Below are 56,853 nucleotides of genomic sequence, written 5' to 3' on the forward strand. Positions count from 1 at the left end.
ACGTACCCGTCCAGCCGCAGCCGGTGCAGGGTGTGCCGGGCCTCCTCGTGGAGCCGCGCCGGCGCGATCCACACGCCGGGGGCCGCCGTGCCGAAGCCGAGTCCGGCCAGCCGGGAGCGCAGCACATGCCGCTTCTGCCGCTCCGACTCCGGCACCGAGAACACCGCGAGCACCCAGCCCTCGTCCTCGGGCGGCGCGGTGGCGTAGATGCGCCGGTCGCCGTCGTCGAGCAACTGGCGGGCGTCCGGCGACAGTTCGTATCCGGCCGCGCCCTGGGCCGTACGGGCCGGAAGCAGCAGCCCGCGCCGCTTCAGCCGGGACACCGACGACCGTACGGACGGGGCGTCCACGCCGACCGCGGCCAGCAGTCTGATCAGCTCGGCGACCGGCACGGGGCCGGGCATGTGGCGGCCGTAGGCGCCGTAGAGCGTGACGATGAGAGACCGTGGTGCATGCTGGTCGGACACGTTGATCATCTTAGGTCGTACGGATCACTGCCGGTCACCCTGCGAGTCCCCGTCGGCGCGCAACCGGAACCGCTGGAGCTTGCCGGTCGCGGTGCGCGGCAGCGCGTCCAGGAAGACGATCTCGCGCGGGCACTTGTACGGCGCCAGTTCCTCCTTGACGAACGCGCGCAGCGCCTCCGCGCCCCGTCGCGCACCCTCCCTGAGCACCGCGTATGCCACCACGACCTGTCCGCGTGCCTCGTCGGGCCGCCCGACCACCGCCGTCTCCAGTACGTCCGGGTGGCGCAGCAGCGCCTCCTCGACCTCCGGGCCCGCGATGTTGTAACCGGCCGAGATGATCATGTCGTCCGCGCGGGCGACATAGCGGAAGTAGCCGTCACTCTCCCGGACGTAGGTGTCGCCGGTGATGTTCCAGCCGTCGCGCACGTACTCGCGCTGCCGCGGATCGGCGAGATAGCGGCAGCCGACCGGCCCGCGCACGGCCAGCAGCCCCGGCTCCCCGTCGGGCCTCTCCCGGCCCTCCTCGTCGACCACGCGCGCGTGCCACCCCGGCACCGGCACCCCCGTCGTGCCGGGCCTGATGTGCTCGTCGGCCGCGGAGATGAAGATGTGCAGCAGCTCGGTGGCGCCGATGCCGTTGATGATGCGCAGGCCGGTCCGCTCGTGCCAGGCATGCCAGGTGGCGGCGGGCAGGTTCTCGCCCGCGGAGACACAGCGGCGCAGGGAGGTGATGTCGTGCGAGTCGAGCTCGTCGAGCATCGTGCGGTAGGCCGTCGGCGCGGTGAAAAGCACGGACACCCGGTGTGCGGCGATGGCGGGCAACAGCTGCTTGGGCCCGGCCTGTTCGAGGAGCAGGGCGCTGGCGCCGGCCCGCATCGGGAAGATCACGAGCCCGCCCAGTCCGAAGGTGAAGCCGAGCGGGGGACTGCCGGCGAAGACGTCGCCCACATGTGGTTGCAGCACATGTTCCGAGAAGGTGTCCGCTATCGCGAGCACATCCCGGTGGAAGTGCATACAACCCTTGGGCCGTCCGGTGGTGCCGGAGGTGAAGGCGATGAGGGCGACATCGTCGGCCGCGGTGTCGGCGGCGGGGTACGGCGCGTCGGGCGCCGGGCGGCGCAGCAGGTCGTCGGGGGCGTCGCCGCCGTACGTGGTGATGCGGAGCCCTGGAATCTCGGCCTTGGCGAGGTCGTCGACGGCGCGGACATCGCACAGGGCGTGCCGCACCTGGGCGATCTCGCACATGGTCCGCAACTCGTGCGGGCGCTGCTGGGCCAGCACGGTGACGGCGACCGCGCCCGCCTTCAGCACCGCCAGCCAGCAGGCGGCCAGCCAGGGTGTGGTCGGGCCGCGCAGCAGCACCCGGTTGCCCGGGACGACGCCGAGGTGGTCGGTGAGCACATGCGCGAGCCGGTCGACGCGGGCGCGCAGTGTGCCGTACGTCCATGTGGCGCCGGACGGGGTGTGGAACACGGGCCGCTCGTCGTCGGGGCCGTCGAGCAGCTCGGCGGCGGCGTTGAGCCGTTCGGGGTAGCGCAGCCCCGGCAGGTCGAAGCGGAGCTCGGGCCACTGGTCGGGCGGTGGCAGATGCTCGCGGGCGAAGGTGTCGACGTGGGCGGAGCGGTGCAGACCGGCCATGGCGGTTCGCCCCCTTGCCGTGTGGGCCGCTGTGGGCTGCCTTGTGGGCGTCGTGCTTCTGGGCGTCGTGGTGGCTCGCACAGGGAGCGTATCGTGTTGGTGACGACAGTCAATGGTGCGCGATATCGTCGAAGAGGTCGGGCGAAGATGTCCGTCGAGCAGGTCGTCGGGAGCGTCCGTCGCGGACGGCTCCGCTGGGAGGTCGGCAATGCCCGCATTCTCACTCGATCCGCCGCAAACCGCCTGGTGTGCCGAGCTGCGCACCCAGGCCGCCGAACGCCTGCGCCCGCTGGCGGAGAAGGGCGAACCGGGGCATGTGAATCGCCCGCTGGTCGCCGAGCTCGGCCAACTGGGGTTCCTGGAGCGGCTGTTCACCTCCGGTGCCGTTGATCTCTGCCTGATGCGCGAATCCCTCGCGTATGCCTGCACGGAGGCGGAGACCGCGCTTGCGTTGCAGGGCTTGGGCGCCCATCCGGTCCACGCGTACGGCACCCCGGCCCAGCGGGAACGCTGGCTGCCCCGGGTGACGGAGGGCAGCGCGGTGGCGGCCTTCGCACTGAGCGAACCGGGGGCGGGCTCGGACGCGGCGGCGCTGGAGCTGCGGGCGGAACGGGAGCCCTCGCGGAGGGGCGGGCCTGGGGGCGCGCCGGTCGGCTCACCCGCTGCCGAGCCCGACGGCCCCACCCGCTGGCGGCTCAGCGGTGAGAAGTGCTGGATCTCCAACGCCCCCGAGGCCGACTTCTACACCGTCTTCGCCCGCACCACCCCCGGCGCCGGCGCCCGCGGCGTCACCGCCTTCCTGGTCCCGGCCGACCGCCCCGGCCTCACCGGAGCGGGCCTCGACATGCTGTCCCCGCACCCCATCGGCACCCTCGCCTTCGACGCCGTCCCCGTCACCGCCGACGACGTGCTCGGCGAGCCCGACCGCGGCTTCCGGGTCGCGATGGGCACCCTCAACCTCTTCCGGCCCAGCGTCGGTGCCTTCGCCGTCGGAATGGCCCAGGCGGCCCTGGACGCCACCCTCGCCCACACGGCCGAACGGGACGCGTTCGGCGGCAAGTTGAAGGACCTCCAGACGGTCGCGCACCAGGTCGCCGAGATGGCGCTGCGCACGGAGGCGGCCCGTCTCATGGTGTACGCGGCTGCGACGGCGTACGACGAAGGCGCCCCGGACGTCCCGAAGCGTGCCGCGATGGCGAAACTGCTCGCCACCGAGACCGCGCAGTACGTGGTCGACACGGCCGTCCAGTTGCACGGTGCCCGTGCCCTGCGCCGCGGCCACCTGCTCGAACACCTCTACCGCGAGGTCCGCGCCCCGCGCGTCTACGAGGGCGCCAGCGAGGTCCAACGCGGCATCATCGCCAAGGAGTTGTACGCGAAAATGGAGGCCGCCCAGTGAGCACCGAGCGCGTCAACCCGCCCGACCTGTCCCCGCCCACCGGCTTCTCCCACGCGGTCGTCGCCACCGGCTCACGGATCGTCTTCCTGGCCGGGCAGACCGCCCTCGACGCGGACGGCAAGGTCACCGGCGACACCCTGCCCGAGCAGTTCGAGCGGGCCCTGACCAACCTGCTGGCCGCACTCGCCGCCGCCGGGGGCACCCCCGCCCACCTCGCCCGGGTCACCGTCTACGCCACCGACGTCGCCGCGTACCGCGCCCAGGCGGCTGAACTCGGCCGCATTTGGCGGCAGTTGGCCGGGCGCGACTACCCCGCGATGGCGGTCGTCGAAGTCGTGCGGCTCTGGGACGAAGAGGCGATGGTGGAGCTCGACGGGTTCGCCGTGCTGCCGTAGCTGGTCTCGCTCACGCGGCCATCGCGAGCCGCTCGGCCGGCATTCGGTGCGGCGCGACGACGCGGCCGTCGGGCAGCAGCTCACCGCTGTCGTCGAAGACGATCGCGCCGTTGCAGAGCAGGCTCCAGCCCTGCTCGGGGTGTGCGGAGACCACATGGGGGGCGTGGCTGTCGGAGGAAGGGCACGAAGGCTGGTGGGAACACATGGCGCACCTCCACATCGGGTGGACGAGCCGTGCGGTTCGTCCATATGGGTAGACCATGCTCCCGCTCCGAACTCATCGGAACGTCCGGTCATGAACCGTGACAACACGCGGACAACACTCTGACCGATCCACGAAGGTCGGAGCGGACTCGCCACCGAGTGGGTGACGGTCACGTCCGTGGGCGCACCCGCCGGGTACCAGTGGAAGGCCCCACTCCGCTCACTCGGGAGGTCATCCCATGCCCCTACGCCCCGCTCTCGCCACCGGCGCCTTCGCCGCCCTGCTCCTGCTGGTCGCCGCGCCCTCGGCCCCCGCCGACTCCTCGGCGCTCGCCGACCCCAGGGAGACCGTGACCATCGACTCCGTCGGCCGTATGGCCGAGGACGGCACCGTCACCCTGTCCGGCACCTACCGCTGCGTCGACAGTGTGGGACCGGTGTACGTGAGCTCCTCGATCGGCCAGCGGTCCGAGAACTTCCGGTACTCCATCGGCGGCACCCCTGCCGTGTGCGACGGCAAGCTGCACCGCTGGGAGAACACGAGCAGGCCCTCCCCGACCACCCTCAAGCACGGCAAGGCGGACGTCGAGGCCACCATCGTGGAACTCCACCCCGTGGGCATCCTGCCCCTGCCCCGCTTCCACGCGCTGCAGACGGAGGACATCACCCTGTCGAGGGCGTGACGGAAACCCGCCCCGCACGACGGACGCGGACCGTGCCTCCTTCCGATCGGGAGGGGGCACGGCCCGTGGTCCGGCTCACCACTCCGCGGGGCGCCCCTTGAGCTGCTGCCAATAGCGTCGGTGCGCGCGCCGGGCCGGCTCGCTCGCCATGACGTCGGCCAGCTCCTCGTCCAGCGGATCGGCGAGTTCGGCGATGTCGCGCAGGGCAGCCGCCCGGCAGGCGCGCTTCGTGAAGGCGTACTGCTCGATGCAGTCCTCCGGGGTCTGCCCGGCGACGGCGACGGCCCGGTCCAGCAGGTCCTCGGCCGTCGCCAGCTCATGCACCATGCCGAGTGCGTGTGCCTGCTCCGGGGTGAAGAGCTCCCCGCGCAGGCACGCCTGGGAGGCGACCGGCTCACCCCAGGCGTGGGCGAGCATACGGACGTACACGGCGGGCATGGGGACGCCGATGGGCACCTCGTTGAGCCCGAAACGCGCACCGTCGGAGACGGCGACGCGGTAGTCGCACACCGCGGCGGTGATCAGTCCCCCGGCGAAGGCGTGCCCGTTGACCGCGGCGACGGTCGGGCGCGGGTATGTGAACAGCCGCATGTTCGTGGCCCGGTACTCCTGGAACCAGGACGCGACGGCCGCCGGATCGCCCGCCAGGAGCGGGAAGGCCTCGTCGAGGTCGAGTCCGGCGGAGAAACGCGCGCCGGTGCCGGTCAGTACGACGGGCGAGTCGGCGTGGTCGCGTTCCAGCCGGTCGAAGGCGTCGTGCAGGTCGGCGAAGAAGGCGCGGTTCTGGGCGTTGACCGGGTTGGTCGTCATCGTCACGACGGCGACACGGCCGCGGCGTCCGATCGTCCAGCTCATGCGCGTTCCTCCGATCGTGCGGGCCCGGTCGGCTGTACGGGCGCGGACGGTCGTACGGGCGCAGACGGCCGTACACGTCCGGGATCGCCGTCGGTCCGGGCCTCCAGTGCCCGCAGCACGGCCACCATGTCCTCGCCGCCGTGACCCTGCGCCACGGTCTCCTGGAAGAGACTGTGGCAGACGTCGAGGAGCGGGGAGGCCACATCGGCCTTGCGGGCGGCCTCGGCGATCAGCCGGTTGTTCTTCAGCACGTCGCCGGCGGCCGCCTGGACGCCGAAGTCGCGGGCCAGCAGCTTGGGTCCCTTGATGCGGGAGACGGCGCTGGCCATCGGGCCCGCGTCCAGGACGTCCCGGAGCAGGCGCTGGTCGAGTCCGTGCCGGTCGGCGAAGTGGAAGGCCTCGGCCAGTCCGGTGACCAGGGTGATCAGGAACAGGTTCACCGAGAACTTCATCAGCAGCGCGCCCGGCACCGGACCGCAGCCGAACGTCTCCCGGCACATGGGCGCGAGCAGGGGCCGTACGGTGGCCACGGCGTCGTCGTCACCCGCCAGCATCCCCACCAGTTCGCCCCGCTCGGCCGGGACGCGGGAGCCGGAGACCGGTGCCTCGACGTATCTCCCGCCCGCCGCCCGGATGTCGTCCTGCAGGCTGCCCGAGTACTCGGCCGAGGTCGTGCCCATGTGGACGACGGTGTGACCGGCGACGCGCGCGGCGAAGTCCGGGGTGCCGCGCCCCAGCACCGCGTCGACGGCGGCCTCGTCGGCCAGCATGAGGATCACGGTGCCGGCCCGTTCGAAGACCTCGGCGGCGCTCGCCGCGACCTCGGCTCCGGCTGCGCGCAGCGGTGCGCACCGGCTGGGAGTGCGGTTCCACACGACGAGCGGCGTCCCGGCGCGGGCGAGGTTGAGGGCCATGGGCCGGCCCATGACCCCGAGGCCGACGAACCCACACGTATGAAGCACCGCTGAGCCCCCGGACATGAGGCATCACCACCGTCGATTCCGAGCCGCCGACCTGACTATGACAGCGGTCATAGTAGTCGTCGCTATGACAGCGGTCATAGGGTGGATTCCGGAAAACCCACGGCAGCCGGGAGATCCACGACAACCGGAAGACTTACGACACCCGGAAGATCCACGACAACCGGAAGACCTACGACAAGGGGGAGATCGCGGATGGCGGTGTCCGAACGCGGGCCGCGCGAGCGGATGGTCTTCAGCGCGGCCCAGCTCATCCGGCGCGACGGGGTCGCCTCCACCGGGATGCGCGAGGTCGCCGCCCACGCCGGCGCGCCGCGCGGTTCGCTCCAGCACTACTTCCCCGGCGGCAAGGAGCAGCTGGTCAACGAGGCGGTGGGCTGGGCGGGGCGTTACGCGGGCAAGCGCGTCGCCCGCTTTCTCGCCGCGCTACCGGAGCCGACGCCCAGCGGGCTGTTCGCGCAGATGGTCCGTCAGTGGATCGACGAGTACGAGGCGGCCGGGTTCGCGGGCGGCTGCCCCGTGGCCGCCGCCACCGTGGACTGGGCGGAGTCCACCACCTCCACGCGGGAGGCCGCGGCGGCCGCGTTCGCCACCTGGACCGGCCCGGTGGCGGGCGCCCTGGCCGACATGGGCGTGCCCGAGGAACGGGCCGGCGCCCTGGCCACGCTCATGATCAGCACCTTGGAAGGGGCCATCCTGATCGCCCGCGCCGAGCGTGACGTCCGTGCCTTGACGACCGTGGTCCGGGAGCTGGGGCCGCTCCTCGACGCGGCGGTGAGCAGGGACGGCTGACCGGCCCCGCCCGCGTCAGGCCGGATACGCGTGCGTCTGTGTCGCCTTCACCGCCGCCCAGACGACAGCGCCGGGACGGAGGCCGAGTTCGGCGGCGGCGATCGTGGTGAGGTCGGCGGTGAGCGGGAAATCGCCGGTGAGGGCCACGCGGATCTGGTCGCCGTGGGATTCCAGGCCGGCCACCTCACAGCGCCAGAGGTTGCGGGCGCTGGCGCCGGTCGGGCGGTCGCGGTACAGGGTCACCGCGGTCGGCGGGAAGGTGACGAAGACCGGGCCGGTGAGGTCCTCGGTGGTGGTGATCGCGGGACCCGTGTCGAGTCGTACGGTGTGCCCTTCGGCCTCGCCCTTGTAGAGGTTCAGGCCGACGAGATGGGCGATGTAGTCGGTGCGCGGGTGGCGGGCGATGTGGGCCGGGGTGCCTTCCTGCACCACATGGCCGTCCTCGATGACGACCAGGCGGTCGGCCAGCACCATGGCGTCCAGCGGGTCGTGCGTGACGAGCACCGCGACCGCCTCGAAGCCGGCGAGATGGCGCCGGAGCTGGGCACGGACGTCGAGGCGGGTGCGCGCGTCCAGCGCGGCCAGGGGCTCGTCGAGGAGCAGCAGCCGCGGGTGGGTGGCCAGGGCGCGGGCGAGGGCGACGCGCTGGGCCTGGCCGCCGGAGAGGCGACGGGGCTTGGCGTCGGCGTGCTCGGCGAGGTCCATCCGCCGCAGCCACTCGGCGGCCTGCGCCCGCGCCTCCGCCTTGCCGGCCCCGTGGCAGCGAGGGCCGAAGGCGACGTTGTCGAGGGCGGTGAGGTGGGGGAAGAGCAGGTAGTCCTGGAAGACGACGCCGACCGGGCGCGACTCCGGTGGCGTACGGTCCAACTCCTCGCCGTCCAGCCGCAGATGGCCGTCCGTCAACGGAACGAGCCCGGCCAGCGCGCGCAGGGCCGTGGTCTTGCCGGCACCGTTGGGGCCGAGCAGCGCGACGACGTCACCGGGGGCGGCCGTCAGCTCCACGTCGAGGCGGAAACGGCCTCGGTCGACCACGAGACGGGCATCCAACCCCTCGCCGGCGGAACGCGACGCGGCGCCGATGTCGGTGTCGGAGCTTGCTCCGGCGCCGCTGTCGGAGCCGGCCTCGGCGTCGTGCACAGTCTCGTCGATTTTGCCGTCGTGCACGGCCTTGTCGATCTTGCCGATGTCGGTCATGAGGCGGTCATCCAGCGGTCGCGCAGCCCCGCGAGGACCGCGATCGAGACGGTCAGCAGGACGAGGCTGAGGGCGATGGCCGCCTCCGGGTCGCTCTGCAGGGCGAGGTAGACGGAGAGGGGCATGGTCTGGGTACGGCCGGGGAAGTTGCCCGCGAAGGTGATCGTCGCGCCGAACTCGCCGAGCGCCCGTGCCCAGGCGAGGACCGCGCCCGCCGCGACACCCGGCGCGATCAGCGGCAGCGTGACCCGGCGGAACGCGGTGAAGCGGGAGGCGCCCAGCGTCGTCGCGGCCTCCTCGTAGCGCGGGTCGGCGGCCCGCAGCGTGCCCTCGACGCTGATGACGAGGAACGGCATGGCGACGAACGCCTCCGCGACCACGACCCCCGCGGTGGTGAACGGCAGGGTGACCCCGAACCACGCGTCCAGCCACTTGCCGACGACCCCGTTGCGGCCGAGCGCCATCAGCAGCGCCACACCGCCGACCACCGGAGGCAGCACGAGCGGCAGCGTGACCAGGGCCCGTACGAGCCCGCGTCCGGGGAACTCGACGCGGGCCAGCAGCCAGGCCAGGGGCACGCCGATCACCAGGCTCACCGCGGTGGCCGCCGTCGCGCACAGCAGGGACAGCCGCAGGGCCTGCCACACCGCGGGGCTGGTCAGCTGGTCCGGCAGGCTGTGCCAGGGGGTGCGGACGAGCAGGGCGATCAGCGGCACGATCAGGAATGCCAGGCCCACGAGGGCGGGCAGAAGGAGCGGCACGGGCACGGGACTGCGCCGACGCGACAGGGCCGCCCGGCCGCGCCGGCGCCGCGGTCCGCCCGTCAGGGTCTGGGTCGCGGCACCGGACTTGTCGAGCGGGGTCATGGCTTGAGGAACCCGGCCTCGGTCAGGACCTTCTGGCCCTCGGCGGACCGCACCAGCGCGACGAACGCCTTGGCGGCCTCGGCGTTGGTCGCGTCCTTGAGCAGGGCGATCGGGTAGTCGTTGACGGCGTCGGCGGACTCGGGGAACTCCACGCCCTCCACCTTGTCACCCGCGGCCTTCACATCGGTCTTGTAGACGACCGCGGCGTCCGCCTCCTTCAGCTCGACCTTGGTCAGGGCGGCCTTGACGTCCTGCTCGTACGACACCGGCGTGAGCTTCAGCCTGCTCGCATCGAGGGCCTTCTGGGCGGCGGCGCCGCACGGCACCTCCTTGTCGCACAGGACTACCTTCAGGCCGGACCTGGTGAGGTCCTTCAGCGAGGAGATCTTGTCCGGGTTGCCCGGCAGGGTGGCGATCTCCAGCTGGTTGCGGACGAAGGTGGCGGGCGTACCGGAGGCGTCCCCGGCGTCGGTGACGATCTTCATCGTCTTGGGGCTGGCGGAGGCGAACACGTCCGCCGGCGCCCCGCCGGTGATGCTCGCGGCCAGCGAGTCGCTGCCGCCGAAGCTGAACGTCACCTTCGTGCCCGGGTGCTCCTGCTCGAACTGCTTGCCCAGCTTCTCGAAGCTCTCCTTCAGCGAGGCGGCGGCGAAGACGGTGACCGTGCCGGACAGCTTCGGGGACCCGGACGCCGACGCGGAGGAGCCGGATGCGCCGGACGAGGAGTCGTCGGAGGAGGAGCAGGCGCTCAGGGCCAGCAGCGCGGCGGCGCTCGCGCCGGTCACCTGCAGCATGCGGCGGCTGTGGCGAGTGCGGCGGGGCCGGCTGGTCCGGCGCCTGGAACGGGTCGTCACGGATCTACTCCTTCTCATGGGCGCACACGCTCATGGACGCATACGATGAGCATACTGCCGCATATGCAAGGCAAAAGTCCCTTGTCGCTTCGCATGAGCCCGCCCCTGGGCTGCGAAGCCTGGTATATGCGTTCGTACAGGGGGCCCGCACATATTTCGGTTGCCGTGAAACGATCTAGCGACCTACCGTCGGGCGCATGGCGGACGACGAACCCACGCGCGCGGCAAGGCTGTTGGATGCCCAGGCGAAGGCCGAGCGGCTCTTCGCGGAGATCGAGGAGCGCGGGCTCGTCGCGCCGGGGGAGGGGGAGCGGGCGGTCAGCGACCGGATCCGGGACCTGGCGAACGAGCTCTTCGGCACCACCCGGCACTGGCACAAGCGGATCGTGCGCTCGGGACCGAACACGCTGATGCCGTACCGGGAGAACCCGCCGGACCGGGTGATCGGCGCGGACGACATCGTGTTCGCCGACTTCGGGCCGATCTTCGAGGAGTACGAGGCCGACTTCGGCCGGACCTTCGTCCTCGGCGACGACCCGGTCAAGCACCGGCTGCGGGACGACCTGCCGAAGGTCTTCGACGCCGGCCGGCGGTTCTTCGAGAGCGACCCCGACATCACCGGCAAGCGGCTCTACGCCGAGGTCGAACGGCTGGCCGCCGACGCCGGGTGGGAACTCGGCGGCTGGCACGCCGGCCACCTGGTGGGTGAGTTCCCGCACGAGTGGATCGACGGCGCCGACGTGGAGTCGTACATCGCACCCGCCAACGACACCCCACTTCGGCGCACCGACAAGGCCGGGCGCCAATGCCACTGGATCCTGGAGATCCATCTCGTCGACCGGGGGCGGCAGTTCGGTGGCTTCTACGAGGAACTGCTGACCCTTGGCTGACCGCCTCGCCTCCCTCACCGCGGCGGCCGCGGCCGTGGTCACGCTCATGCTGAGCGGCTGCGCCGAGCAGGCGCAGTCCGTGAACACCGCCCGGAGCGAGGCCCCCCGGGCGACCGCGAGGGCTGCTTCCCAGTCCCCCGGCCTCCGGCGGGACGAGGAGCCGGTGCGGGCACGCTTCCCGGAGTTCGGAGACTTCTCCTCCACGCTCTGGAAGGGTGAAGCGCTCGGCGGCGACGACCGGTCGTCGGTGCCCGGACCCACGGATGTGCGGATGTCCGGCATCGTCCGGCTCACCGACGCCGACGCGGCCCGGCTGCACAAGGGCTACGCCTGGCAGGACACCACCGGCCAGCCGGAACTCCCCGCCGACCTGCGCGCTCAGGTGCCGGCCGGCGCCCGCTGGCAGACGAGCGCCGACTTCACCCGTGCCGTCACCGGGGACCGCTACACGGCGACGTTCCTTGCCGACCTGGAGCGGAAGGTGCTCGTCTTCGACGCGGTGAACCCGGAGAAGAAGGGATGACGCCTTCTTCGCGTGCAACGGCCCGGCGTGCCGCTCAGATGTCCCGGAAGATCTCGATCTGCGCCCCGATGGAGTTCAGGCGCTCGGCGAGGTCCTCGTAACCGCGGTTGATGACATACACGTTCCGCAGCACGGACGTGCCCTCCGCCGCCATCATCGCCAGCAGGACGACCACGGCGGGCCGCAGCGCGGGCGGGCACATCATCTCGGCGGCGCGCCAGCGGGTCGGGCCCTCGACCAGGACGCGGTGCGGGTCCAGCAACTGCAGCCGGCCGCCGAGGCGGTTGAGGTCGGTGAGGTAGATCGCGCGGTTGTCGTAGACCCAGTCGTGGATGAGGGTCTTGCCGGACGCGACGGCCGCGATGGCCGCGAAGAACGGGACGTTGTCGATGTTCAGGCCCGGGAACGGCATCGGGTGGATCTTGTCGATCGGCGCCTCCAGCTTGGAGGGCCGGACGGTGAGGTCCACCAGTCGCGTACGGCCGTTGTCCGCGAAGTACTCGGGCGTACGGTCGTGGTCGAGGCCCATCTCCTCCAGGACCGCCAGCTCGATCTCCAGGAACTCGATCGGCACCCGGCACACCGTCAGCTCCGACTCGGTGACGACCGCGGCGGCCAGCAGGCTCATCGCCTCCACCGGGTCCTCGGACGGCGAGTAGTCGACGTCGACGTCGATGGCCGGCACGCCGTGCACGGTGAGGGTGGTGGTGCCGATGCCCTCGACCCGGACGCCGAGCGCCTCCAGGAAGAAACACAGGTCCTGGACCATGTAGTTGGAGGAGGCGTTGCGGATGACCGTGACGCCGTCGTGCCGTGCGGCGGCCAGCAGCGCGTTCTCGGTCACCGTGTCGCCGCGCTCGGTCAGCACGATCGGACGGTCGACGCGGACGGACCGGTCGACCGTGGCGTGGTACTGCCCCTCGGTCGCCGCGACGTCCAGCCCGAACCGGCGCAGCGCGATCATGTGCGGCTCGATGGTCCGTGTGCCGAGGTCGCAGCCGCCGGCGTACGGCAGCTTGAAGCGGTCCATACGGTGCAGCAGCGGGCCGAGGAACATGATGATGGACCGCGTCCGTACGGCCGCCTCGGCGTCGATCGCCACCATGTTCAGCTCGGCCGGCGGCACGATCTCCAGGTCGGTGCCGTCGTTGATCCAACGGGTGCGCACGCCGATGGAGTTGAGCACCTCGAGGAGACGGTAGACCTCCTCGATGCGGGCCACCCGGCGCAGCACCGTGCGCCCCTTGTTGAGCAGTGAGGCGCACAGCAGGGCCACGCAGGCGTTCTTGCTGGTCTTGACGTCGATCGAACCGGACAGCCGACGTCCGCCGACGACCCTCAGATGCATCGGACCGGCGTATCCCAGGGACACGATCTCACTGTCCAGGGCCTCACCGATTCGGGCGATCATCTCAAGGCTGATGTTCTGGTTGCCGCGCTCGATGCGGTTCACGGCGCTCTGAGAGGTACCGAGCGCCTCGGCGAGCTGCGTCTGTGTCCAGCCGCGGTGTTGCCGTGCGTCACGGATGAGCTTGCCGATGCGTACGAGGTAGTCGTCTGCCATGAGGTTGAGGTTATCTCAGATATGAGATGACACACGCCTGGGGGTCCATTCGGGTGACGTCCCGTCAACGTCGCCTGGCGGTACGGGTACGACGCCACCCGAAAGGTCCGGGCAAATCCACCGATGTCGTACGACGTCCAGTGCTGCTGTGGGTGTGTCGCGGCCCATTCCTGCCGCCGGTGGTCAGGGACCAGGAGCGTCGGTTGATGTTCAGCCGAACTCCCGGAAGAATCCGAAAACTCTTGCGGAATGTAAGGGGCACGAACGCCTCCCTCCGAGGTCACGGTATGTCTCCCACGAGTACCCCGACTTGGCCGATTGATGGCACCTCGTCACGCGGAGGCCGCGGAGACGGCGTCGGCGATGAGGCGGGCCACCTGCGGAGGGGGCAGCCAAACGGTGTCGACGACCTCGCCCTCTCGACCGAGCCAGGGCAGGGCGTCCCGGTAGACGGCGCGGTGATCGAGGCGCATTGGCGGGCGTCGGGGAACTGCGTGTTCGAGGACCGTCTGCGGGACGACCGGCACGCCGACATGGCCCAGCAGTTGCGCGGCGGTCTCCACCACCGGGTGGCGCCATGGTGGCCGGCGCTGGAAGCCGCCCAGCTGGGGGAGCTTCTCGACGTGCCTCAACGTGTAGCCGACGTACACCGGTCGACGACGCCGTGTGAGCCGGTGAGCCCGTGGGCAGGCGGGGCAGGGCGTGAAAAGGGCCGGCTCGGCGCCCTCGGCGCGTCGAGCCGGCCCTTTCCGGTGGTCCGTCCCCTCCCGGTCGGTCAGTCCGTGCCGGACTCCATCGCGGCGCGGTCCAGGAGGGCGTCCTCCTCGGAGACCTCGCCGCGGGAGGCGATGGCCTCGGCGCCGCCCTGGGGGAGCTCCGGCATGGTGCCGATCAGGCCGGTGGCGGCGGCCTGGGAGGCGCCGATGGTGGGGCTGCCGGTGCCGATCAGGCCGAGGCCCGCGTACTGCTCCAGCTTGGCGCGGGAGTCGGCGATGTCGAGGTTGCGCATGGTGAGCTGGCCGATCCGGTCCACCGGGCCGAACGCCGAGTCCTCGGTGCGCTCCATGGACAGCTTGTCCGGGTGGTACGAGAACGCCGGGCCCGTGGTGTCGAGGATCGAGTAGTCCTCGCCGCGGCGGAGACGGAGGGTGACCTCACCCGTGATCGCGGCACCGACCCAGCGCTGCAGCGACTCGCGGATCATCAGCGCCTGCGGGTCCAGCCAGCGGCCCTCGTACATCAGTCGGCCGAGGCGCCGGCCCTCGTTGTGGTACTGGGCGAGGGTGTCCTCGTTGTGGATGGCGTTCACGAGGCGCTCGTAGGCCGCGTGCAGCAGGGCCATGCCGGGGGCCTCGTAAATGCCGCGGCTCTTGGCCTCGATGATCCGGTTCTCGATCTGGTCCGACATGCCCAGGCCGTGGCGGCCGCCGATGGCGTTCGCCTCCATCACCAGGTCGACGGCGGAGGCGAACTCCTTGCCGTTGATCGTCACCGGGCGGCCCTGCTCGAAGCCGATCGTCACGTCCTCGGTGGCGATCTCGACGGACGGGTCCCAGAACCGGACGCCCATGATCGGCTCGACGGTCTCGATGCCGGTGTCCAGGTGCTCCAGGGTCTTGGCCTCGTGGGTGGCGCCCCAGATGTTGGCGTCGGTGGAGTATGCCTTCTCCGTGGAGTCCCGGTACGGCAGGTCGTGGGCGACCAGCCACTCCGACATCTCCTTGCGGCCGCCGAGCTCGGTCACGAACTTCGCGTCCAGCCAGGGCTTGTAGATCCGCAGGTTCGGGTTGGCGAGCAGGCCGTAGCGGTAGAACCGCTCGATGTCGTTGCCCTTGAAGGTCGAGCCGTCGCCCCAGATCTGGACGTCGTCCTCGAGCATCGCCCGCACCAGGAGCGTGCCGGTGACGGCGCGGCCGAGCGGCGTGGTGTTGAAGTAGGCACGCCCGCCCGAACGGATGTGGAACGCGCCGCACGTCAGCGCGGCCAGACCCTCCTCGACCAGCGCCGCCCGGCAGTCGACCAGGCGCGCGACCTCGGCGCCGTAGGTCTTGGCGCGGCCGGGCACCGAGGCGATGTCGGGTTCGTCGTACTGGCCGATGTCAGCGGTGTAGGTGCACGGGACGGCGCCCTTGTCGCGCATCCAGGCGACCGCGACCGAGGTGTCGAGACCGCCGGAGAAGGCGATGCCGACGCGCTCGCCGGTGGGCAGGGAGGTGAGGACCTTGGACATAGGAAGAGTATGCATGATGACGCATGATCATGCAAAGGGCTCATGCGGAGGTCTCGGTGACATGGCCCAATGGGATGCGAGAGGGAGGCCGGGCATGACCATCCCGGCCCCATGTACTAGAGTTATCTCGACATCGAGATATCTGCCGAGGCGCACCGCAGCCGCACGCTCTCGCCGAGTCTGGCAGTAAGGCATACCTAACTTAGCCTTACCTCAGCGGATCGGCCAAGCCGGCGTGGCGGCAGGATGCGGTGGTAAGCGCACCAAAATGAAGGAGACTGTCGTGTCGGCGAACAGCTTCGACGCCCGCAGCACGCTGCAGGTGGGCGACGAGTCTTACGAGATCTTCCGGCTGGACAAGGTGGAGGGCTCGGCCCGTCTTCCGTACAGCCTCAAGGTTCTCCTCGAGAACCTGCTCCGTACCGAGGACGGCGCGAACATCACCGCCGACCACATCCGCGCCCTCGGCAACTGGGACTCCCAGGCCCAGCCGTCGCAGGAGATCCAGTTCACGCCGGCCCGCGTGATCATGCAGGACTTCACCGGCGTGCCCTGTGTCGTCGACCTCGCCACCATGCGTGAGGCCGTGAAGGAGCTCGGCGGCGACCCGGCGAAGGTCAACCCGCTCTCCCCGGCCGAGCTGGTCATCGACCACTCCGTCATCGCCGACAAGTTCGGCACCAACGAGGCCTTCGCGCAGAACGTCGAGCTGGAGTACGGCCGTAACAAGGAGCGCTACCAGTTCCTGCGCTGGGGCCAGACCGCCTTCGACGACTTCAAGGTCGTCCCGCCGGGCACCGGCATCGTCCACCAGGTGAACATCGAGCACCTGGCCCGTACGGTGATGGTCCGTAACGGCCAGGCCTACCCCGACACCCTGGTCGGCACCGACTCGCACACCACCATGGTCAACGGCCTCGGTGTCCTGGGCTGGGGCGTCGGCGGCATCGAGGCCGAGGCCGCGATGCTCGGCCAGCCGGTCTCCATGCTGATCCCGCGCGTCGTCGGCTTCAAGCTCACCGGCGAGCTGCCCACCGGCACCACCGCCACCGACCTGGTGCTGACCATCACCGAGATGCTCCGCAAGCACGGTGTCGTCGGCAAGTTCGTCGAGTTCTACGGCGAGGGCGTGGCGGCCACGAGCCTCGCCAACCGCGCCACCATCGGCAACATGTCGCCGGAGTTCGGCTCCACCGCCGCGATCTTCCCGATCGACGACGAGACCATCAAGTACCTCAAGCTGACCGGCCGCTCCGAGCAGCAGCTCGCGCTCGTCGAGGCGTACGCCAAGCAGCAGGGCCTCTGGCTGGACCCGAAGGCCGAGCCGGACTTCTCCGAGAAGCTGGAGCTCGACCTCTCGACGGTCGTCCCGTCCATCGCCGGCCCGAAGCGCCCGCAGGACCGCATCGTCCTCGCCAACGCCGCCGAGCAGTTCAAGCTGGACGTACGCAACTACGTCGACGTCGTCGACGAGGCCGGCCAGGAGTCCTTCCCGGCCTCCGACGCCCCGGCCGTCGCCCCGAACGGCGCCCCGTCGAACCCGGTCACCGTGACCGCCCCCGACGGCTCGACGTACGAGATCGACCACGGTGCGGTGACGGTCGCCGCCATCACCTCCTGCACCAACACCTCCAACCCGTACGTCATGGTCGCCGCCGCGCTGGTGGCCAAGAAGGCGGTCGAGAAGGGCCTGACCCGCAAGCCGTGGGTCAAGACCACCCTCGCCCCGGGTTCGAAGGTCGTCACCGACTACTTCGACAAGGCGGGCCTGACCCCGTACCTCGACAAGGTCGGCTTCAACCTCGTCGGCTACGGCTGCACCACCTGCATCGGCAACTCCGGCCCGCTGCCGGAGGAGGTCTCCAAGGCCGTCAACGACCACGACCTCGCGGTCACCTCGGTCCTCTCCGGCAACCGGAACTTCGAGGGCCGTATCAACCCCGACGTCAAGATGAACTACCTGGCGTCCCCGCCGCTGGTCGTCGCGTACGCCATCGCGGGCTCCATGAAGGTGGACATCACCAAGGACGCCCTGGGCACCGACCAGGACGGCAACCCGGTCTTCCTGAAGGACATCTGGCCCTCCGAGGCCGAGGTCAACGACGTCGTGGCGAACGCCATCGGCGAGGACATGTTCTCCAAGTCCTACAGCGACGTCTTCGCGGGCGACGCCCAGTGGCAGGCGCTGCCGATCCCGACCGGCAACACCTTCGAGTGGGACCCGGAGTCGACCTACGTCCGCAAGCCCCCGTACTTCGAGGGCATGACGATGGAGACCACCCCGGTCTCCGACATCACCGGCGCGCGCGTCCTGGCCAAGCTGGGCGACTCGGTCACCACCGACCACATCTCCCCGGCCGGTGCGATCAAGGCCGACACCCCGGCCGGCAAGTACCTCACGGAGCACGGTGTCGAGCGCCGCGACTTCAACAGCTACGGCTCCCGCCGCGGCAACCACGAGGTCATGATCCGCGGTACGTTCGCCAACATCCGCCTGCGCAACCAGATCGCGCCGGGCACCGAGGGCGGCTACACGCGTGACTTCACGCAGGAGGGCGGCCCGGTCTCCTTCATCTACGACGCCTCGCAGAACTACCAGGCCGCCGGCACCCCGCTGGTCATCCTGGGCGGCAAGGAGTACGGCTCCGGCTCGTCCCGTGACTGGGCGGCCAAGGGCACGGCCCTGCTCGGCGTCAAGGCCGTCATCACCGAGTCGTACGAGCGCATCCACCGCTCGAACCTCATCGGCATGGGCGTCCTGCCGCTGCAGTTCCCGGCGGGCCAGTCGGCCGACTCGCTCGGCCTGACCGGCGAGGAGACCTTCTCCATCACGGGCATCACCGAGCTGAACGAGGGCACCACCCCGCGCACGGTGAAGGTCACCACCGACACGGGCGTCGAGTTCGACGCGGTCGTCCGCATCGACACCCCCGGTGAGGCCGACTACTACCGCAACGGCGGCATCATGCAGTACGTGCTGCGCAGCCTGATCCGCAAGTAACACAAGCAAGCGGTACGGCACGGCGGTTGAGGGCCGCATCCCCGGCGAACGGGGGTGCGGTCCTCACCGCTTTTCCGGCTCTTCGTCCCGAGACGTCGGCAGGGCTCAGGCTGCACACAGGATTCCTTCAGCGGACCGGGACAGGATCGAGACATGTACGGCACCCCCGGACCCCGCACCGGCCACCTCCGCGACCTCGTCGTCGACGACGAACCCGGCGACGAGACGTCGCGGCTGCCCGTCCTGACGGGCCGGACGCCGCCGATCCACACCGTGCCCGGACTCGGACACGCCATCCGGCCGGCGGGGGGCGGGAGATGACCCACCGGCCGTGGCCGAAGCCGCGCACCCGCTCGACGCCCACCCGCCTCCTCGTCTTCATCGGCGCCACCCTCGTCGCCCTGTGCGCCGCGATCGTGCTCACCACTGTCCTCGTCCAACGCGCCTATGTGCTCGGCAACCTGGACGACCGTGTCGGCAACGCCGCCGAACGCAGTCTCAGCGGTGCCTCCCGCCACCCGGAGCCGACGGACGGCCTCGGCTTCCTCGACGGGAGCGGCCACGCCGCCGGCCTGCTCGCCGCCCGGCTCGACGGTGACGGCGACATCCTCTCCGCGGCGGTCGTCGGCCAGGACACCGCACCGCAGACCCTGACCGGTCCCCAGCGCGCGGCCCTGGAGGGCATCGAGGCCGACGGCTCCCTGCACACGCGTACGGTTCCCGGCCTCGGCACCTATCGCGTCACCGCCCTGGACAGCGCTGGGGTCCGGGTGCTGACCGGCCTGCCCATGGACGACGTCCGGCGGATGATCAGCGGCATGGCCATGACCGAGGCAGTGGTCGCTGCCGGCGCACTCACCGCCGCGGGCTGTGTGTGCGCCGTGGTCATACGCCGCCGACTGCGCCCCCTGGGCCGGGTCGCCGCCACCGCGGCCGAGGTCGCCAGGGCGCCGCTGGACCACGGCGAGGTCACCGGCCTCCCCCGCGTCCCCGCCCATGACATCGACCCCGGCAGCGAGGCCGGCCAGGTCGGTGCCGCGCTCAACCTCATGATCGACCACATCGAGTCCTCCGTCATCGCCCGCCGCCGCACCGAGGAGCGCATGCGCCGCTTCCTGGCCGACGCCGGCCACGAACTCCGTACGCCGCTCGCCTCGATCGCCGGCTACGCGGAGCTGATGAACCGCGGCACCGGCAAGGTCGAGCCGGTGCTCGCCTGGCGCCGTGTCTCGGCGGCGTCGGCGCGGATGACGGGCCTGGTCGAGGACCTGTTGCTGCTGGCCCGCCTCGACGAGGGCGGGTCGCTGGTGTCCGCCGAGGTGGACCTCGCGGCTGTGGTCGCGGAGGCGGTGTGGGACGCGCGAGCCGCCGAGAGCGGCCATGACTGGCGGCTCGAACTGCGCCTGGACGGACCGCCGTTGGTCGTCGGCGACGAGCAGCGTCTGCGTCAGGCGGTGGCCAACCTGCTGGCCAACGCGCGCGTGCACACTCCGGCGGGGACGAGGGTCGTGGCCACGGTGGAGGCGAGGGAGGCTTCCCGCGTCGTGGTGCGCGTCCGGGACAACGGTCCGGGCATCCCGGCGCCCTTCCTCCCCACCGTCTTCGAGCGCTTCACCCGAGCCGACGCCTCCCGGGCACGCAGCGGCCGGCACAGCGCAGGCTCCGGTCTCGGCCTCGCCGTCGCGGCGGCGGTCGTGTCCGCGCACGGCGGCCGTATCGACGTCGAGAGCGAGCCGGGGCGCACGGAGTTCACGATCGAACTGCCGCCCGCGGGCGCCGAACCGCCGCCGCTGGACACGGTGTCCGGTCCGTCCGTTCCGGCACCGGTGCGATCCTCCCGGACGTTGGCGGGCAACTGTGGGGAGGCGGCGCGTCATTGACGCGTTGTGCGTCAGGCGTTTACAACCGCGCCCCACGGCGCTAACTTCCGCAACAGGCGGGGTGGGAGCGCTCCCACACGGGTGGACCGGAACCTGCCCGGGATAGGCGCCCCCGCCCCGCTCATCCGCACACACGCATCCATACGGCCCGTACCTCAAGGAACGGACTCGTCTGTCATGATCCTGACAACCCACTCGGCGTCGCCATCCCGCCGATTGACACTCCCCACCCGCGCCAGAGCCCTCTTCCTCGTCCTGGTCTCCCTGCTCGCGACCATCCCGGCCGTCGCCCTCGTCATGAGCACCGGAGGTCAAGCGGAGGCCCATGGCACCCCCATGAAACCGGGCAGCCGCACCTTCCTGTGCTGGCAGGACGGGCTGACCGACACCGGAGAGATCAAGCCGGTCAACCCGGCCTGCAGGGCGGCCCAACAGGTCAGCGGAACAACCCCGTTCTACAACTGGTTCTCCGTGCTGCGATCCGACGGCGCCGGCCGCACCCGCGGCTTCGTGCCCGACGGCGAGCTGTGCAGCGGCGGCAACACCAACTTCACCGGCTTCAACACACCGAGCAAGGACTGGCCGCTCACCCACCTCACCTCGGGCGCGACGGTCGACTTCTCGTACAACGCGTGGGCCGCGCACCCGGGTTGGTTCTACGTCTACATCACCAAGGACGGCTTCGACCCGACGAAGACGCTCACCTGGAACGACGTGGAGGAGCGGCCCTTCCTCTCCGTCGACCACCCGCCGCTCAACGGCTCCCCGGGCACGGTCGAGGCCAACTACTCCTGGACAGGAAAGCTTCCTGACAACAAGTCGGGACGCCACATCATCTACATGGTCTGGCAGCGCTCCGACAGTCAGGAAACCTTCTACTCCTGCTCCGACGTCGTCTTCGACGGCGGCAACGGCGAGGTGACCGGCATCAAGGAGCCCGGCAACCCGACCGACCCGGTGCCCGGCGAGTGCTCCGCCGCCCGCCGCACGACCGGCAGTTGGAACGGTGGTTACCAGTCCGAGGTGACCGTCACCAACACCGGTGACGTCCCGATGCTCGGCTGGATGGTCGACTGGACGCTCCCCGCCGGCCAGAAGGTCGAGAGCCTGTGGAGCGGCAACGCCACCTACAACGGCCAGGCCGTGATGGTCCACAACGCCGACTGGAACGGCTCGCTGAGTCCCGGTCAGAGTGCGACGTTCGGCTACGTCGTCTCCGGTTCCGGCGGCGACAGTACGACGACCCTGCCCTGCCGGGTGGGCTGAACCTCCGCGCCGCGCGGACCCGGTGGGCGTCGAGCCGTCGCCCACCGGGGCCGTCGGCATGTCCTCGTGTCGGCATTTCGTGCCGAAGGAGTGTTTGACAGGAAAACAAACTGGTAACAGAAGGCAACCGAAGGGTAATCAGTACGGTCTAGCCCGCCATGAAGATCTCTTTCCTGCTGCACAACGCCTATGGGATCGGAGGCACGATCACCACCACCTTCAACCTGGCCCAAGCGCTGGCCGAACGGCACGAGGTGGAGATCGTCTCCGCGCTGCGGCACCGGGAACGCCCCAACCTCACCCTGGACCCGAAAGTCGCCTTAAGACCACTGGTCGACCTGCGGCACGAGAAGGAACATCCTCTGCATCTGAGACCGGCGAGAGTGTTCCCCGAGGCCGAGTACCGCCACCACCAGTACAGCGAGCTGACCGACCAGCGGATCGGCGAGTACCTGGCCGCGATCGACGCCGACGTCGTCATCGGCACCCGGCCGGGACTCAACGTGCACCTCGCCCTCCAGGCGCCGGAGCACGTCGTCCGCGTCGGGCAGGAGCACCTCTCCCTCGACAACCATCCGCCCCGGCTGCGCAGCGCGCTGCGCCGGGCCTACCGCCGGCTCGACGTGCTCACCACCGTCACGGAGGGGGACGCCGCCGCGTACCGGCGCAGGATGCGGCTGCCCGGGGTCCTGGTGGAAGCACTCCCGAACAGCGTCCCCGATCCGGTGCTGCCCGCCGCGGACGGCACCGCGAAGGTGGTGGTCGCGGCGGGCCGGCTGGGCCCGGTGAAGCGGTACGACCTGCTCATCGAGGCGTTCGCCCTGGTGGCCGCCGAACGCCCGGACTGGCACTTGCGCATCTACGGCAAGGGAGAGGAACACGACCGGCTCCGGGCGCTCATCGACCGCCTCGGCCTGTGCGACAACGTCTTCCTGATGGGCGCGGCCGCCCCCATGGAGGCGGAGTGGGTCAAGGGCTCCATCGGCGTGGCCGCGTCCGACTTCGAGGCGTTCGGCATGACCATCGTCGAGGCGATGCGCTGCGGCCTGCCGGTCGTGAGCACCGACTGCCCGCACGGACCCGGCGAGATCATCAAGGACGGCGTCGACGGCCGGCTGGTGCCGGTGGGGGACCGCGACGCGCTGGGCGCCGCCCTGCTGGAGCTGGTCCGCGACGACGAGCGACGCCGGCGGATGGGCCGTACGGCCCTGGAGAACGCGCGACGGTTCGCCCCCGCACCGATCGTGGAGCACGCCGAGCGCCTGATCGACGAGGCGATGACGGCCCGCAGGACCGGGCGACAACGCGAAGCTGAATCGGGCCGAATACGCAACGTCCTGGTCAGCCAGGGCTTCGCCGCACGCGACACCGCGCACACCGTGGCCTCCCGCGCGCTGCACACCGTACGGAGGGGACGGCGATGACGACCGAACCCGGCGCCACGCGGGACACGCACCTGCGCGCCGACTGCACGATCGACACGGACGGCCGGATCGTCTTCGCCCTTCGGCCGTCGGCGGCCGTCGACTTCCGGTCGTCCCGGCTGCTGCTGCGGCTGCGCCCCAAGAAGGGCGGGCCCGAGAAGGTCCTGCACGTCCTCGACCTGGAGCCCGTGGACGGTGACCAGTTGCGTGCCGTCCTGGAGCCGCAGCCCGCTCTCGCCGAGGGCCGCTGGGACGTATACCTCGTGACCCAACCCGCAGAACCCGCCGAACTCGCAGAACCCGCCGAGCCCGCAGAAGCAGGAGAACCCGCAGCGCGACGGCAGCGCGTCCGCCCCGGTCTGCGCGACCTGCGCGCCCTCGTCGACGGACAGTCCCGTGACTGGCCGGCGCCGGTGGCCGTCCGGGTCCCGTACGCCACGAAGGACGGCTACCTCGCGGTGCGGGCCTGGCTGCGCACCGCCCACGCGGAGGTCGAGGGCACCGAGGTCACGGACGGGTCGATGACGGTGAAGGTCCGGCTGCACGGCGCCACGCTCGTCGACGGAGCCGCCGTACGACTGCGTCTTCGGGGTGGGAAGGACGTCGTACGGACCCTGAAGCCCCAGGACGTCAGCGACGGCCGGTCGTTCTCCTTCACCGTGGAGTACGGGGAGCTGGCCGCGGACCACGGCACCGGAACCGGTGTCTGGGATCTCTCCGTCCAGCCGCAACCCGCTGCGGGGACATCTGCCGTCCGGATCGGCCGCCTCCTCGACGACGTGGCGGACCGCAAGGAGATCTTCGTCTATCCGGCGGCCTCCGTCGGGGGTGTCGTCGTGCGCCCGTACTACACGGTCGACAACGACCTCTCCGTGGAGGTGAAGGCCGGCCGGGCGTGACGTCCGTCCGGTTCACGAGGGGGCCAACTCGTCTGCGAGCCAGCCCAGTTGGCGGCGCACGTGCACGGCGTCGCCGCCTTCGTGGCCGTTGAACGGATAGGCGTGGATCTCCTTGCGCGGGTCGGCCCCCGACAGCTCCGCATAGCGGTTGAAGGCGCCGTACGCCCCGCTGGGCGGGCACACCGTGTCACGCAGGCCGACCCCGAAGTGGGCCGGGGCGTGGGCGCGCCGCGCGAAGGAGATCCCCTCCAGGTAGGCGAGCGTGTCGTACGCGGCCCGCTCGGCGCCCCGGTGCACGGAGAGGTACGCGGCGATCTCGCCGTACGGCGCCGCGTCGGTGAGGTCCAGTGCGCGCCGGATGCCGCACAGGAACGGGGCGGTGACCAAGGCAGCCGCGAGGTCGGGGACGAGTCCCGCGACCGCCAGGGCCAGCCCGCCGCCCTGACTGTTGCCGACGGCGGCGACCCGTGTGCCGTCCACGCCCGGCAGTGCGCGCACCGCCGCGACCGCCCGGACCGCGTCGGTGATCAGGCGCCGGTAGTGGTGGTCCCGAGGGGACAGCAGGCCGCGTACGGCAGGGCCCGGGCCGCCCGGTGCGGTGGCGTGCGGGTCCGGGGTGGCGCCGCCGCTGCCGTACTGGTCGCCCTGGCCCCTGTTGTCCATCAGCAGGTGTGCATACCCGGCGTTCAACCAGGTCAGCCGCTCGTGCGGGAGGCCGCGGCCACGGCCGTAACCGGCGTACTCGACGACGGCCGGCAGCGGTTCGGGCACCCCGGCCGGTCTGCTGAACCAGGCCCGCACCGGGTCGCCGGCGAACCCGCGGAAGGTCACGTCCCAGGTCTCGGTCAGCCGCAGCCCCGCGAGCCCGCCGACTTCGACGAGTTCTGGCACGACACCCTCAACGGGGCGGCACACGCGGACGTGTTGATGGCGGCGCGCCCGGTGGAGAGGCATTGCGGAGCTGCTCCTCAAGCCGCTCAGCCACGCGCGCGTGGCGCGCCGGATCCACTGATCCGGCCAGCGAGGCCCACACCTCCCGGGCCGCCTCCACCTCATCGACACCCTCGAAGTGCGTGTCATATATGTGCTGGATCACCGTCTTGCCGCGAGCATGCGCAGAGTGGACGCGGGGCGGTGCTCCTCACGGCCGTACGCGCCCTGGAACGCCGCCTCCCCGAGCCGTACGACGTGGAAGAGGCCGTACAGCAGCCCGGGTCCGCCGGACGCGGTGACGGTCGTACGGCCGGCCGCGCGCTCGAAGGTGAAGGCCTCACCGCTGTCGTCGCCGTCGCCGCCCTCGGCGCCCGTCAGCTCCAGCACCAAGTCGTACGGCCCGGGGGCCGCGTCGCGCTCGACGCGGCCCCCGAACCGCTCACAGGCCTGTGCCACTTCCCCGTGGACCGTGTCCACCAGTGGACCCGAACCGCGGATCAGCGTCCGCCGGGTGCCGATCGGCCGGAACGCCTCGTCCGGCAGCCAGGCCGGATCGACACCCTGCATGAGACCCCCAATGCGTCTGCTCAGGCAAGCAGTTCGACTTCCGACACCACCGCCTCGCCGTCGAGCACCAGGCGGTACTTCCCGTACGTACCCTGGGACCCCACCGTGAACGCCCGTGTCTGCCGGTCCCACGTGAAGGACTGGCCCGAGCGCTTGTCGAGGGTCTGCCAGGTGGTCCCGTCGTCCGAGCCCTGGAGCGTCCAGCCGGTCGGCGCCTGGGCGCGGTCCTGCGGCGATGTCAGGGTGTACTGGACGGCCTTGGTGCGCCCGGACACCGGCAGCTCCAGCGAGGTGACGCTTGCCTGAGTCGCCGATGTGTTGTCGAACAGGGCACCCTCACCCTTCAGCACATCCGCCCGCGGCACCGGTACCTCGTCGTCCTTGGTGATCGACACGGGCGCGGCGTTCTTGCCGGTGCCCCACGAGGAGGGCCGCGGGCCCATGTCGAACTCCAGGACGCCGCCCTTGGCGATCAGTGAGTGGGGGAGCGAAGTCGACTTCCAGGGAAGCCCGTTGACCTTCAGCCCCTGCACATACACATTGCGTGCGCTGTTTTTCGGCGCCTTGACCACCAGGTCCTTGCCGTTCTCCAGGTGGACCGTCGCCCTGGTGAAGAGCGGCGACCCGATGGCGTACTCGCCACTGCCCATCACCAGCGGATAGAAGCCCAGCGCGGAGAACAGGAACCAGGCCGACTGCTCGCCGTTGTCCTCGTCGCCGTGGTAGCCCTGTCCGATCTCGCTGCCGACGTACAGCCGCGACAGCACCTCGCGGACGTTCTTCTGCGCCTTCCAGGGCTGCCCGGCCGCGTCGTACATGTAGATGGCGTGGTGGGCGACCTGGTTGGAGTGGCCGTACATGCCCATCCGTACGTCCCGCGCCTCCGTCATCTCGTGGATGACACCGCCGTAGGAGCCGACGAAGTCGGGCGAGGCCGTCTCCGGGGTGGCGAAGTACTCGTCGAGTTTGTCCGCGAGACCGCCGCGGCCGCCATAGAGATTGGCCAGGCCCCGGCTGTCCTGCGGGGCGGTGAAGGCGTAGCCGTAACCGTTCGTCTCGGTGTAGTCGTAGCCCCACACGCGCGGGTCGTACTTCGAGGACTCGACGCGCCAGTCGCCCTTCTCGTCACGGCCCTGGAAGAACCCTGCCTTGGAGTCGAAGAGGTTGACGTAGTCCCGGGCGCGGTTGAGGAAGTACTCCGACTCCTCCTTGTAGCGCTTCTCGCCCGTCTCCCGGTACAGCGCCTGGCCCATCCGCGCGATGCCGTAGTCGTTGAGGTAGCCCTCCAGCGCCCATGACAGGCCCTCGTGCGTCTCGGTGCTGGTGTAACCGAGGAAGGGCGACGTCGCCATGCCCTTGCGGCCCACGCCGGACGACGGGGGCACGACGGTCGCGTTCTTCACGGCCGCGTCGTACGCCGACTTCGCGTCGAAGTCGACGCCCTTGACGTACGCGTCCGCGAAGGCGACGTCCGAGGAGGTGCCGGTCATGAGGTCCGCGTAGCCGGGGGAGGACCAGCGGGAGGTCCAGCCGCCGTCCTTGTACTGCTGCACGAAGCCGTCGACCATCTCGCCCGCCTGACTCGGCGTCAGTAGCGAGTACGCCGGCCAGGTCGTCCGATAGGTGTCCCAGAAGCCGTTGTTGACGTACACCTTGCCGTCCACGATCTTCGCGCCCGTGTGGGTCGGGGTGTCGGGACCCGGCATCGGGGAGAACGGCGACGCGTACTGGTACTTCGAACCGGCCTTCTCGAAGCCGGAGTTCGGGTACAGGTACAGCCGGTACAGGCTGGAGTACAGCGTGGTCAGCTGGTCCGGCGTCGCGCCCTCGACCTCGACCTTGCCGAGCAGGCGGTCCCACTGGCGCTGCGCGCGGGACTTCACCGTGTCGAAGGAGGTGCCGTCGGGGATCTCCTGGCGCAGGTTGTCCTTCGCCTGGTCGATGCCGATGAGCGAGGTGGCGAGGCGGAGGGTGACGGTCCGGTCGGATCCGGCGTCGAAGCGGAGGTGGCCCTTCACTCCACTGGCGGAGCCCTCGGTCACGGACTTGTCGAACTCGCCGTACACGAACAACCGGGTCGCACCCGTCGACAGCCCGGACTTCACGTCCGAGTAGCCGGTGACGATCCCGTTCTCCTTGTCGAGCGTGAGCCCGGCCTGGTCCGTCACGTTGTCGAAGAGGACACTCGCGTCGTCACCCGGATAGGTGAAGCGCAGCGCCGCCGCGTGATCGGTCGGCGCCATCTCCGCCTTGAGCCCGTTCTCGAACCGCACCCCGTAGTAGTACGGCCGCGCGGTCTCGTTCTCGTGCCGGAAGGCGAGCTCGCGTGCCTCACGGCCGGTGTCCGGGGTGCCGGACGCGGCCGACGGCATCACCTGGAAGGTCTGCCGGTCACCCATCCAGGGGCTGGGCTCATGGCTGGCGCTGAACGCCTGGATCGTCGGCAGGTTGTCGTCGTTGTTCGCACGTGCGTAGTCGTACAGCCAGCTCAGCGAGCCCGCGTTCGTCACCGGCGTCCAGAAGTTGAAGCCGTGCGGCACGGCGGTCGCCGGGAAGTTGTTGCCGCGCGAGAATCCGCCGCTGGAGAGGGTGCCGCGGGTGGTGAGCGCGTAGTCGGACAGGTGTGCCTTGGGCCGCTCGGGTGCGACGGGCTTCAGCGTGATGTCGTCCAGCCAGCCCCGGAACTTCGCCGGGCCCTTCGGGGAGTCGTACGCCACCAGGATCCGGTCGACGGTCTTCCCGGCCGCGACCGACCCGATCCGCGCGACGACGTTGTTCCACTGGTTGACGTACAGCACCTTTGCGGCGCCCTGCCCGCGCGGCGTCAGCGGGAAGCCGTGCTGGTCGGTGGCGCCGAGGCCGCTCAGGGAGGTTCCGTCGGTGAAGACCAGGTCGACCGAGACGTTCGTGGCGTCGTAGTCGAGGTCGCCGTCCGCCATCGACGGGAAGACGCGGTACGACAACCGGGTGTCGCGGCCGACGGCCACGTTCACGTCGTAGATCTTGTTGTACGAGTACGCCCGCCCGTCCGCCGTGTGCCGGCCGGCGTACTTCAGGGCCCGCTTGCCGGTGAAGCCCGCGCCCGCCTTGGCGGTCGGCGAGCCGCTCGGGCCGCGGTCGACGAGGGAGAGCATGTCCTGCGGCACCGGGCCCTCGCTGCCGCCCGTGGAGAACTGGACGTCGGCGAGCTGCAGGATGCCGGAGGCGCCGTTGTTCCTGGTGATCTCCAGCCGGAAGTGCTGGTATTCGGCCGGTTCCGCGATGTCGTACGTCTTTGTCCGGAACCGTTCGGCGAACGCCTCACCGGAGCGGGTGTCGAGGGTCTTCCAGTCCTTGCCGTCCGTGGAGCCCTTCAGGGTCCAGTCCCGCGGGTCGCGCTCGGCGTAGTCATTGGCCGAAGTGAGCGCGTATTTGGCTGCTTTGACCGGTTTGTCCAGGTCGAACTCCACCCATCCGGTGGTTTCGAAGACCAGCCACTTGGTGCTCGGCTCGCCGTCGACGAGGTTCTCCTTCACCTCCCCGCCGCCCGTGTTCTCGCCGTTCGCCCGCACGTCCGTGACATGGTCGGTCACATTGCCCGGAATGCCGCTGCTGTAGCCGCCGTCGACGCCCGAGGCCCGCTTGCCGCCGTCCGGTGCGGTGTCGACGGTGTTGAGCCAGTCGGGTGCCGGATCCCCCGCCTCGAACGAGGACGCGAACTCCCGGGCGGCCGCGTCGGGAGCGTCGGGGAGCGCGACCGCCGCCCCCTGCGAGCCCACCGTCATGACAAAAGCGGCCGCCGACACGACCGCCGTACCCCATCTGTGCCGAGCTCTTTGCTGCTTCAACGGGTACCCTCCCTGCGCACGGGACAACGTTGTCAACTTCGCTGCGCAAGGATCAGTTGTGTCTCAAGTGGTCAGCCGTGTCAAGGGTGTTGGATGTGGCATCCGGGCTCAGTGACAGGGATTTTTCCGCCAAGGAACACACAGGTCGCTCATATTTCCGCGAGGTCTCAACTCGGAAAAGACCACCGGCCAACCTTGCATTCGATCTTGCTCCGTTGGCGGGAAGTGGACTATACCTGTCGGCGATTCACACGATCCGCACTTCCTGCACGACCCAGCCTGCACGACCAGCTCGACCCGACCGCGGTGCCGGGAGGATCCGGTTCACCGCCTGAGTCCTGGAGAAGGCGAGGACTTGAGCATGGGATCCACTTCCGCCGAGAACCCGGAGAACAACGGCTCCGCAGCAGTCGGACGCCGTGACCTGATCAAGCGGTCCGTCGCGCTCGGTCTGATCTCCGTACCCACGATGAGCTTCCTGTCCGCGTGTGCCACCGGCGGAGGCGGCGGCAACGAGGAGGAGAGCAAGGCGCCGGGTGGCGCGAAGTCCGCCACCAACCCCCTCGGGGTCAAGGAGGGCCTCGCGCTCGAGGCGTTCATCTTCAAGGGCGGCCTGGGCGACCAGTACGCCAAGGACGCCGAGGCCGACTACAAGGCGAAGTACAAGGCCGACGTCAAGCACACCGGCACCCAGCAGGTCGGACCCAAGCTGACCCCGCGCTTCGCGGGCGGCAACCCGCCGGACGTCATCGACAACTCCGGCGCCGACCACCTCGACATGAACAAGCTGTCCACCCAGGGCCAGCTCCAGGACCTCAAGGCGCTGCTCGACGCGCCCTCGCTGGACGACGCGAGCAAGAAGATCTCGGACGTCATCCACCCGAGCACCATCGAGAAGGGCAAGCACGGCGACACCTTCGACGTGCTCTACTACGCCTTCACCATCTACGGCACCTGGTACTCGCAGAAGGCCCTCGACGACAACGGCTGGGAATACCCCAAGACCCTCGACGACATGGTCAAGCTCTGCGGCGAGATCAAGAAGAAGGGCATCGCGCCCTGGACGTATGCCGGAAAGTATCCGTACTACGTCCACTTCAACCTGTTCGCCCAGATCGCCAAGATCGGCGGCATGGACGGCTGGATCGCCATCGACAACCTGGAGCCCAATGCCTGGACGAGCAACGACGCGGTGAAGGTGGTCGCCGAGCACTACGAGGAACTGGCCGCCAAGAAGTACTTCCTTCAGGGCAGCCAGGGTCTGACGCACATCCAGTCGCAGACCGCCTGGAACAAGGGCAAGGCCATCTTCATCCCCAACGGCTCCTGGGTGGAGAACGAGGCCGCGCCGACCACGCCCAAGGACTTCCAGATGTCCGTCGGCGCCCTCTTCGACGGCTCCAGCGGTGACAAGATGCCGCACGGCACCCTGCGCGCCGAACCCAGCGAGCCGTACATCGTGGCGAGCAAGGGCAAGAACCCGGCCGGCGGTATGGAAATGCTGCGCATCATGCTCTCCAAGAAGCACGCGCAGAATTTCGCCAAGCTGGTGAAATCGCTGACCTGTGTCGTCGACGCCACCGAGGGCATGACTCTCTCGCCGGGTCTCGCCTCGGCGAGCAAGGCCTTCAAGGACGCCGGCGACAACATCATCAGCCTCCAGCTCCAGGAGTGGTACCCGTCGCTGACGGACGAGAAGATCGGCGGCCTCACCGGTCAGCTGCTCACCGGTGAACTCAAGGCGGCCGACTGGATCAAGAAGACGCAGCAGTACGCCGACGAAGTGGCCAAGGACGACTCCGTCAAGAAGTTCAAGCGCGAGAAGTAGACCGGGGACGTTACCGAGGGGAAGGGCCGGGAAGCGGCATGCAACACGGCAAATACCGATTCATCGTGGGCTTCCTGGCCCTGCCCGTCATCGTCTACGCGGTCTTCGTGATCTCGCCGTTCGTGCAGGCCTTCCAGATCTCGCTGACCGACTGGTCGGGTCTGGTGGGAACGGCGAAGTTCGTCGGACTGGAGAACTTCGAAAAGCTCTGGAACAACGAGGACTTCTGGAACGCGCTGCGGCACAACGTCTACATGCTGATCGCGGTGCCGATCATCACCCTGGGGCTCGGACTGTTCTTCGCCTTCATGCTCAACGTGGGCGGAAAGCGCCGTAAGAACGAAGTCATCACCGGTGTCGCGGGTTCCAAGTTCTACCGCTTCGTCTTCTTCTTCCCGCAGGTCATCTCGATCACCATCATCGCCGTCATCTGGTTCAACATCTACAACCCGGACCCCGACGACGGCATGCTCAACTCCCTGCTCGGCGCGGTCGGTCTGGACAGCTGGCAGAACGCGTGGCTGGGGGAGAAGAGCCTCGCCCTGATGTGCATCATGGCGGTGATGATCTGGTCCCACGTGGGCTTCTACGTCGTGCTGTTCTCGGCGGCGATGGCGTCCATCCCGCGGGACATCTACGAGGCGGCCCTGCTCGACGGCGCGGGCCGCTTCCACACCTTCTTCAGGATCACCCTGCCGCTGCTGTGGGACACCGTGCAGACCGGCTGGGTGTACATGGGCATCATCGCCCTGGACGCCTTCGCCCTGGTGCAGATCATGTCGGTCAACATGGGCGGCCCCGACGGCGCCACCGACGTCATGCCGCTGCGCCTGTACCTGACGGCCTTCCGCGACAGCCAGTTCGGCTACGCGTCCGCGATGGGCGTCGCGATGCTCATCGTCACCATGACGTTCGCAGTGCTCACCCTGCGCTTCGCGCGGCGTGAGCGGATCGAGTTCTAGGGGTACGGGGCGACATGACGACCGACACGAACACCGGAACGCTCACCAAGGCGGACGAGCCGGACCGTCCGGGGGTCACCAAGACGCTCGGCCCGACCGACGGACGCAGCTCCGAGGGCGGCATCCTGCACGTCTTCTCGCACGGCATGCTCGTCCTGTGGGCGCTGATGGTCGGCGTGCCGCTGCTGTGGGTGCTGTGGAGCTCCTTCAAGACCAGCAACGGCATCCTGTCCGACCCATGGGGGCTGCCGACCACGTTCCACTTCGAGAACTGGGCCAACGCCTGGAACAAGGCGAACATGGGCCGGTACTTCCTGAACACCCTGATCGTGGTGGGCGGTTCGGTGACCGGCACCATGGTGCTGGGCTCCATGGCCGCGTACGTGCTGGCCCGGTTCACCTTCCCGGGCAACCGGTTCATCTACTTCATGTTCGTGGCCGGCATGTCCTTCCCGGTCTTCATGCTGGTCATCCCGCTGTTCTTCGTACTACGGGACTTCCCGGGCAGCTCGCTGCTCGCGACGTACCACGGGCTGATCCTCGTCTACATCGCCTATTCGCTGCCGTTCACCGTCTTCTTCATGACCGCGTTCTTCCGCACCCTGCCGACGTCGGTCGCGGAGGCCGCGCTCATCGACGGGGCGTCGCACACGCGAACGTTCTTCCAGGTGATGCTGCCGATGGCCAAGCCGGGCCTGATCAGCATCGGGATCTTCAACTTCCTGGGTCAGTGGAACCAGTACCTGCTGCCGATGGTCCTCAACCAGAACGAGGACAAGTACGTCCTCACCCAGGGCCTGGCGATGATCGCCCTGCAGCAGGGGTACGAGAACGACTGGGGCGCCCTGATGGCCGGCATGATGATCGCCATGCTGCCGGTGCTCATCGTCTACTTCATCTTCCAGCGGCAGGTGCAGGCGGGTCTGACGGCCGGTGCGCTTAAGTAAACGCTCTCTGTTGACCCGGACGTAAGCGCCGCGTCACCCCACGTCATCCGTGAGCCATCCCACACAGGGGTGGCTTACGTGTGCGCGTACACATCCCCGGATCCGGTTCAACCTCTTGACGGGAGCCAACCCGAACGGCTCAGCTTAGAGTTCACTAGTTGGACACGAACGGGGCCTCATAGAAGCGGTCCCGCGCGCAGGAGGTCGTCGTGGAGACTCCGGGGTCGCAGTCGTCGCTGCACCGAGCCAACCTGGAGCGGGTCGTACGGGCCGTCCGGCTGGCCGGATCCCTCACCCAGGCGGAGATCGCCCGGACCACGGGTCTGTCCGCCGCGACGGTCTCCAACATCGTGCGCGAGCTCAAGGACGGCGGAACGGTCGAGGTCACGCCCACATCGGCGGGTGGCCGCCGGGCCCGCAGCGTCTCCCTGAGCGGCGACGCCGGGATCGTCATAGGGGTCGACTTCGGGCACACCCATTTGCGCGTCGCGGTCGGGAATCTCGCCCATCAGGTGCTCGCCGAGGAGTCCGAGCCGCTGGACGTCGACGCCTCCTCGACCCAGGGCTTCGACCGGGCCGAAGAGCTGGTCAACCGGCTGATCGCGGCGACCGGCGTCGACCGCTCCAAGATCGCCGGGGTCGGCCTCGGCGTGCCCGGCCCGATCGACGTCGAGTCCGGCACCCTCGGCTCGACCGCCATCCTGCCGGGCTGGACCGGCACCAAACCCGCCGAGGAGCTGCGCGGCCGGCTGGGCGTGCCCGTGCACGTCGACAACGACGCCAACCTGGGCGCCCTCGGCGAGCTGGTCTGGGGCAGCGGGCGGGGCGTCAGGGACCTGGCGTACATCAAGGTGGCCAGCGGTGTCGGCGCCGGTCTGGTCATCGACGGCAAGATCTACCGGGGCCCGGGTGGCACGGCGGGAGAAATCGGGCATATTACTCTTGATGAATCTGGCCCTGTCTGCCGCTGCGGAAACCGGGGCTGCCTGGAGACCTTCGCGGCCGCCCGCTATGTGCTTCCGCTCCTCCAGCCCAGCCACGGCACCGATCTGACCATGGAGGGCGTCGTACGGCTGGCCAGGGACGGAGACCCGGGCTGCCGTCGGGTGATCGCCGACGTCGGCCGCCACATCGGCAGTGGAGTCGCCAATCTCTGCAATCTTCTGAACCCGAGCCGCGTGGTCCTGGGCGGTGATCTCGCCGAGGCCGGTGAGCTGGTCCTCGGGCCCATCCGGGAGTCCGTCGGCCGCTACGCCATCCCCAGCGCGGCGCGCCAACTGTCCGTTCTCCCCGGGGCACTTGGCGGTCGTGCGGAGGTGCTCGGAGCACTCGCGCTCGCGCTCAGCGAGATGGGGGATTCGGCGCTTTTGGATGGAAGTGTCGCCAGCACGCTGCAGGCCGCCACCCCTGCCTTCACTTAGAGAACGGATGGCACCGTTGCCAACCCGTTAAGGATTTACTTCTTGACGTCGCACGTGTGGCCGAGTTGACTTCCAGCCACCTCGGCCGCAGTGTCGCGGCCTCGTCAGGGAGGTTTCTGAAGTGAACACGCGTATGCGTCGTGCCGCCGTTGCCATTGCCGCTGGTGCGATGGCCGTCTCGCTGGCTGCCTGTGGCAGCGCCGAGGAAGCGGGCGGAGACAACGACTCCACCGCCACTGCGGCCAAGGGCGACAACATCAAGGTCGGTCTCCTGCTCCCGGAGAACCAGACCGCGCGTTACGAGAAGTTCGACCGGCCCCTGATCGAGAAGAAGATCAAGGAGCTGACGAACGGCAAGGCGAAGATCGACTACAACAACGCCAAGCAGGACGCCAACCTCCAGGCCCAGCAGGTCGACACCATGATCACCAACAAGGTGGACGTGCTGATCCTGGACGCCGTGGACGCCAAGGCCATCAAGAACTCCGTACAGAAGGCCGTGGACGCCGGTATCAAGGTCGTCGCCTACGACCGTCTGGCCGAGGGCCCGATCAGCGGCTACACCTCGTTCGACAACGAGGAGGTCGGCCGCACCCAGGGTGAGGCCCTGCTGAAGGGCATGGGCGACAAGGCCACGAAGTCCTCCAAGATCGTGATGATCAACGGCTCGGTCACCGACCCGAACGCCGCCCAGTTCAAGAAGGGCGCCCTCTCGGTCCTCGAGGGCAAGGTCGACATCGCCAAGTCCTACGACACCAAGGAGTGGAAGCCGGAGAACGCCAACTCCGAGATGGAGGCCGCGATCTCGGCCCTCGGCGCCAAGAACATCGCGGGCGTCTACTCCGCCAACGACGGCATGGCCGGCGGTATCATCACCGCCCTCCAGGCCGCCGGCATCAAGGTCCCGGTCACCGGCCAGGACGCCGAGCTCGCCGCTGTACAGCGCATCGTCGCCGGTGACCAGTACATGAGCGTGTTCAAGTCGTACCCGCAGGAGGCCAACGTCGTCGCCGAGATGGCGGTCGCGCTGGCCAAGGGCGAGAAGCTGGACTCCATCGCCAAGGACAAGGTCTCCAGCGGCAGCGCGAAGGACATCCCGGCCGCGCTGATCCCGGTCGTGTCGCTGACCACGGACAACATCAACGACACGGTCATCAAGGAAGGCTTCTACACGGTCGACGAGATCTGCACGGCCAAGTACAAGAGCGCCTGCGACAAGGCCGGCCTCAAGTAAGCAGCGTCAGGTCCCTTCTCAGGTGCGGGAATTCATCCTTGAATTCCCGCACGGGACATGACTGCTCCAGACTCCTCCGGCGCCCCACGCATTCGTCAGCCCCGCAAGCTCGGCGCGGGGCGCCGGACGGACCCCCCTCTCACTCTTCTGCACTACCTTCCGCCGGGTCAGGCGGCGAAGGAGATGGTTCACGTGTCCGCTACGCCCGTGCTGGCGTTGCGCGGGGTCTCCAAGCGGTTCGGTGCCGTTCAGGCGCTCACCGACGTAGAGCTTGAGGTCCACGCCGGTGAAGTGGTCGCCCTGGTGGGCGACAACGGCGCCGGAAAGTCCACGCTGGTCAAGACGATCGCCGGCGTGCACCCCATCGATGAGGGCGTCATCGAATGGGACGGCAAGGCCGTCTCGATCAACCGGCCGCACGACGCGCAGGCCCTGGGCATCGCGACGGTCTACCAGGACCTCGCGCTGTGCGACAACATCGACGTCGTCGGCAACCTCTTCCTGGGCCGCGAGCTGAAGAAGCGCGGCGTCCTCGACGAGGTGGAGATGGAGCGCCGCTCGCGCGAGCTGCTCCAGACGCTGTCGATCCGCATCCCCAGCGTGCGCATCCCGATCGCCTCGCTGTCCGGCGGTCAGCGCCAGACCGTGGCCATCGCCCGTTCCATGCTCGGCGAGCCCAAGCTGGTCATCCTCGACGAGCCCACCGCCGCCCTCGGCGTCGAGCAGACCGCCCAGGTCCTCGACCTGGTCGAGCGGCTGCGCGAGCGCGGGCACGCCGTCATCCTCATCAGCCACAACATGGCCGATGTCAAGGCCGTCGCGGACAAGGTCGCGGTCCTGCGCCTCGGCCGCAACAACGGCGTCTTCGAGGTCAAGACGACCTCGCAGGAGGAGATCATCTCCGCCATCACCGGCGCCACCGACAACGCCGTGACCCGCCGTGCGGCGCGCACGACCGGGGAGGTTTCCAAGTGAGCATCGACAAGACCTCCACCACACCGCAGGACGAGCACGAGGTCCTGAACACCGAGGCCGCGGCGGCCGCGGTGACCGCGGTCGACCCGCGCCTGCTGGTGCAGGAGCAGGGCCTGGCCGGCTACGTCACCGAGTTCCGGCGCAAGATGAAGGCCGGTGAGCTGGGCTCCCTGCCGGTCATCCTCGGCCTGGTCGCCATCTGCGTCATCTTCCAGAGCCTGAACTCCGCGTTCCTGTCCGCGCAGAACATCAACGACATCACCGTCACGATGGTCGGCACGGGCATGATCTCCGTCGGCATCGTCTTCGTGCTGCTGCTCGGCGAGATCGACCTGTCCGTCGGCTCGGTCAGCGGCGCGTCCAGCGCCATCGCGGCCGTACTCGCGGTGAACCAGGGCTGGCCCGAGTGGGCTGCCGTGCTCTTCGCGATCGCGGCGGGCGTCGTCATCGGCGCGGCGCACGGCTTCTTCTTCGCGGTGCTGGGCGCCCCCGCCTTCGCCGTCACGCTGGCCGGTCTGCTGTTCTGGCTCGGCTTCATGCTCCAGACGCTGGGCGAGAACGGCACGATCAACCTCGACAGCGACGGGCTGATCGGCAAGCTCACGACGTACTTCTTCACGGACGTGGCAGCCGCGTACGGCCTGGCGGCCTTCGTGACCGCGGTGTTCTTCATCACCTCCTTCCTGAGCAACCGCCGCCGTGAGGCCGCGGGGATCCCGTCCCGGCCGCTGAGCGACACCATCCTGCGGACGGTGCTGCTGGGTGTGGTCTCCTTCGCCGCGGCGATCATGTACAACCAGTACAAGGGCCTGCCGCTGGCCACGGTGATCTTCCTGGTGTTCCTGGTGGGCACGGACTTCCTGCTGCGACGTACCTCGTACGGCCGTAAGGTCTTCGCGCTCGGTGGCAGTGTCGAGGCCTCGCGTCGTGCCGGTATCAACGTGACCGCGGTGCGGATCTCCGTGTTCGCGATCTCCGGTGGGTTCGCGGCGATCGGTGGTCTGTTCCTGGCCTCGAAGATCGCGTCCGCCAACCAGAGCGCCGGTACCGGTGACCTGCTGATGAACGCCATCGCGGCGGCTGTCATCGGTGGTACGTCGCTGTTCGGTGGGCGTGGGCGGACCTGGAACGCGCTGCTCGGTGTGCTGGTGATCGTCTCGATCCAGTACGGGCTCCAGCTGGAGTCCATCGCCGAGCCGGTGAAGTACATGATCACCGCCGGTGTCCTGCTGACGACCGTGGTGATCGACTCGATCACCCGCAAGACGCAGAAGACCGCGGGTCGCGCATAGCGCGGAGCGCCACAGGGGCGTGGGTGAACTGGCGGGTGCCGGTCCGGGTGGGCTGGTCGCGCAGTTCCCCGCGCCCCTTTGCGGCGTTGTAGTACAGGGCGTTGTCGGGTAGGGCCGAATGCGTGATGTGCGACCCCCGGGCCGGGAACCTTCCGCCTGAGCGGAACATTAGACTCGACAAGCCCGGCAACAGCTCGAACAGCTCTACTGCAAGGAGGCACGGGTGCCGCTGCTGACCCGCATCACGGGACCGCGCGATCTGGACCGGCTCAGCCCTGAGGAGCTGGAACAGCTGGCAGAGGAGATCCGGACCTTCCTCGTCGACGCGGTTTCCAAGACCGGCGGCCACCTCGGCCCCAACCTCGGTGTGGTCGAGCTGACCATCGCCCTGCACCGGGTCTTCGACTCGCCCAGGGACAAGGTGCTGTGGGACACGGGTCACCAGTCCTACGTCCACAAGCTGCTCACCGGGCGTCAGGACTTCTCGCGGCTGAAGATGAAGGGCGGTCTGTCCGGCTACCCCTCGCAGGCCGAGTCCGAGCACGACATCATCGAGAACTCGCACGCCTCGACCGTTCTCGGCTGGGCCGACGGGCTCGCGAAAGCCAACCAGCTGCTCAAACGCGACAGCCATGTCGTCGCCGTCATCGGTGACGGCGCGCTGACCGGCGGTATGGCCTGGGAGGCGCTGAACAACATCGCCGAGGCCAAGGACCGCCCGCTCGTCATCGTCGTGAACGACAACGAGCGGTCGTACGCGCCGACGATCGGTGGGCTTGCCAATCATCTGGCGACGCTGCGGACGACCGACGGCTACGAGCGCTTCCTCGCCCGCACCAAGGAGATCCTCGACCGCACGCCCGTCGTCGGCAAGCCGCTCTACGAGACCCTCCACGGGGCCAAGAAGGGCCTCAAGGACTTCATCGCGCCGCAGGGCATGTTCGAGGACCTCGGGCTGAAGTACGTCGGCCCGATCGACGGGCACGACATCGAGGCGCTGGAGTCGGCGCTCGCGCGGGCCAAGCGGTTCGGCGGCCCGGTCATCGTGCACTGCCTCACCGAGAAGGGCCGCGGCTACCAGCCCGCCCTCCAGGACGAGGCCGACCGCTTCCACGCCGTCGGCAAGATCCACCCCGACACCGGACTGCCGATCGCCACCAGCGGCGCCGACTGGACCTCCGTCTTCGGCGAGGAGATGGTCAAGCTCGGTGAGGAGCGCGAGGACATCGTCGCCATCACCGCGGCCATGCTCCAGCCGGTGGGCCTGGACAGGTTCGCCAAGCGCTTCCCCGAGCGGGTCTACGACGTCGGCATCGCCGAGCAGCACGGTGCCGTGTCCGCGGCGGGCCTGGCGACGGGCGGTGTGCACCCCGTCTTCGCCGTCTACGCCACCTTCCTCAACCGCGCCTTCGACCAGGTCCTCATGGACGTGGCCCTGCACAAGTGCGGGGTCACCTTCGTGCTCGACCGCGCCGGTGTCACCGGCACCGACGGCGCCTCCCACAACGGCATGTGGGACATGTCGATCCTCCAGGTGGTGCCAGGGCTGCGGCTGGCCGCCCCGCGCGACGCCGACCAGGTACGTGCCCAGCTGCGCGAGGCCGTCGAGGTCAAGGACGCGCCGACCGTCGTGCGCTTCTCCAAGGGCGCGGTCGGCCCCGCCGTACCCGCCGTGGGGCGGGTGGGCGGCATGGACGTCCTGCGCGAGCCGGGCACGGACACCCCGGACGTGCTCCTCGTCTCCGTGGGCGCCCTCGCGCCGATGTGCCTGGAGATCGCGAAGCTCCTCGACAACCAGGGCATCTCCACCACCGTCGTCGATCCGCGCTGGGTCAAGCCCGTCGACGAGGCCATGGCCCCGCTCGCCGAGCGGCACCGCGTGGTCGTCACCGTCGAGGACAACAGCCGCGTCGGCGGTGTCGGCTCGGCGATCGCGCAGGCCCTGCGCGACGCGGGCGTCGACGTCCCGCTGCGTGACTTCGGCATCCCGCCGCGCTTCCTCGACCACGCCTCCCGCGCCGAGGTCATGGCCGAGATCGGGCTCACCGCCCCCGACATCGCCCGCCAGGTCACCGGCCTCGTCTCCAGGCTGGACGGCCGGTTCGACCGCACGGCCGAGGAGGTCGACTCGGTGGAGCCCGCCCGGGACTGACAACAGCAGTGCGGCCGGATGGGCCGGTTCGCCACTCATGCTGGTGGCGAAACCGGCCCATCTGTGTGAATACGCCCGCGCCGGGGCATGCGTACCACGCCCCCTCTCGATCATGTCGAGGACGACAAGCGTGGGAGGTACGCCCGTGAGCAGCACCCTCTTCCGGACGAAGAGAGTCGAGCAGTCCATCCTCGACACCGAGGAGCCAGAGCACGCGCTCAAGAAGTCCTTGTCCGCGCTGGATCTGACCGTCTTCGGTGTCGGCGTCATCATCGGCACCGGCATCTTCGTTCTCACCGGCACCGTCGCGAAGAACAACGCCGGGCCCGCGGTCGCCCTGGCGTTCGTCACGGCCGGCGTCGCCTGCGCGCTGGCCGCGCTCTGTTATGCCGAGTTCGCGTCCACGGTCCCGGTCGCCGGGTCCGCGTACACGTTCTCGTACGCCTCCCTCGGCGAACTGCCCGCCTGGATCATCGGCTGGGACCTCGTCCTGGAGTTCGCGCTCGGTACGGCGGTGGTGGCCGTCGGCTGGTCCGGCTACATCCAGTCGCTCATGGACAACGCGGGCTGGGAGATGCCCGCGGCCCTGGGCAGCAGAGAGGGCGCCGACGCCTTCGGCTTCGACATCCTCGCCGCCGCGCTCGTGCTCGTCCTCACCGGCATCCTCGTGCTCGGCATGAAGCTGTCCGCGCGGATCACGTCCCTGGTCGTCGCCATCAAGGTGACCGTCGTCCTGACCGTGATCATCGCGGGTGCCTTCTTCATCAACGGCGACAACTACGACCCGTTCATCCCGAAGGCGCAGGAAGTGGATGCCGGATCGAGTCTCCAGGCGCCGCTGATCCAGCTGATGTTCGGCTGGGCGCCCTCCAACTTCGGCGTCATGGGCATCTTCACCGCCGCCTCGGTCGTGTTCTTCGCCTTCATCGGCTTCGACGTCGTGGCCACCGCCGCCGAGGAGACCAGGAACCCGCAGCGTGACATGCCGCGCGGTATCCTCGGCTCCCTGCTCATCTGCACCACGCTGTACGTCGCCGTGTCGATCGTCGTCACCGGTATGCAGCACTACAGCCGGCTGTCCGTGGACGCCCCCCTCGCCGACGCCTTCAAGGCCACCGGACACCCCTGGTACGCGGGCTTCATCAGCTTCGGCGCCGCGGTCGGCCTGACGACGGTCTGCATGATCCTGCTCCTCGGCCAGACCCGTGTCTTCTTCGCGATGAGCCGCGACGGGCTGCTGCCCCGCTTCTTCTCCCACGTCCACCCGCGGTTCAAGACCCCGCACCGGCCGACCATCCTGCTCGGCGTGATCATCGCGGTCCTCGCCGGCTTCACCCCCCTCACCGAACTCGCCGCCCTGGTGAACATCGGCACCCTGTTCGCCTTCGTGGTCGTGGCCATCGGCGTGATCATCCTTCGCAGGACCCGCCCAGACCTGCACCGGTCCTTCCGCACGCCATGGGTGCCGGTCATCCCGATCCTGTCCGTGCTCGCCTCGCTGTGGCTGATGATCAACCTGCCCGCCGAGACCTGGGTGCGGTTCGGCATCTGGATGGTCGCCGGGTTCTTCGTGTACTTCCTCTACGGCCGCTCCCACAGCCGTCTCGGGCAGCAGGAGGAGACAGCCGTCGGCGAGGTCATGAAGCCGCCGCGGGGAGACGCCGAGTAGTCGAATCGAGGGCTGACAAGCGGTCAGCCCTACCCTTCCGTCCCCGTATGTCCCGCTTCGGCCGGGACTACGGGGCCGGATAGCGTTCACCCATGCTCGCCGAGCTCCTGGCACCGCCACGCTCCGTGTCCGGCACCCGGGCGGACCGTGGCTTCTGGAGACGGCTGCTGCCCACCCTGGCGTTGCTGGCCTGCATCACCCGCGTCCCTTCCTTCGTCCGGCCGCTGTGGAACCCCGACGAGGGCTATCTCGCCGTACAGGCACGGATACTGGCGTACGGCGGAGAGCTGTACGACACGGTCGTCGACCGCAAGCCCCCGCTGGTGCCGGGGCTGTACGAGGCCGCGTTCGCGGTGGCCGGATCCGGATCGCTCACGCCGGTGCGGGTCCTCGCGGTCGCGGCCCAGCTGCTGACCTCCGTGCTGCTGGCCTCGCTGGCGCGCCGCCGCTGGGGTGACACGGCGGGCGGGACGGCCGGCGTCCTCTATCTGCTGGTGTCGGTCGGGCTCAACCCCGAGGACGCCCAGGCCGCCACCTTCGAGGTGTTCATGCTGCCGTGCACGGCGGCGGCGATGTGGTGCGCCGACCGGCGCCGATGGGGAGCGGCGGGCCTGGCGGTCGCGGGCGCGTTCCTCGCCAAGCAGACCGGCGGGGCGGTGCTGGTGCCGGTGGTGTGGCTGTGCGTGGTCTCGGGGGCGGTGCGAGGCGGGGGACTGGTGCGGTTGGCTGCCGGGGTGGTGGCGCCGGTGCTGGGCGCGGCCGTGGTGACCGACCCGGCGGGGTTCCTGTTCTGGACGGTGACGGGGTCGGGGGCGTACATCTCCTTCGCCGGCTCCGAACTCCACGTGCTCACAAGGGGTCTGACGAACACGGCGATCCTTGCGGTGGGATGCGCCGGCCTGATCCCGCCGGTGGTGCGGACCTTGCGGCCGGCCCGTACCGGGGCCGTGGACCTGTGGCTGTGGCTGGCCGCATCGGCCGGGGCCGTTGTGCTCGGCTTCCACTTCTTCGGCCACTACTACCTGCAACTCCTCCCGCCCCTCGCCCTGCTGGCGACGGCGGCGCTGCAGCTCCTGCCGCGCGGCCACCTGACGCACACGGTCCTGGCCTCGGCGTGCTGCTGCGCCCTGTTCCTGACCTGGGGACTGCTCGCGCCCCGCCCCGAACTCGACCATGCCAGGAGACTGGCCGACGAGGTGGCGGCCCGGACCGATCCGCGGGAGCCGGTCCTGTTCTGGGGCATACACCCGGAGACGTACTGGCTGGCCGACCGCCGTCCCGCGAGCCGGTACCTCACGGCGGGGCTCCTCACCAACTACAGCGGAGGACGGGACGGACCGCAGGTCGGCGAGCGGTACGCGGTCGAAGGGGCCTGGGCGGTCTTCCGCGAGGAGATGGCCGAACGGGCGCCGGCGCTGATCGTCGACGACTCGCGGGGGAAGCCGTACGGGGCGGAACGGGTGCCCGGTCTTCGGCGGTTGCTGGCGGCGGGGTACGAGGAGGCGGGGGTGGTGGAGGGGGCGGTGCTGTACGTACGGAGCCGAACCTAGCGGCGTATGGCGGCTTCCTAGGGCCGAACCGTACGCGGCCCCGCCACCTCCGCCCCCAACTCCGCGACTCTGCGGCGCAGTTCCCGATCCGCCGTCACCACCAGACAGGGCCGCCCACCCGCCCGCGCGACGAGCTCGACCATGTGGTCGTCCCCGCTCCCGGCCGCCGACTCCACCCGCACCCCCGGCACCGGCTCCACTCCCCGAGCCGCCCCCTCCACCACGAGCACGATCTCCACGGGCCCCGGCCGCCCCGGCACCCCGTCCACCGCCAGCCGATCCCGCAGCCGCTCCGCGGCCCCCCGCCGATCCCGCCACCACCCGTCGGGCACCGACCCGACCACGTTCGCGGCGTCGACGATCACAAGCAGCGGGGCGTCCTCATTCATGCGGCCAGGGTCGCACGGCGTTCATGGTGGACGGAGTCCACGGCACTCATGAGGCACGGGTACGGCTCACTCCTCGGCCGTCCCCTTCTCGTCGAAGCTCGCGAAGTACGCCGCCGCCATGTCCTCGGCCCCGTGCCCCTGAGCGGCCGCCCGCTCGAAGCGCTGCGCACTCGCCTCGGCCACATCCAGGCGTACGCCGTACCGCTCGCCCGCCGCCACGATGAGCCGTGCGTCCTTCGCCGCCGTGGCCACCGCGAACTGGGCCGGGGACAACCGGTCGTCGAGCACCAGCCCGGACTTGGCCCGCAGGTATCCCATGTCGAGCGGCCCGCCGTCGATCACCTCGAAGAACCGCTGCGGATCCACCTCCAGGGCCTTGGACAGTGCCAGCATCTCACCGGCCGCGTTCGTCACTGCGAGCACCCAGCTGTTGGCGACCAGCTTCAGGCGGGTCGCGGTGCCCGCCGCGCCGTCCTCGCCGGTCCACACCGTACGGGCGCCGACGGCGTCGAACACGGGCGTCACCGTCGCCCGTCCCTCGACCGGCCCCGCGGCCAGCACGGTGAGCTGACCGGCCTCGGCCGGCCGGCGGGTGCCGAGGACCGGGGCGTCGTAGAAGACGAGGCCGTGCTCGCGGGCGAAGGCGGCCAGGTCGGCGATCCCCTCGATACCGGCGGTCGTCGACTGCACCCACACCGCACCGGAGCGCAGCGCGGGCACCGCCTCACGCATGACGTCCAGCGCCGCCGGACCGTCGTACAGCATGGTCAGGACGACATCGGCGCCCTCGACGGCCTCGGCGGGGGAGTCGGCGACGAACGCTCCGTCGGCGGCCAGGGGCTCGGCCTTGGCGCGGGTGCGGTTCCAGGCGCGGACGGTGAGTCCGGCCCTGACCAGGTTGCGGGCCATCGCGGCGCCCATGATGCCGGTGCCCAGGACGCCCACGGTGAGCTTGTCGGTCATGACGTCGACCTCCCCTTCTCCTGTTCTCCTGCGGATGTTGCTGCCGACGTCCAGCCTGCCCGCTCGGCGCCGGACGGCACGTACCTGACCGTCGAGTCACGTGGGATCGCGCCAGATTGTGATCAAGGCCGTGGGGCATGGGGAGGCGTCTTCTTCCGTATCCCGGCCCGCAGCTCCGTACCGTTGCGGAGCAGGGGGCCGGGACGTGACCGGAGGCTCGCCCCGCATAGGGTGATCCGGTGAACGGCGACTGGCTCATCCGCGGCCGCGACGGCCGCCTCAGCGTCTATCTGCCGACCGACGACGCCGTCCTGTGCCGGGCGGAACTCGGACGGGGCGGCCCCTGGGAACCCCCGCGCCGGGTCGGCGGCGACCAGAAGCTGCGCCCCGGCCCCGCGGTCGGCCAGGGCGCCGACGCCTACGCCCATCTGTCCGCCTGGCGCCCCACCGCGCCGGGCGAGGCCGGCCTGGTGCACTCCACGCACTTCCGGCCGCGCCTGGCCGCCCTGGACTGGATCTCCATCGGCCACCCGAACAAGGCCGGCGACCGCACCGGTACGCCCGCCGTCGCGGTCGACGCGCAGGGGCGGGCGCATGTCTTCGTGCGCAACAAGGGCGGCGGCGTGAGCATGCGCGGTCAGAAGGAGGCGGGCGGCTGGGGCCCGTGGCGTGACCTCAAGGGGCGGGAGGTCGACGACCGGCTCGCCGCCGTGACGGGGGAGTCCGGGCTGGTCGAGCTGTACGCGGCGGTTCCCGGCGCCATCCTGCACTGGCAGCAGGAGAAGCCGGGCAGCGTCCCGGTCCTGGAGGAGGCGATGGAGACCCCGGTCCGCCCGGGTACCCTGCACGCCCTGGCCACCTCCGCGGACCACACCACCCTCTTCTACGCGGACGACTCCGGCGACCTGTGCGCCTGGCGCCCCGGCACCAAGCCCGTCACCCTGCTGGCGTCCGCCGGCCCCGGCCCGGTGTCCGCGATCCGCTGCGAACTCGACGGCCACGACTGCACGTTGCTCGCCCAGCGCTCGGCGAGCGGCCGTGTCGCCTTCGCCGCCTATCCGACGGAGCAGGAGTCGGCGGGTGCCTGGTGGACCGAGTCGGGGCCGCAGCTGCCGGCGGACGCGGTGGTGGCGCTGGCGGTGGACGAGGACGAGCGGGTGGTGGCGGCCACGTTGTCGCCGTCGACGGGGCAGCTGCTGATCACCCGGCGCAAGGACGAGCCGGGGCTGGCGTTGGAGGCTTGGCGGGAGGTCTGAGGCGCCTGAGGGGTGGGCGGCTGTTCTTGTACGGCGGCTGCGGGTGGTACGTGGTTGCTCGCGCCCACGCGGCGGTAGCCGCACATTCAATTTCTGAGACGCCGGTCCTGGCAACTTCAGCCCGTCCGGCGTTTGAGGACGAGGCCGTTCAGGCCGATACGGGGGTCTGGGGGCGGAGCCCCCAGGCACGTGCGCGCAAACGCCGGTGCCCTGCACACCGAGTCGGCATGCAGGGCACCGGCGTTCACAGCGGAGTGCCTACGCGGGGACGCTCGCCACGCCCGGCGCCAGGAACTTCTTGCCGTTCACGCGCTCGGAGACACCCTCGCGGTCCAGGTACGGCGTGATGCCGCCCAGGTGGAAGGGCCAGCCGGCGCCCGTGATCAGGCAGAGGTCGATGTCCTGGGCCTCGGCGACGACGCCCTCGTCGAGCATGAGCCCGATCTCCTGGGCGACGGCGTCGAGGACGCGGTCGCGGACCTGCTCCTCGGTCAGGACGACGTCGCCCTGCTTGAGGAGCGCGGCGACCTCGGGGTCCAGCTCCGGCTTGCCGGAGTCGTAGACGTAGAAGCCGCGCTTGCCCGCCTTGACGACGGCCGCGAGGTTCGGGGAGACCTTGAAGCGGTCCGGGAAGGCCCGGTTGAGGGTCTCCGAGACGTGCAGACCGATCGCCGGGCCGACCAGCTCGAGGAGGACCAGCGGGGACATCGGCAGGCCCAGGGGCTCCACCGCCTTCTCCGCGACCTCGACCGGCGTGCCCTCGTCGATGACGTTCTGGATCTCGCCCATGAAGCGGGTCAGGATGCGGTTCACGACGAACGCCGGGGCGTCCTTGGTGAGGACCGCGGTCTTCTTCAGCTTCTTGGCGACGGCGAACGCCGTGGCCAGCGAGGCGTCGTCCGTCTTCTCGCCGCGGACGATCTCCAGCAGCGGCAGCACCGCGACCGGGTTGAAGAAGTGGAAGCCGACGACCCGCTCGGGGTTCTTCAGCTTCGACGCCATCTCCGAGACGGAGAGGGAGGAGGTGTTCGTCGCGAAGATCGCGTGCGCCGGGGCGACCGCCTCGACCTCCGCGAACACCTGCTGCTTGACGCCGATCTCCTCGAACACGGCCTCGATGATGAAGTCCGCGTCCGCGAAGCCCTCGGCCTTGTCCAGGACACCGGTGACCAGGGCCTTGAGGCGGTTGGCCTTGTCCTGGTTGATACGGCCCTTGCCGAGCAGCTTCTCGATCTCGGCGTGGACGTAGCCCACACCCTTGTCGACGCGCTCCTGGTCGATGTCGGTCAGCACGACCGGCACCTCGAGGCGGCGCAGGAAGAGCAGCGCGAGCTGCGAGGCCATCAGACCGGCGCCGACGACACCGACCTTGGTGACCGGACGCGCCAGGTTCTTGTCCGGCGCACCGGCCGGGCGCTTGCCGCGCTTCTGCACCAGGTTGAAGGCGTAGATGCCGGCGCGCAGCTCGCCACCCATGATCAGGTCGGCGAGCGCCTTGTCCTCGGCGTCGTAGCCCTGCTGCAGGTCACCGTTCTTGGCGGCGGCGATGATGTCCAGCGCACGGTAGGCGGCCGGGGCGGCGCCGTGCACCTTGCCGTCGGCGATGAAGCGGCCCTTGGCGACGGCCTGGTCCCAGGCCTCACCGCGGTCGATCACCGGACGCTCGACCTCGATGTCGCCCTTGAGGACGTTCGCCGTCCAGATCAGCGACTGCTCCAGGAAGTCCGCGCCCTCGAAGATGGCGTCGGCGATGCCCAGGTCGAAGACCTGCTGGCCCTTGAGCTGCTTGTTCTGGTTGAGGCTGTTCTCGATGATGACCTGGACGGCCTTGTCGGCACCGATCAGGTTCGGCAGGATCGTGCAGCCGCCCCAGCCGGGCACCAGGCCGAGGAAGACCTCGGGGAGCGAGAACGCCGGGAGCGCCTTGGAGACGGTCCGGTACTTGCAGTGCAGACCGACCTCGACGCCACCGCCCATCGCGGCACCGTTGTAGTACGCGAAGGTCGGGACAGCGAGGCCCGACAGGCGCTTGAAGACCTCGTGGCCGCCCTTGCCGATGGCCAGCGCGTCCTTGTGCTCCTTCAGCAGCTCGACGCCCTTGAGGTCGGCGCCGACGGCGAAGATGAACGGCTTGCCGGTGATGCCGACACCGACGATGTCACCGGCGGCGGCCTCCGCCTCGACCTGGTCGATGGCCTTGTCGAGGTTCGCCAGCGACTGCGGGCCGAAGGTGGTCGGCTTGGTGTGGTCGAAGCCGTTGTCCAGCGTGATCAGGGCGAAGCGCCCGGCGCCGAACGGCAGGTCGAGGTGGCGTACGTGCGCCTGGGTCACGACCTCGTCCGGGAACAGCTCGGCCGCACCCTTCAAAAGCTCAGCGGTGGTGCTCACTTGCTGCCTCCGTCGAAGTTCGGGTTCTCCCAGATGACCGTCGCGCCCATGCCGAAGCCGACGCACATGGTGGTCAGGCCGTAGCGGACGTTCGGCTGCTCCTCGAACTGGCGGGCCAGCTGCGTCATCAGACGCACGCCGGAGGAGGCCAGCGGGTGGCCGAACGCGATGGCGCCGCCGTACTGGTTGACGCGCTCGTCGTCGTCCGCGATGCCGTAGTGGTCGAGGAAGGCCAGGACCTGGACGGCGAAGGCCTCGTTGATCTCGAAGAGGTTGATGTCCTCGATCGACAGACCCGCCTTGGCGAGGGCCTTCTCCGTGGCCGGGATCGGGCCGTAGCCCATGACCTCCGGCTCGACGCCCGCGAAGGCGTAGGAGACCAGGCGCATCTTCACCGGGAGGTTGTTCTCGCGGGCGAAGTCCTCGGACGCGATGATCGAGGCGGTGGCGCCGTCGTTCAGACCGGCCGCGTTACCGGCGGTGACCCGGCCGTGGACGCGGAACGGGGTCTTCAGACCCGCGAGGCTCTCCAGGGTGGTGCCGGGACGCATCGGCTCGTCCGCCGTGACCAGGCCCCAGCCGGTCTCGCCGGCCTCGGGGTTGGTGCGGCGCACCGAGATCGGCACCAGGTCCTGCTGGATCTTGCCGTTGGCGTACGCCTTGGCGGCCTTCTCCTGCGAGCGCACGGCGTACTCGTCGGCGCGCTGCTTGGTGATGTGCGGGTAGCGGTCGTGCAGGTTCTCGGCCGTCATGCCCATGAAGAGCGCCGACTCGTCGACCAGCTTCTCGCTGACGAACCGCGGGTTCGGGTCCACGCCCTCGCCCATCGGGTGGCGGCCCATGTGCTCGACACCACCGGCGATGACGGCGTCGTAGGCGCCGAAGGCGATGGAGCCCGCGACCGTGGTGACGGCGGTCAGGGCGCCGGCGCACATACGGTCGATGGAGTAGCCGGGCACCGACTGCGGCAGACCGGCGAGGATGCCGGCCGTGCGGCCGATGGTCAGGCCCTGGTCACCGATCTGCGTGGTCGCGGCGATGGCGACCTCGTCGATCTTCTTGGGGTCGAGACCGGGGTTGCGGCGCAGCAGCTCCCGGATCGCCTTCACGACGAGGTCGTCGGCGCGGGTCTCGTGGTAGATGCCCTTCGGGCCCGCCTTGCCGAACGGGGTGCGGACGCCGTCGACGAAGACGACGTCCCTGACGGTACGAGGCACGATGGCTCTCCTCCAGGTGCGGGATGGCACTGCTGCGATGCGCAAGCGCTGAGCGCGCGCTCAGGCCCATGCTACTTACGAGTAACGTGGCTGCACAGTCCTGGAGGCGGGAGCGGCGAAGGTCACATCAAAGCGGGCGGTGCCGGCGCGGCCCGACAGGGGCGCGGGGCTGCATCGATATGCGGCTCCGCCGCGTGGGCGCGAGCAACCCACCACGACCCGCAGACCCGTACGACCTCACCGAGGCGGCGCTGTGGACCCCCGAGGAGTCAGCACAGGAGTAGGCACGGGATGCGACCCCACCCCATGGAACCCCGCCGACCGTCGCCTCCACGGTGAGCGGCGTCTCGACCCGGGGCCGCTCGACGTCGACCGCCAACTCGACGTGCCCCGTGCCCTGTTCGACGGTCGCCAGCGGCCGCACCCGGGCGATCCGGGCCGTCGACCAGTGCTCCAGCCGCACCGGACGCCAGATCCCGGCCGTCACCAGGGTCGGCCCCCAGTCCCAGCCGAAGGAGCAGGCCATCTTGCGGACGTACTGGTAGGGCTCGGCATAGGCGGCGGGCCGCTCGCCCAGCTTCCCGCGCACCGCCTCGGCCTCGGCGTACGCGGAGGCGAAGCGCACCGAGAGCCGGCCGCTCAGGCCGGTCACATCGAACCCGTTCCTCTACATGCCCTCGGAGGACCTTGGCGTGATCTCGACGTCGCTGTTCCGCTTCAAGGGCCCCTTCGGCGCCCACTGGGAAACGATCTCGGCAGGAGTGGTGCTGGTGATCCTGCCGACCTTGATCGTCTTCCTGCTGCTGCAACGGTTCATCTACAACGGTTTCATGAAGGGGGCGACCAGGTAAGCGCGCCCCACAGGGGCGCGGGGAACTGCGCGAGCAACCACATACGGCCTTTGGCCGCCGTACGAGAGAACTCCTACGGCGGCTAGGCGGACAACGCAGCAACCAACACCGGCGTGACCTGTTCAACCTGCCAGGCCCGAGCCCCGTAACCAGCCAGTGCCTCCGCAACCGACTCGGCGTTGACAACCTTCGGCGGCTCCCAGCAAACCCGCCGCACCGTGTCCGGAGTGATCAGATTCTCCTGAGGCATGGCGAGCTGCTCGGCCAGCGCAGAAACCGCGGCCCGAGCCGCAGCGAGCCGAGCCGCCGCAGCGGGGTCCTTGTCGGCCCAGGCACGGGGCGGCGGCGGCCCCGTCACCGGCTGCCCAGGCGCCGGCAACTGGGACTCGGCCAAAGCCTTCGCACGATCCACCGCGGCCTGCCACTGCTCCAGCTGCCGCCGCCCCATCCGATGCCCGAAACCATTCAGCGCGGCGAGGGCGTGCACGTTCCCGGGCAATGAGAGCGCGGCCTCGACGATGGCCGCGTCACTCAGCACCTTCCCCGGCGACACATCCCGCTTCTGAGCAATACGGTCCCGCGTCTGCCACAGCTCCCGCACCACAGCCAGCTGCCGACGCCGCCGCACCTTGTGCATCCCCGACGTCCGCCGCCAGGGATCCTTACGCGGTTCGGCCGGCGGCGCAGCCGCGATCGCGGCGAACTCCTGCTGCGCCCACTCCAGCTTCCCCTGCCGGTCCAGCTCCTTCTCCAGCGCATCGCGCAGATCGACGAGGAGCTCGACGTCCAGCGCCGCATACCGCAGCCACGGCTCGGGCAGCGGACGGGTCGACCAGTCGACGGCGGAGTGCCCCTTCTCCAGGACGAACCCGAGCACGCCCTCGACCATCGCGCCGAGGCCGACTCTGGGGAACCCGGCGAGCCGCCCGGCCAGCTCGGTGTCGAACAGCCGGGTCGGCACCATGCCTATCTCGCGGAGGCAGGGCAGGTCCTGGGTGGCCGCGTGCAGCACCCACTCCACGCCGGACAGCGCCTCACCGAGTGCCGACAGGTCGGGGCAGGCCACGGGGTCGATCAGGGCGGACCCCGCGCCCTCGCGGCGCAGCTGCACCAGATAGGCGCGCTGGCCGTAACGGTATCCGGACGCGCGTTCGGCATCGACGGCGACGGGGCCCGAGCCCGCGGTGAAGGCGGCGATCACCTCGGCGAGGGCGGCCTCGTCGGCGATCACGGGTGGAATGCCCTCGCGGGGCTCCAGCAAGGGGATCGGCGCCTCCGTAACAGAAGATCCGCCGTCGTCCGGAGGGGCGCCTCCGGTGGTTCGCAGTGAAGTGTCTGCTGCGGTTTCTTGGGCGTCGGTCACATGTCAAGGGTATCTGTACGGACGAACGTCTGACCTGCGCCTTCCGGACACATTGGCGCTGACCTGCGGAAACACGTCTCGTCGTTTGTCATGGCTTACCGGTGCATCTCGGCCACCCGTGCCCCCGATGTGCCCCTGCAACGAGTGCGGCCCGACCGATGACCTTGCTTTTCGCCGTTCCTCGCGGAGCACGCCACCGGTCAGCCCTCCGTGGTGGGGGCGGCCGGGCGGAGGGTGGAGATGAAGGACCGGTAGTCCTCGAGGACGTCCTGGAGCTGGCTCGTCCTCGCCGTCAGCGCGATCTCGATCTCGGCGCGCTCACTGCGCCGCTGCTCGTTCTCCAGCACCAGGATGAACTGGCTCTGCGCGAGCTCCATCGGCTGCCCGTTGACGGTGGCCTGGATGCGCAGGTTCTGCACGATCCCAGGGGCGTCGATGAGGCCCGGCGCCGGCGAGGTGCCCACCTCGGTGCGCTTGACGACGTCGACGGCGCCGACGTTCTCGCGCAGCCTGCGCACCGACTCCTCGGCGAGGCTGTGCAGGCTCGACGAGCCCTCGAGGGTGCGGCCGGTGACCGTGATGTTGGGCATGAAGCCCTGGCCCCGGGAGGCCATGTGCAGGGCGACGAAGGCGGCGTGCGGGGCGCCGACCTCGTCCGGGGGTGCCGACTGCCAGCCCTGCGGGAGCTCGACGTCGAGCGGCACCGGAAGTGTGCCCGGCATGGTGGATCAACTCCTTGCGGTACGGATTCCGACGGTACGGGAAGCGACGGGGAAGGGGCGATGGTCGGGGAGCTCCGGGTGCGGGGGCCCTCCTGCGGACGCCCCTGGTGCGGGCGCCCCCGGGTGGGGCCGTCGGGGGCGGGTCAGTCGAACCAGTCCCCGATCGCGTCGACCGCGTCGCCGGCCGCGTCGGTGACCTTGCCCGGGTCGATCTCGATCTGGCCGCCGAGCTTGCCGCCGACGCCGACGGCGACGCCCAAGTCACCGCCGATGACGAACTTGCCGTCCTTCATGCCGGCGTCGAAGTGGGCCTCGGCACCGGCGCCGGCCCACGCCTCCGCGGTGCCACCGACGCCGACACCGGCGACGGAGGCATGCCCCTCCGCGCTGGCCTTGGCACCGGCGAAGGCCTCGCCGCCGACGTGGACGCCGTCCGTGCCGATGGAGCCCTTGACGCCGGCCTCGGCGCCCGCGTACGCCTCGGCCTTGCCGGAGGCCTCGAAGATGCCGACCCCGTACTTGCCTTCGGCCGTGGCCTGGGCGAGATAGGCCTTGCCGGATGCCTGTGCGGTGGCGTTCCCGTCCATGAGTCCCACCCCGGCGGAGGCATCCACGCCCAGGAGGTTGACGCCGGCCTTGCCGGAGACCTCGCCGCCCGCGAACTCACCGCGGCCCTTGGCCTCGGCGCCCCACACCTTGGCGTCGGTGCTGACGGACGGGCCGGCCACGGTGATGCCGGGGCCCTTGCCCTCGCGCAGCGCTTCCCTCTGCGCCTGCGTCATGTTCTTGTGGTCACCCCAGGCCCCCTTGGGCTTTGTCTCGGGTGCCCGTTCCAGCTCGGTGCGCTTGACCTTCTTGGACGTCGCACCTGTGTCGTCCTGCGTCGCTTCGGAGGCCCAGAAGAGCCAGTCGGGCGCGTTGTCGCCCTCGCCGCCCTGTGCCTTGAACTTCTTGGCCGCCGCGTCGCCCTCCGCCTCGACATGGGCGCGCGCCGACTCCAGCAGCTGCTCGCCGCCGCTCTCGTCGCCCCCGTCGTACAACCGGATGGCCTCTTCCGCCTGCCCCTGGGCCCACTCGAGGGCCCTGGCGTAGTCCCGCAGCGCCCCGGCGGCCGCGCCCAGCGCGTCCGAGCCGCGGTACCACTTCTGCTTCTGGCCCGAGAAGTCCTCCCAGAAGGCATCGCTGGCCTGTCCGTGCCAGCTGGGAATCCGGACGGATCCGAGCTCGTCCCCGATGCCGTCGAGGGTCTTCGCGTGACCGTCGAGCTTGTCCGCGTCGCCTGTGAGCTTCGACGGGTTTCCCGGGATGAGTACGCGTGGGTCCCGAGTGGAGCCAAGCTGTGCCATTGCTTCCCCGTCAGTAGCTCGGGCCGGCGACCGCGGGCCCGGTGAATTGGTTCTGGGACTCCCGCTCGGAGCGCTCGTAGGACGCGGCGTTCTCGTCCAGCTTGGCCGACGAGTTCTCCCCGTCCTCCTTCATCGGGCTCTTGATGGCCTCCATCCACGTGGCCATCAGCCGGCTGAACTCCTTGGCCGCGTCGCCGTGGCCGAAGTCGCCGCTCGAGTCCCCGAGTTCGTCGAGCTTCACCTTGTCGCTCCGGCGCACGGAGTCCTTGATCTTCTTGGCAGCCGACCGCAACTCGGACGGCTCGACATCGAACTGGCCCATCCGCTCCCCCCTCTACGTCCAAGAGGGCGCGAACGCGCGTCCGCACCCTGATTGTTGAGAACGTAAAGAGGGTCTCCCAAAGGCAAAGACGCAGCGACACCGGTCCTGGACCTCACATGATTCCTACCGGGAAGCTTCATACCGCGACCGCATCGTGCGCCTCGCAACGGCTGTACTACGGCGCCTGCGGAGGCCGGGCGGGCGACAGGGATCCCAAGTGGCCAGCGGCGTCGACGAGATACTCAAGGGGCTCGTCGAACGTCTCACCGCTCAGCTTGCTCCGCGAACGCGAGGTGATCAGCTGACCGTCGTGGAGCCGCAGCGGCATCTCCAGGGCGCGAGGGTCGGAGGTGAGGAACTCCGCCAGGCCGTCGAGCACGACGGGCCGGGCACGCTCCTCGTCGCGGGAGACGATGTGGAAGTCCTTGTCGAGCTGGGGGATTCCCACCTCCATGGCCCTTCCTCGGTAGAAGGTGTCGAACCAGCCGTCGCGGTAGATCCGCAGGTCCGGAACCTCCACGCCCAGGTTCAGGGCCCAGACGGAGTGGACGATGACGTGCGTCGTCTCCGAGTCGATGTCCTTGTTGTAATAGCGGTATTCGAAGGCGCGGAAGCCGAATCCGCGGTAAGTGCCGCTGACGACGTTGTCCCCCATGACGTTGCTGGCCCTGTCCGGGAGCGGCTCGGCCCCCTGGTAGGCGTCGACGAGGCTCGGCACGCCCTCCTCGTAGTTCCACCCGCGGCTCTCGGCGAACGACCGCAGCTGCGCGTACGCCTCTTCGGACTCACGCTTCTTGCGGGCCTTGCCCCGGCGGTCCCACACGACGAGAGCCACGACGCCACCACACGCCAGCAGGAACAGGACTGCTTCGATTCCACTCATGGCGCCAGCATCCCCCGAGCCCCCTCGGCGGGCCCACCCCCCTGGTGTTCCATCACAATCCGCACCTCGCGGTCACACATTTCCCGCGCGTCCGCCGGAACGGTCCGGCGAGCGCGGTGCCGGTCCGGCTCAGGAGGCCGTCTGGTCGACCTGGATGCCGTACTTGATGGTGCCTCCGTCGACCGAAGTGACCTTGACCGTCACACCGAAGCTGGTGCCGTCGGTCGCGGTGAGCTTGCAGCGCAGCGACGTGCCGACCTTGCCGACGAGGTCCTCGGGGCAGGTGACGTCCGGCTTCGGCTGACCCGTCTGCGCGGCGAGCTTCTCGGCCACCGAGTTCGCCACCTCGTCCTTGGACAGCTTGGCCTCCGACGAGCAGCCCACCAGCAGCGCGGCGGCGGCTGCGGCGGCGAGGCCCCAGGAGGCCAAGGAGGCGGAGGACTTGGGCATGACGGGCTCCGTTCGGGGCAAGGGGATCACGAGGCCGGAAGGTGGCACTCGACAGTGCGCATGTCTATCAGCCCGGACTGCCCGCCTGACCGATCTTCACGTCCTCCGGCTCCTGCCCGCGAGTGATCTTCACTTTGCATGGACAGCGCCCGCCGACGGAACGTTCCGTCGGCGGGCGCCTGAGGGTCGTGAACCAGTCAGGTAAGTGAAGGATCCGGTTCACGACAGGTGTGGACGCGGGCGGGGATCAGCGGCCGATCCCGTGCACGTCAGTGAATGATCAATCGTCAGTGGATTCAGTGGATGATGCCCGTCCGCAGGGCCACCGCGACCATGCCGGCGCGGTCACCGGTGCCCAGCTTGCGGGCGATGCGGGCGAGGTGGCTCTTGACGGTCAGTGCGGACAGGCCCATCGAGACGCCGATCGCCTTGTTCGACTGGCCCTCCGCCACCAGCCGCAGCACCTCGACCTCGCGACCGGACAGCTCGCGGTAGCCGCCCGGGTGGCTCGGGGCACCCGGGTGGCGACGGTGCATACGGGCGGCGGCAGCGCCGATGGGGGCTGCGCCGGGCCGGGTGGGGAGCCCGACGTTGGTGCGGGTGCCGGTGACGACGTAACCCTTCACGCCGCCCGCGAGGGCGTTGCGTACGGCGCCGATGTCGTCGGCAGCGGACAGGGCCAGGCCGTTGGGCCAGCCCGCGGCGCGGGTCTCCGACAGGAGGGTGAGGCCGGAGCCGTCGGGCAGATGGACGTCGGCGACACAGATGTCGCGGGGGTTGCCGATGCGGGGACGAGCCTCCGCGATGGACGAGGCCTCGATGACATCGCGCACACCGAGCGCCCACAGATGGCGGGTGACGGTGGAGCGGACGCGGGGATCGGCCACGACCACCATGGCGGTCGGCTTGTTCGGGCGGTAGGCGACCAGGCTTGCGGGCTGCTCGAGGAGAACGGACACCAGGCCTCCTGGGTGGCGGGGACGGCTTTCAAGGTCACAGTCGTCTTCGGCACCAAACCCGTGGCCCTTTAGGGAAAGATCACGATTTAGTGAGTAACAATCGGGGCAATTCGGACACACGGTCGATCGTTCGGCGAGCAAATCGGCTCGATCAAGCGCTGTTCCTGACCGAAAGTGGCCGTATCGACAAAGTGACGGTCAAGTCGATGGCGATCGGCCAGTCGGCCAGTCGGCCAGTCAGTCAGTCCGCCGGCCACTCAACCGGTCAGCGGGACTGCGGGTCACGGCGCTGCGGGAGCGTCACCACCGACGCGTCGCCCGGGCCCGCCGGGGGCAGGCCCGCGACCTGGGCCAGCAGGTCGCACCAGGACGCCAGGTGGGCC

Annotated in this window: 50 protein-coding genes and 3 pseudogenes (2 of these 53 only partly in view); 24 read left to right on the forward strand and 29 right to left on the reverse strand. The window is 69.8% G+C overall.

Features of this window, described 5'->3' with window-relative positions; translation table 11 throughout:
• Both ACZ7L6_RS27840 and ACZ7L6_RS27845 read right to left on the reverse strand, forming a co-directional pair.
• Positions 1 to 476, reverse strand: the 5' portion of a protein-coding gene (locus tag ACZ7L6_RS27840) for a PaaX family transcriptional regulator (RefSeq protein ID WP_471928454.1). Its footprint begins 337 nt before the window's first position; the window shows 476 of its 813 coding nt (coding positions 1-476); the start codon lies at positions 474 to 476; its stop codon lies beyond the left edge, outside the window.
• Between the two features lie 15 nt (positions 477 to 491).
• Positions 492 to 2,105 carry an AMP-binding protein gene (locus ACZ7L6_RS27845; protein ID WP_471928456.1) on the reverse strand — a complete coding sequence of 538 codons (1,614 nt, stop codon included), beginning with the start codon at positions 2,103 to 2,105 and terminating at the stop codon, positions 492 to 494.
• Between the two features lie 208 nt (positions 2,106 to 2,313).
• Between ACZ7L6_RS27845 and ACZ7L6_RS27850 the strand changes: the two genes are divergently transcribed.
• Positions 2,314 to 3,504: an acyl-CoA dehydrogenase family protein gene (locus ACZ7L6_RS27850; protein WP_471928458.1), complete on the forward strand. Its 1,191-nt coding sequence runs from the start codon at positions 2,314 to 2,316 to the stop codon at positions 3,502 to 3,504.
• Positions 3,501 to 3,899: a RidA family protein gene (locus tag ACZ7L6_RS27855; RefSeq protein ID WP_471928460.1), complete on the forward strand. Its 399-nt coding sequence runs from the start codon at positions 3,501 to 3,503 to the stop codon at positions 3,897 to 3,899. Before ACZ7L6_RS27850 ends, ACZ7L6_RS27855 begins: the two co-directional genes overlap by 4 nt.
• Before the next feature lie 10 nt (positions 3,900 to 3,909).
• Here the strand turns inward: ACZ7L6_RS27855 and ACZ7L6_RS27860 are convergent, their stop codons facing one another.
• On the reverse strand, positions 3,910 to 4,104 hold the full coding sequence (locus ACZ7L6_RS27860) for a DUF5999 family protein (protein ID WP_471928462.1): 195 nt from the start codon (positions 4,102 to 4,104) through the stop codon (positions 3,910 to 3,912).
• A gap of 238 nt (positions 4,105 to 4,342) precedes the next feature.
• Here ACZ7L6_RS27860 and ACZ7L6_RS27865 point away from each other — a divergent pair, with 238 nt between their 5' ends.
• Positions 4,343 to 4,786 (forward strand): DUF6299 family protein, encoded by a 444-nt coding sequence (locus ACZ7L6_RS27865; protein WP_471928464.1) that lies wholly within the window; start codon positions 4,343 to 4,345, stop codon positions 4,784 to 4,786.
• Positions 4,787 to 4,861: 75 nt separating this feature from the next.
• On the opposite strand, the gene ACZ7L6_RS27870 is transcribed toward ACZ7L6_RS27865, so the two are convergent.
• Together ACZ7L6_RS27870 and ACZ7L6_RS27875 are read right to left on the reverse strand one after the other, a co-directional pair.
• On the reverse strand, positions 4,862 to 5,641 hold the full coding sequence (locus ACZ7L6_RS27870) for an enoyl-CoA hydratase/isomerase family protein (protein ID WP_471928466.1): 780 nt from the start codon (positions 5,639 to 5,641) through the stop codon (positions 4,862 to 4,864).
• Positions 5,638 to 6,621, reverse strand: a complete 984-nt coding sequence (locus tag ACZ7L6_RS27875; protein ID WP_471928468.1) for an NAD(P)-dependent oxidoreductase — start codon at positions 6,619 to 6,621, stop codon at positions 5,638 to 5,640. Before ACZ7L6_RS27875 ends, ACZ7L6_RS27870 begins: the two co-directional genes overlap by 4 nt.
• Positions 6,622 to 6,816: 195 nt before the next feature.
• Between ACZ7L6_RS27875 and ACZ7L6_RS27880 the strand changes: the two genes are divergently transcribed.
• Positions 6,817 to 7,413 carry a TetR/AcrR family transcriptional regulator gene (locus ACZ7L6_RS27880; RefSeq protein WP_471928470.1) on the forward strand — a complete coding sequence of 199 codons (597 nt, stop codon included), beginning with the start codon at positions 6,817 to 6,819 and terminating at the stop codon, positions 7,411 to 7,413.
• A gap of 15 nt (positions 7,414 to 7,428) precedes the next feature.
• Here the strand turns inward: ACZ7L6_RS27880 and ACZ7L6_RS27885 are convergent, their stop codons facing one another.
• The 3 genes from ACZ7L6_RS27885 to modA are packed head-to-tail and all read right to left on the reverse strand — an operon-like array spanning position 7,429 to position 10,267.
• The gene (locus ACZ7L6_RS27885; RefSeq protein ID WP_471928472.1) at positions 7,429 to 8,607 is read right to left on the reverse strand and encodes an ABC transporter ATP-binding protein; all 1,179 of its coding nucleotides are present in this window, start codon (positions 8,605 to 8,607) and stop codon (positions 7,429 to 7,431) included.
• Positions 8,604 to 9,473 (reverse strand): ABC transporter permease, encoded by an 870-nt coding sequence (locus ACZ7L6_RS27890; protein ID WP_471928474.1) that lies wholly within the window; start codon positions 9,471 to 9,473, stop codon positions 8,604 to 8,606. The genes ACZ7L6_RS27885 and ACZ7L6_RS27890 overlap by 4 nt, the downstream gene beginning before the upstream one ends.
• On the reverse strand, positions 9,470 to 10,267 hold the full coding sequence (modA, locus tag ACZ7L6_RS27895; protein ID WP_471928594.1) for a molybdate ABC transporter substrate-binding protein: 798 nt from the start codon (positions 10,265 to 10,267) through the stop codon (positions 9,470 to 9,472). Before modA ends, ACZ7L6_RS27890 begins: the two co-directional genes overlap by 4 nt.
• A gap of 257 nt (positions 10,268 to 10,524) precedes the next feature.
• Between modA and ACZ7L6_RS27900 the strand changes: the two genes are divergently transcribed.
• Positions 10,525 to 11,217, forward strand: coding sequence for a M24 family metallopeptidase (locus ACZ7L6_RS27900; RefSeq protein WP_471928476.1), 693 nt, complete (start codon positions 10,525 to 10,527; stop codon positions 11,215 to 11,217).
• Entirely contained in the window at positions 11,210 to 11,740 is a 531-nt protein-coding gene (locus tag ACZ7L6_RS27905) for a hypothetical protein (protein ID WP_471928478.1), read from the forward strand. Before ACZ7L6_RS27900 ends, ACZ7L6_RS27905 begins: the two co-directional genes overlap by 8 nt.
• A 34-nt stretch (positions 11,741 to 11,774) precedes the next feature.
• Here ACZ7L6_RS27905 and ACZ7L6_RS27910 read toward each other — a convergent pair whose 3' ends face one another.
• The 4 genes from ACZ7L6_RS27910 to argG all read right to left on the reverse strand — a co-directional run bounded on the left by ACZ7L6_RS27910 (position 11,775) and on the right by argG (position 15,534).
• A complete protein-coding gene (locus ACZ7L6_RS27910; protein WP_471928480.1) occupies positions 11,775 to 13,304 on the reverse strand; it encodes a helix-turn-helix domain-containing protein in 1,530 nt (509 codons plus the stop codon).
• Positions 13,305 to 13,368: 64 nt separating this feature from the next.
• On the reverse strand, positions 13,369 to 13,566 hold the full coding sequence (locus ACZ7L6_RS27915) for a DUF4236 domain-containing protein (RefSeq protein ID WP_471928482.1): 198 nt from the start codon (positions 13,564 to 13,566) through the stop codon (positions 13,369 to 13,371).
• A gap of 70 nt (positions 13,567 to 13,636) precedes the next feature.
• Positions 13,637 to 13,954 (reverse strand): hypothetical protein, encoded by a 318-nt coding sequence (locus tag ACZ7L6_RS27920; protein WP_471928484.1) that lies wholly within the window; start codon positions 13,952 to 13,954, stop codon positions 13,637 to 13,639.
• A gap of 125 nt (positions 13,955 to 14,079) precedes the next feature.
• Positions 14,080 to 15,534, reverse strand: coding sequence for an argininosuccinate synthase (argG, locus tag ACZ7L6_RS27925; RefSeq protein ID WP_471928596.1), 1,455 nt, complete (start codon positions 15,532 to 15,534; stop codon positions 14,080 to 14,082).
• Positions 15,535 to 15,817: 283 nt separating this feature from the next.
• On the opposite strand from argG, the gene acnA reads away from it, so the two are divergent.
• The 6 genes from acnA (at position 15,818) to ACZ7L6_RS27955 (ending at position 24,004) form a co-directional block, all read left to right on the forward strand.
• On the forward strand, positions 15,818 to 18,535 hold the full coding sequence (acnA, locus tag ACZ7L6_RS27930; protein WP_471928486.1) for an aconitate hydratase AcnA: 2,718 nt from the start codon (positions 15,818 to 15,820) through the stop codon (positions 18,533 to 18,535).
• A gap of 153 nt (positions 18,536 to 18,688) precedes the next feature.
• On the forward strand, positions 18,689 to 18,856 hold the full coding sequence (locus ACZ7L6_RS27935) for a hypothetical protein (protein WP_471928488.1): 168 nt from the start codon (positions 18,689 to 18,691) through the stop codon (positions 18,854 to 18,856).
• A complete protein-coding gene (locus ACZ7L6_RS27940) occupies positions 18,853 to 20,415 on the forward strand; it encodes a sensor histidine kinase (protein ID WP_471928490.1) in 1,563 nt (520 codons plus the stop codon). The genes ACZ7L6_RS27935 and ACZ7L6_RS27940 overlap by 4 nt, the downstream gene beginning before the upstream one ends.
• Before the next feature lie 177 nt (positions 20,416 to 20,592).
• The gene (locus ACZ7L6_RS27945) at positions 20,593 to 21,681 is read left to right on the forward strand and encodes a lytic polysaccharide monooxygenase auxiliary activity family 9 protein (RefSeq protein WP_471928492.1); all 1,089 of its coding nucleotides are present in this window, start codon (positions 20,593 to 20,595) and stop codon (positions 21,679 to 21,681) included.
• A 158-nt stretch (positions 21,682 to 21,839) separates the two neighbouring features.
• Complete coding sequence (locus ACZ7L6_RS27950; protein WP_471928494.1) at positions 21,840 to 23,105, forward strand: glycosyltransferase family 4 protein; 1,266 nt, start codon at positions 21,840 to 21,842, stop codon at positions 23,103 to 23,105.
• On the forward strand, positions 23,102 to 24,004 hold the full coding sequence (locus ACZ7L6_RS27955) for a transferase (protein WP_471928496.1): 903 nt from the start codon (positions 23,102 to 23,104) through the stop codon (positions 24,002 to 24,004). The genes ACZ7L6_RS27950 and ACZ7L6_RS27955 overlap by 4 nt, the downstream gene beginning before the upstream one ends.
• A 12-nt stretch (positions 24,005 to 24,016) precedes the next feature.
• Here ACZ7L6_RS27955 and ACZ7L6_RS27960 read toward each other — a convergent pair whose 3' ends face one another.
• The 4 genes and pseudogenes from ACZ7L6_RS27960 to ACZ7L6_RS27975 form a co-directional block, all read right to left on the reverse strand.
• Positions 24,017 to 24,895, reverse strand: coding sequence for an acetylxylan esterase (locus tag ACZ7L6_RS27960; protein WP_471928500.1), 879 nt, complete (start codon positions 24,893 to 24,895; stop codon positions 24,017 to 24,019).
• A gap of 7 nt (positions 24,896 to 24,902) precedes the next feature.
• A complete protein-coding gene (locus ACZ7L6_RS27965) occupies positions 24,903 to 25,100 on the reverse strand; it encodes a hypothetical protein (RefSeq protein WP_471928502.1) in 198 nt (65 codons plus the stop codon).
• An 11-nt stretch (positions 25,101 to 25,111) separates the two neighbouring features.
• Positions 25,112 to 25,504, reverse strand: a pseudogene (locus tag ACZ7L6_RS27970) (alpha-glucuronidase); the annotation flags it as partial.
• Between the two features lie 20 nt (positions 25,505 to 25,524).
• Complete coding sequence (locus ACZ7L6_RS27975; protein ID WP_471928504.1) at positions 25,525 to 29,268, reverse strand: GH92 family glycosyl hydrolase; 3,744 nt, start codon at positions 29,266 to 29,268, stop codon at positions 25,525 to 25,527.
• Between the two features lie 424 nt (positions 29,269 to 29,692).
• On the opposite strand from ACZ7L6_RS27975, the gene ngcE reads away from it, so the two are divergent.
• From ngcE to ACZ7L6_RS28025, 10 genes are all read left to right on the forward strand, one after another.
• Entirely contained in the window at positions 29,693 to 31,159 is a 1,467-nt protein-coding gene (gene ngcE, locus ACZ7L6_RS27980) for an N-acetylglucosamine/diacetylchitobiose ABC transporter substrate-binding protein (protein ID WP_471928506.1), read from the forward strand.
• Between the two features lie 38 nt (positions 31,160 to 31,197).
• A complete protein-coding gene (locus ACZ7L6_RS27985) occupies positions 31,198 to 32,121 on the forward strand; it encodes a carbohydrate ABC transporter permease (protein WP_471928508.1) in 924 nt (307 codons plus the stop codon).
• Positions 32,122 to 32,135: 14 nt separating this feature from the next.
• Positions 32,136 to 33,068 (forward strand): carbohydrate ABC transporter permease, encoded by a 933-nt coding sequence (locus ACZ7L6_RS27990; protein ID WP_471928510.1) that lies wholly within the window; start codon positions 32,136 to 32,138, stop codon positions 33,066 to 33,068.
• Positions 33,069 to 33,277: 209 nt separating this feature from the next.
• Entirely contained in the window at positions 33,278 to 34,489 is a 1,212-nt protein-coding gene (locus tag ACZ7L6_RS27995) for an ROK family transcriptional regulator (protein ID WP_471928512.1), read from the forward strand.
• Between the two features lie 133 nt (positions 34,490 to 34,622).
• Positions 34,623 to 35,723 carry a sugar ABC transporter substrate-binding protein gene (locus ACZ7L6_RS28000; protein WP_471928598.1) on the forward strand — a complete coding sequence of 367 codons (1,101 nt, stop codon included), beginning with the start codon at positions 34,623 to 34,625 and terminating at the stop codon, positions 35,721 to 35,723.
• A gap of 183 nt (positions 35,724 to 35,906) precedes the next feature.
• Positions 35,907 to 36,698, forward strand: coding sequence for an ATP-binding cassette domain-containing protein (locus ACZ7L6_RS28005; RefSeq protein WP_471928514.1), 792 nt, complete (start codon positions 35,907 to 35,909; stop codon positions 36,696 to 36,698).
• Positions 36,695 to 37,990: a sugar ABC transporter permease gene (locus tag ACZ7L6_RS28010; protein ID WP_471928516.1), complete on the forward strand. Its 1,296-nt coding sequence runs from the start codon at positions 36,695 to 36,697 to the stop codon at positions 37,988 to 37,990. Before ACZ7L6_RS28005 ends, ACZ7L6_RS28010 begins: the two co-directional genes overlap by 4 nt.
• 223 nt (positions 37,991 to 38,213) lie before the next feature.
• Positions 38,214 to 40,142, forward strand: a complete 1,929-nt coding sequence (gene dxs / locus ACZ7L6_RS28015) for a 1-deoxy-D-xylulose-5-phosphate synthase (protein WP_471928518.1) — start codon at positions 38,214 to 38,216, stop codon at positions 40,140 to 40,142.
• 145 nt (positions 40,143 to 40,287) lie between these two features.
• Positions 40,288 to 41,811, forward strand: coding sequence for an amino acid permease (locus ACZ7L6_RS28020; protein WP_471928520.1), 1,524 nt, complete (start codon positions 40,288 to 40,290; stop codon positions 41,809 to 41,811).
• Positions 41,812 to 41,903: 92 nt separating this feature from the next.
• Complete coding sequence (locus tag ACZ7L6_RS28025) at positions 41,904 to 43,361, forward strand: glycosyltransferase family 39 protein (protein ID WP_471928522.1); 1,458 nt, start codon at positions 41,904 to 41,906, stop codon at positions 43,359 to 43,361.
• Positions 43,362 to 43,378: 17 nt separating this feature from the next.
• Here ACZ7L6_RS28025 and ACZ7L6_RS28030 read toward each other — a convergent pair whose 3' ends face one another.
• Positions 43,379 to 43,750, reverse strand: a complete 372-nt coding sequence (locus ACZ7L6_RS28030) for a PIN domain-containing protein (RefSeq protein ID WP_471928524.1) — start codon at positions 43,748 to 43,750, stop codon at positions 43,379 to 43,381.
• A gap of 66 nt (positions 43,751 to 43,816) precedes the next feature.
• Positions 43,817 to 44,713 (reverse strand): NAD(P)-dependent oxidoreductase, encoded by an 897-nt coding sequence (locus ACZ7L6_RS28035; protein ID WP_471928526.1) that lies wholly within the window; start codon positions 44,711 to 44,713, stop codon positions 43,817 to 43,819.
• Between the two features lie 239 nt (positions 44,714 to 44,952).
• On the opposite strand from ACZ7L6_RS28035, the gene ACZ7L6_RS28040 reads away from it, so the two are divergent.
• Complete coding sequence (locus ACZ7L6_RS28040; protein WP_471928528.1) at positions 44,953 to 45,969, forward strand: hypothetical protein; 1,017 nt, start codon at positions 44,953 to 44,955, stop codon at positions 45,967 to 45,969.
• Between the two features lie 258 nt (positions 45,970 to 46,227).
• Here the strand turns inward: ACZ7L6_RS28040 and ACZ7L6_RS28045 are convergent, their stop codons facing one another.
• The 3 genes and pseudogenes from ACZ7L6_RS28045 to ACZ7L6_RS28055 form a co-directional block, all read right to left on the reverse strand.
• Positions 46,228 to 48,357 (reverse strand): 3-hydroxyacyl-CoA dehydrogenase NAD-binding domain-containing protein, encoded by a 2,130-nt coding sequence (locus ACZ7L6_RS28045; protein ID WP_471928530.1) that lies wholly within the window; start codon positions 48,355 to 48,357, stop codon positions 46,228 to 46,230.
• Entirely contained in the window at positions 48,354 to 49,574 is a 1,221-nt protein-coding gene (locus ACZ7L6_RS28050; protein ID WP_471928532.1) for a thiolase family protein, read from the reverse strand. Before ACZ7L6_RS28050 ends, ACZ7L6_RS28045 begins: the two co-directional genes overlap by 4 nt.
• Before the next feature lie 310 nt (positions 49,575 to 49,884).
• Positions 49,885 to 50,232, reverse strand: a pseudogene (locus tag ACZ7L6_RS28055) (glycosyl hydrolase 2 galactose-binding domain-containing protein); the annotation flags it as partial.
• 1 nt (position 50,233) lies between these two features.
• On the opposite strand from ACZ7L6_RS28055, the pseudogene ACZ7L6_RS28060 reads away from it, so the two are divergent.
• Positions 50,234 to 50,425 (forward strand): annotated as a pseudogene (locus tag ACZ7L6_RS28060) (carbohydrate ABC transporter permease); the annotation flags it as partial.
• Between the two features lie 82 nt (positions 50,426 to 50,507).
• Here the strand turns inward: ACZ7L6_RS28060 and ACZ7L6_RS28065 are convergent.
• From ACZ7L6_RS28065 to ACZ7L6_RS28100, 8 genes are all read right to left on the reverse strand, one after another.
• Complete coding sequence (locus ACZ7L6_RS28065; protein ID WP_471928534.1) at positions 50,508 to 51,788, reverse strand: HRDC domain-containing protein; 1,281 nt, start codon at positions 51,786 to 51,788, stop codon at positions 50,508 to 50,510.
• Positions 51,789 to 51,988: 200 nt separating this feature from the next.
• On the reverse strand, positions 51,989 to 52,510 hold the full coding sequence (locus tag ACZ7L6_RS28070) for a hypothetical protein (RefSeq protein WP_471928536.1): 522 nt from the start codon (positions 52,508 to 52,510) through the stop codon (positions 51,989 to 51,991).
• Positions 52,511 to 52,653: 143 nt separating this feature from the next.
• Positions 52,654 to 53,856 (reverse strand): putative T7SS-secreted protein, encoded by a 1,203-nt coding sequence (locus ACZ7L6_RS28075; RefSeq protein ID WP_471928538.1) that lies wholly within the window; start codon positions 53,854 to 53,856, stop codon positions 52,654 to 52,656.
• 10 nt (positions 53,857 to 53,866) lie between these two features.
• On the reverse strand, positions 53,867 to 54,178 hold the full coding sequence (locus ACZ7L6_RS28080) for a WXG100 family type VII secretion target (RefSeq protein ID WP_471928540.1): 312 nt from the start codon (positions 54,176 to 54,178) through the stop codon (positions 53,867 to 53,869).
• A gap of 175 nt (positions 54,179 to 54,353) precedes the next feature.
• On the reverse strand, positions 54,354 to 55,061 hold the full coding sequence (locus ACZ7L6_RS28085) for a hypothetical protein (RefSeq protein WP_471928542.1): 708 nt from the start codon (positions 55,059 to 55,061) through the stop codon (positions 54,354 to 54,356).
• A gap of 129 nt (positions 55,062 to 55,190) precedes the next feature.
• Positions 55,191 to 55,511: a DUF4333 domain-containing protein gene (locus ACZ7L6_RS28090; protein WP_471928544.1), complete on the reverse strand. Its 321-nt coding sequence runs from the start codon at positions 55,509 to 55,511 to the stop codon at positions 55,191 to 55,193.
• 296 nt (positions 55,512 to 55,807) lie between these two features.
• On the reverse strand, positions 55,808 to 56,470 hold the full coding sequence (locus ACZ7L6_RS28095; protein WP_003997051.1) for a response regulator transcription factor: 663 nt from the start codon (positions 56,468 to 56,470) through the stop codon (positions 55,808 to 55,810).
• 265 nt (positions 56,471 to 56,735) lie between these two features.
• Positions 56,736 to 56,853: the end of a DUF3000 domain-containing protein gene (locus tag ACZ7L6_RS28100; RefSeq protein ID WP_471928546.1), read on the reverse strand. The gene runs 560 nt beyond the window's last position; the window shows 118 of its 678 coding nt (coding positions 561-678); its start codon lies off the right edge, out of view; the stop codon is at positions 56,736 to 56,738.

Source organism: Streptomyces sp. NPDC107522, assembly GCF_055657525.1.

Excerpts from the sequence above, each read along its gene's own strand:
- ACZ7L6_RS27845 (WP_471928456.1), bottom strand. The coding sequence starts at position 2,105 with ATGGCCGGTCTGCACCGCTCCGCCCACGTCGACACCTTCGCCCGCGAG.
- ACZ7L6_RS27850 (WP_471928458.1), top strand. The coding sequence starts at position 2,314 with ATGCCCGCATTCTCACTCGATCCGCCGCAAACCGCCTGGTGTGCCGAG.
- ACZ7L6_RS27860 (WP_471928462.1), bottom strand. The coding sequence starts at position 4,104 with ATGTGTTCCCACCAGCCTTCGTGCCCTTCCTCCGACAGCCACGCCCCC.
- ACZ7L6_RS27865 (WP_471928464.1), top strand. The coding sequence starts at position 4,343 with ATGCCCCTACGCCCCGCTCTCGCCACCGGCGCCTTCGCCGCCCTGCTC.
- ACZ7L6_RS27870 (WP_471928466.1), bottom strand. The coding sequence starts at position 5,641 with ATGAGCTGGACGATCGGACGCCGCGGCCGTGTCGCCGTCGTGACGATG.
- ACZ7L6_RS27875 (WP_471928468.1), bottom strand. The coding sequence starts at position 6,621 with ATGTCCGGGGGCTCAGCGGTGCTTCATACGTGTGGGTTCGTCGGCCTC.
- ACZ7L6_RS27880 (WP_471928470.1), top strand. The coding sequence starts at position 6,817 with ATGGCGGTGTCCGAACGCGGGCCGCGCGAGCGGATGGTCTTCAGCGCG.
- ACZ7L6_RS27885 (WP_471928472.1), bottom strand. The coding sequence starts at position 8,607 with ATGACCGACATCGGCAAGATCGACAAGGCCGTGCACGACGGCAAAATC.
- ACZ7L6_RS27890 (WP_471928474.1), bottom strand. The coding sequence starts at position 9,473 with ATGACCCCGCTCGACAAGTCCGGTGCCGCGACCCAGACCCTGACGGGC.
- modA (WP_471928594.1), bottom strand. The coding sequence starts at position 10,267 with ATGCTGCAGGTGACCGGCGCGAGCGCCGCCGCGCTGCTGGCCCTGAGC.
- ACZ7L6_RS27900 (WP_471928476.1), top strand. The coding sequence starts at position 10,525 with ATGGCGGACGACGAACCCACGCGCGCGGCAAGGCTGTTGGATGCCCAG.
- ACZ7L6_RS27910 (WP_471928480.1), bottom strand. The coding sequence starts at position 13,304 with ATGGCAGACGACTACCTCGTACGCATCGGCAAGCTCATCCGTGACGCA.
- argG (WP_471928596.1), bottom strand. The coding sequence starts at position 15,534 with ATGTCCAAGGTCCTCACCTCCCTGCCCACCGGCGAGCGCGTCGGCATC.
- ACZ7L6_RS27935 (WP_471928488.1), top strand. The coding sequence starts at position 18,689 with ATGTACGGCACCCCCGGACCCCGCACCGGCCACCTCCGCGACCTCGTC.
- ACZ7L6_RS27940 (WP_471928490.1), top strand. The coding sequence starts at position 18,853 with ATGACCCACCGGCCGTGGCCGAAGCCGCGCACCCGCTCGACGCCCACC.
- ACZ7L6_RS27945 (WP_471928492.1), top strand. The coding sequence starts at position 20,593 with ATGATCCTGACAACCCACTCGGCGTCGCCATCCCGCCGATTGACACTC.
- ACZ7L6_RS27950 (WP_471928494.1), top strand. The coding sequence starts at position 21,840 with ATGAAGATCTCTTTCCTGCTGCACAACGCCTATGGGATCGGAGGCACG.
- ACZ7L6_RS27955 (WP_471928496.1), top strand. The coding sequence starts at position 23,102 with ATGACGACCGAACCCGGCGCCACGCGGGACACGCACCTGCGCGCCGAC.
- ACZ7L6_RS27975 (WP_471928504.1), bottom strand. The coding sequence starts at position 29,268 with ATGACGGTGGGCTCGCAGGGGGCGGCGGTCGCGCTCCCCGACGCTCCC.
- ngcE (WP_471928506.1), top strand. The coding sequence starts at position 29,693 with ATGGGATCCACTTCCGCCGAGAACCCGGAGAACAACGGCTCCGCAGCA.
- ACZ7L6_RS27985 (WP_471928508.1), top strand. The coding sequence starts at position 31,198 with ATGCAACACGGCAAATACCGATTCATCGTGGGCTTCCTGGCCCTGCCC.
- ACZ7L6_RS27990 (WP_471928510.1), top strand. The coding sequence starts at position 32,136 with ATGACGACCGACACGAACACCGGAACGCTCACCAAGGCGGACGAGCCG.
- ACZ7L6_RS28000 (WP_471928598.1), top strand. The coding sequence starts at position 34,623 with ATGCGTCGTGCCGCCGTTGCCATTGCCGCTGGTGCGATGGCCGTCTCG.
- ACZ7L6_RS28005 (WP_471928514.1), top strand. The coding sequence starts at position 35,907 with ATGGTTCACGTGTCCGCTACGCCCGTGCTGGCGTTGCGCGGGGTCTCC.
- ACZ7L6_RS28025 (WP_471928522.1), top strand. The coding sequence starts at position 41,904 with ATGCTCGCCGAGCTCCTGGCACCGCCACGCTCCGTGTCCGGCACCCGG.
- ACZ7L6_RS28030 (WP_471928524.1), bottom strand. The coding sequence starts at position 43,750 with ATGAATGAGGACGCCCCGCTGCTTGTGATCGTCGACGCCGCGAACGTG.
- ACZ7L6_RS28035 (WP_471928526.1), bottom strand. The coding sequence starts at position 44,713 with ATGACCGACAAGCTCACCGTGGGCGTCCTGGGCACCGGCATCATGGGC.
- ACZ7L6_RS28070 (WP_471928536.1), bottom strand. The coding sequence starts at position 52,510 with ATGCCGGGCACACTTCCGGTGCCGCTCGACGTCGAGCTCCCGCAGGGC.
- ACZ7L6_RS28075 (WP_471928538.1), bottom strand. The coding sequence starts at position 53,856 with ATGGCACAGCTTGGCTCCACTCGGGACCCACGCGTACTCATCCCGGGA.
- ACZ7L6_RS28080 (WP_471928540.1), bottom strand. The coding sequence starts at position 54,178 with ATGGGCCAGTTCGATGTCGAGCCGTCCGAGTTGCGGTCGGCTGCCAAG.
- ACZ7L6_RS28085 (WP_471928542.1), bottom strand. The coding sequence starts at position 55,061 with ATGAGTGGAATCGAAGCAGTCCTGTTCCTGCTGGCGTGTGGTGGCGTC.
- ACZ7L6_RS28090 (WP_471928544.1), bottom strand. The coding sequence starts at position 55,511 with ATGCCCAAGTCCTCCGCCTCCTTGGCCTCCTGGGGCCTCGCCGCCGCA.